Origin of the sequence: Pseudomonas sp. B21-023, from assembly GCF_024749165.1 — a bacterium.
Taxonomy (GTDB): domain Bacteria; phylum Pseudomonadota; class Gammaproteobacteria; order Pseudomonadales; family Pseudomonadaceae; genus Aquipseudomonas.
On sequence record NZ_CP087190.1, the window covers coordinates 2,636,788 to 2,692,081 of the forward strand.

At 64.9% G+C, this 55,294-nt stretch carries 54 protein-coding genes (2 of these 54 running past the window's edge); 32 read left to right on the plus strand and 22 right to left on the minus strand.

Features of this window, described 5'->3' with window-relative positions; all coding sequences use genetic code 11:
• A protein-coding gene (locus tag LOY42_RS11785) for a MacB family efflux pump subunit (RefSeq protein WP_139671345.1) crosses the window boundary here: on the plus strand, nt 1-502 show its final stretch. Its footprint begins 1,502 nt before the window's first position; only the last 502 of its 2,004 coding nucleotides appear in the window; its start codon lies off the left edge, out of view; the stop codon is at nt 500-502.
• A gap of 232 nt (nt 503-734) precedes the next feature.
• On the opposite strand, the gene LOY42_RS11790 is transcribed toward LOY42_RS11785, so the two are convergent.
• Nucleotides 735-1,382 (minus strand): helix-turn-helix transcriptional regulator, encoded by a 648-nt coding sequence (locus tag LOY42_RS11790; protein ID WP_258600749.1) that lies wholly within the window; start codon nt 1,380-1,382, stop codon nt 735-737.
• Between the two features lie 223 nt (nt 1,383-1,605).
• On the opposite strand from LOY42_RS11790, the gene hisN reads away from it, so the two are divergent.
• Nucleotides 1,606-2,397 carry a histidinol-phosphatase gene (gene hisN, locus LOY42_RS11795; protein WP_139671339.1) on the plus strand — a complete coding sequence of 264 codons (792 nt, stop codon included), beginning with the start codon at nt 1,606-1,608 and terminating at the stop codon, nt 2,395-2,397.
• A gap of 24 nt (nt 2,398-2,421) precedes the next feature.
• The gene (locus LOY42_RS11800) at nt 2,422-3,468 is read left to right on the plus strand and encodes a metal-dependent hydrolase (RefSeq protein ID WP_139671337.1); all 1,047 of its coding nucleotides are present in this window, start codon (nt 2,422-2,424) and stop codon (nt 3,466-3,468) included.
• Between the two features lie 84 nt (nt 3,469-3,552).
• On the opposite strand, the gene LOY42_RS11805 is transcribed toward LOY42_RS11800, so the two are convergent.
• Together LOY42_RS11805 and LOY42_RS11810 are read right to left on the minus strand one after the other, a co-directional pair.
• Complete coding sequence (locus LOY42_RS11805) at nt 3,553-3,735, minus strand: hypothetical protein (protein WP_023632068.1); 183 nt, start codon at nt 3,733-3,735, stop codon at nt 3,553-3,555.
• A gap of 101 nt (nt 3,736-3,836) precedes the next feature.
• Nucleotides 3,837-4,178 (minus strand): hypothetical protein, encoded by a 342-nt coding sequence (locus LOY42_RS11810; RefSeq protein WP_258600753.1) that lies wholly within the window; start codon nt 4,176-4,178, stop codon nt 3,837-3,839.
• 161 nt (nt 4,179-4,339) lie between these two features.
• On the opposite strand from LOY42_RS11810, the gene LOY42_RS11815 reads away from it, so the two are divergent.
• Entirely contained in the window at nt 4,340-5,161 is an 822-nt protein-coding gene (locus LOY42_RS11815) for a shikimate 5-dehydrogenase (protein WP_111532764.1), read from the plus strand.
• Nucleotides 5,162-5,243: 82 nt separating this feature from the next.
• Here the strand turns inward: LOY42_RS11815 and LOY42_RS11820 are convergent, their stop codons facing one another.
• The 3 genes from LOY42_RS11820 to LOY42_RS11830 all read right to left on the minus strand — a co-directional run bounded on the left by LOY42_RS11820 (nt 5,244) and on the right by LOY42_RS11830 (nt 6,676).
• The gene (locus tag LOY42_RS11820; RefSeq protein ID WP_023630255.1) at nt 5,244-5,489 is read right to left on the minus strand and encodes a hypothetical protein; all 246 of its coding nucleotides are present in this window, start codon (nt 5,487-5,489) and stop codon (nt 5,244-5,246) included.
• 96 nt (nt 5,490-5,585) lie between these two features.
• A complete protein-coding gene (gene gloA / locus LOY42_RS11825) occupies nt 5,586-6,113 on the minus strand; it encodes a lactoylglutathione lyase (protein WP_102683890.1) in 528 nt (175 codons plus the stop codon).
• A 206-nt stretch (nt 6,114-6,319) separates the two neighbouring features.
• A complete protein-coding gene (locus LOY42_RS11830) occupies nt 6,320-6,676 on the minus strand; it encodes a histone-like nucleoid-structuring protein, MvaT/MvaU family (protein WP_046855429.1) in 357 nt (118 codons plus the stop codon).
• A gap of 346 nt (nt 6,677-7,022) precedes the next feature.
• Here LOY42_RS11830 and LOY42_RS11835 point away from each other — a divergent pair, with 346 nt between their 5' ends.
• Nucleotides 7,023-8,312 (plus strand): OprD family porin, encoded by a 1,290-nt coding sequence (locus LOY42_RS11835; protein ID WP_139671330.1) that lies wholly within the window; start codon nt 7,023-7,025, stop codon nt 8,310-8,312.
• A 64-nt stretch (nt 8,313-8,376) separates the two neighbouring features.
• Nucleotides 8,377-9,126, plus strand: coding sequence for a precorrin-6A synthase (deacetylating) (gene cobF, locus LOY42_RS11840; RefSeq protein ID WP_139671328.1), 750 nt, complete (start codon nt 8,377-8,379; stop codon nt 9,124-9,126).
• A 69-nt stretch (nt 9,127-9,195) separates the two neighbouring features.
• On the opposite strand, the gene LOY42_RS11845 is transcribed toward cobF, so the two are convergent.
• Nucleotides 9,196-9,501 (minus strand): hypothetical protein, encoded by a 306-nt coding sequence (locus LOY42_RS11845; RefSeq protein ID WP_258600764.1) that lies wholly within the window; start codon nt 9,499-9,501, stop codon nt 9,196-9,198.
• 161 nt (nt 9,502-9,662) lie between these two features.
• Here LOY42_RS11845 and LOY42_RS11850 point away from each other — a divergent pair, with 161 nt between their 5' ends.
• From LOY42_RS11850 to LOY42_RS11860, 3 genes are read left to right on the plus strand one after another with little or no spacing between them, the layout of a single operon-like run.
• Nucleotides 9,663-10,307 carry a secretin and TonB N-terminal domain-containing protein gene (locus LOY42_RS11850; protein ID WP_258600766.1) on the plus strand — a complete coding sequence of 215 codons (645 nt, stop codon included), beginning with the start codon at nt 9,663-9,665 and terminating at the stop codon, nt 10,305-10,307.
• Nucleotides 10,304-10,846 (plus strand): RNA polymerase sigma factor, encoded by a 543-nt coding sequence (locus LOY42_RS11855; RefSeq protein WP_102683893.1) that lies wholly within the window; start codon nt 10,304-10,306, stop codon nt 10,844-10,846. Before LOY42_RS11850 ends, LOY42_RS11855 begins: the two co-directional genes overlap by 4 nt.
• A 29-nt stretch (nt 10,847-10,875) precedes the next feature.
• Nucleotides 10,876-11,784 (plus strand): DUF4880 domain-containing protein, encoded by a 909-nt coding sequence (locus tag LOY42_RS11860; protein WP_198754337.1) that lies wholly within the window; start codon nt 10,876-10,878, stop codon nt 11,782-11,784.
• On the opposite strand, the gene LOY42_RS11865 is transcribed toward LOY42_RS11860, so the two are convergent.
• Both LOY42_RS11865 and LOY42_RS11870 read right to left on the minus strand, forming a co-directional pair.
• Nucleotides 11,777-12,370: a type II secretion system protein GspJ gene (locus LOY42_RS11865; RefSeq protein WP_139671316.1), complete on the minus strand. Its 594-nt coding sequence runs from the start codon at nt 12,368-12,370 to the stop codon at nt 11,777-11,779. The genes LOY42_RS11860 and LOY42_RS11865 overlap by 8 nt on opposite strands.
• Nucleotides 12,367-12,765: a GspH/FimT family pseudopilin gene (locus LOY42_RS11870; RefSeq protein ID WP_408981079.1), complete on the minus strand. Its 399-nt coding sequence runs from the start codon at nt 12,763-12,765 to the stop codon at nt 12,367-12,369. Before LOY42_RS11870 ends, LOY42_RS11865 begins: the two co-directional genes overlap by 4 nt.
• A gap of 152 nt (nt 12,766-12,917) precedes the next feature.
• On the opposite strand from LOY42_RS11870, the gene LOY42_RS11875 reads away from it, so the two are divergent.
• On the plus strand, nt 12,918-13,358 hold the full coding sequence (locus LOY42_RS11875) for a general secretion pathway protein GspC (RefSeq protein WP_139671310.1): 441 nt from the start codon (nt 12,918-12,920) through the stop codon (nt 13,356-13,358).
• Here the strand turns inward: LOY42_RS11875 and LOY42_RS11880 are convergent.
• Nucleotides 13,340-13,819, minus strand: coding sequence for a GNAT family N-acetyltransferase (locus LOY42_RS11880; protein ID WP_139671307.1), 480 nt, complete (start codon nt 13,817-13,819; stop codon nt 13,340-13,342). The two genes, LOY42_RS11875 and LOY42_RS11880, sit on opposite strands and share 19 nt — an antisense overlap.
• A gap of 187 nt (nt 13,820-14,006) precedes the next feature.
• Here LOY42_RS11880 and LOY42_RS11885 point away from each other — a divergent pair, with 187 nt between their 5' ends.
• From LOY42_RS11885 to LOY42_RS11905, 5 genes are all read left to right on the plus strand, one after another.
• Nucleotides 14,007-14,477, plus strand: a complete 471-nt coding sequence (locus LOY42_RS11885) for an REP-associated tyrosine transposase (protein ID WP_139671304.1) — start codon at nt 14,007-14,009, stop codon at nt 14,475-14,477.
• Nucleotides 14,478-14,885: 408 nt separating this feature from the next.
• Nucleotides 14,886-15,506: a LysE family translocator gene (locus tag LOY42_RS11890; protein ID WP_111532768.1), complete on the plus strand. Its 621-nt coding sequence runs from the start codon at nt 14,886-14,888 to the stop codon at nt 15,504-15,506.
• 18 nt (nt 15,507-15,524) lie between these two features.
• Nucleotides 15,525-16,397, plus strand: coding sequence for an alpha/beta fold hydrolase (locus LOY42_RS11895; RefSeq protein ID WP_258600772.1), 873 nt, complete (start codon nt 15,525-15,527; stop codon nt 16,395-16,397).
• Nucleotides 16,398-16,518: 121 nt separating this feature from the next.
• Complete coding sequence (locus tag LOY42_RS11900; RefSeq protein ID WP_258600774.1) at nt 16,519-17,655, plus strand: HlyD family secretion protein; 1,137 nt, start codon at nt 16,519-16,521, stop codon at nt 17,653-17,655.
• On the plus strand, nt 17,645-19,153 hold the full coding sequence (locus tag LOY42_RS11905) for an MDR family MFS transporter (protein ID WP_139671295.1): 1,509 nt from the start codon (nt 17,645-17,647) through the stop codon (nt 19,151-19,153). The genes LOY42_RS11900 and LOY42_RS11905 overlap by 11 nt, the downstream gene beginning before the upstream one ends.
• A gap of 3 nt (nt 19,154-19,156) precedes the next feature.
• On the opposite strand, the gene LOY42_RS11910 is transcribed toward LOY42_RS11905, so the two are convergent.
• Nucleotides 19,157-19,762: an START domain-containing protein gene (locus LOY42_RS11910; RefSeq protein ID WP_102683900.1), complete on the minus strand. Its 606-nt coding sequence runs from the start codon at nt 19,760-19,762 to the stop codon at nt 19,157-19,159.
• 80 nt (nt 19,763-19,842) lie between these two features.
• Complete coding sequence (locus tag LOY42_RS11915; RefSeq protein WP_046855442.1) at nt 19,843-20,679, minus strand: bifunctional allantoicase/(S)-ureidoglycine aminohydrolase; 837 nt, start codon at nt 20,677-20,679, stop codon at nt 19,843-19,845.
• Between the two features lie 235 nt (nt 20,680-20,914).
• Between LOY42_RS11915 and LOY42_RS11920 the strand changes: the two genes are divergently transcribed.
• Together LOY42_RS11920 and LOY42_RS11925 are read left to right on the plus strand one after the other, a co-directional pair.
• A complete protein-coding gene (locus LOY42_RS11920; protein ID WP_258600777.1) occupies nt 20,915-21,823 on the plus strand; it encodes a hypothetical protein in 909 nt (302 codons plus the stop codon).
• 184 nt (nt 21,824-22,007) lie between these two features.
• Nucleotides 22,008-23,579: a TerC family protein gene (locus tag LOY42_RS11925; protein ID WP_139671285.1), complete on the plus strand. Its 1,572-nt coding sequence runs from the start codon at nt 22,008-22,010 to the stop codon at nt 23,577-23,579.
• On the opposite strand, the gene rarD is transcribed toward LOY42_RS11925, so the two are convergent.
• Together rarD and LOY42_RS11935 are read right to left on the minus strand one after the other, a co-directional pair.
• Complete coding sequence (gene rarD / locus LOY42_RS11930) at nt 23,542-24,429, minus strand: EamA family transporter RarD (protein WP_110699269.1); 888 nt, start codon at nt 24,427-24,429, stop codon at nt 23,542-23,544. The genes LOY42_RS11925 and rarD overlap by 38 nt on opposite strands.
• A 34-nt stretch (nt 24,430-24,463) precedes the next feature.
• On the minus strand, nt 24,464-26,050 hold the full coding sequence (locus LOY42_RS11935; RefSeq protein ID WP_258600780.1) for an EAL domain-containing protein: 1,587 nt from the start codon (nt 26,048-26,050) through the stop codon (nt 24,464-24,466).
• Between the two features lie 312 nt (nt 26,051-26,362).
• Between LOY42_RS11935 and hppD the strand changes: the two genes are divergently transcribed.
• On the plus strand, nt 26,363-27,439 hold the full coding sequence (hppD, locus tag LOY42_RS11940; protein ID WP_023629687.1) for a 4-hydroxyphenylpyruvate dioxygenase: 1,077 nt from the start codon (nt 26,363-26,365) through the stop codon (nt 27,437-27,439).
• 90 nt (nt 27,440-27,529) lie between these two features.
• Here hppD and LOY42_RS11945 read toward each other — a convergent pair whose 3' ends face one another.
• Nucleotides 27,530-28,219, minus strand: coding sequence for a type 1 glutamine amidotransferase domain-containing protein (locus LOY42_RS11945; protein ID WP_139671276.1), 690 nt, complete (start codon nt 28,217-28,219; stop codon nt 27,530-27,532).
• Nucleotides 28,220-28,388: 169 nt separating this feature from the next.
• On the opposite strand from LOY42_RS11945, the gene LOY42_RS11950 reads away from it, so the two are divergent.
• The gene (locus LOY42_RS11950) at nt 28,389-28,814 is read left to right on the plus strand and encodes a nucleoside deaminase (RefSeq protein ID WP_177486031.1); all 426 of its coding nucleotides are present in this window, start codon (nt 28,389-28,391) and stop codon (nt 28,812-28,814) included.
• Between the two features lie 73 nt (nt 28,815-28,887).
• On the plus strand, nt 28,888-30,867 hold the full coding sequence (locus LOY42_RS11955) for a PAS domain-containing sensor histidine kinase (RefSeq protein ID WP_139671395.1): 1,980 nt from the start codon (nt 28,888-28,890) through the stop codon (nt 30,865-30,867).
• 9 nt (nt 30,868-30,876) lie between these two features.
• Here the strand turns inward: LOY42_RS11955 and LOY42_RS11960 are convergent, their stop codons facing one another.
• Nucleotides 30,877-31,932 (minus strand): HEAT repeat domain-containing protein, encoded by a 1,056-nt coding sequence (locus tag LOY42_RS11960; protein ID WP_139671271.1) that lies wholly within the window; start codon nt 31,930-31,932, stop codon nt 30,877-30,879.
• A gap of 231 nt (nt 31,933-32,163) precedes the next feature.
• Here LOY42_RS11960 and LOY42_RS11965 point away from each other — a divergent pair, with 231 nt between their 5' ends.
• The 9 genes from LOY42_RS11965 to LOY42_RS12005 all read left to right on the plus strand — a co-directional run bounded on the left by LOY42_RS11965 (nt 32,164) and on the right by LOY42_RS12005 (nt 46,521).
• Nucleotides 32,164-33,360, plus strand: a complete 1,197-nt coding sequence (locus LOY42_RS11965; protein WP_139671268.1) for an amino acid aminotransferase — start codon at nt 32,164-32,166, stop codon at nt 33,358-33,360.
• 304 nt (nt 33,361-33,664) lie between these two features.
• Nucleotides 33,665-34,945: a serine/threonine transporter gene (locus tag LOY42_RS11970; RefSeq protein WP_023631759.1), complete on the plus strand. Its 1,281-nt coding sequence runs from the start codon at nt 33,665-33,667 to the stop codon at nt 34,943-34,945.
• Between the two features lie 166 nt (nt 34,946-35,111).
• Entirely contained in the window at nt 35,112-35,612 is a 501-nt protein-coding gene (tpx, locus tag LOY42_RS11975) for a thiol peroxidase (protein ID WP_023631758.1), read from the plus strand.
• A 202-nt stretch (nt 35,613-35,814) separates the two neighbouring features.
• Nucleotides 35,815-37,095 (plus strand): MdtA/MuxA family multidrug efflux RND transporter periplasmic adaptor subunit, encoded by a 1,281-nt coding sequence (locus LOY42_RS11980; RefSeq protein WP_258600783.1) that lies wholly within the window; start codon nt 35,815-35,817, stop codon nt 37,093-37,095.
• A complete protein-coding gene (locus tag LOY42_RS11985; RefSeq protein WP_139671267.1) occupies nt 37,092-40,190 on the plus strand; it encodes an MdtB/MuxB family multidrug efflux RND transporter permease subunit in 3,099 nt (1,032 codons plus the stop codon). The genes LOY42_RS11980 and LOY42_RS11985 overlap by 4 nt, the downstream gene beginning before the upstream one ends.
• Nucleotides 40,187-43,297 carry a multidrug efflux RND transporter permease subunit gene (locus LOY42_RS11990; RefSeq protein ID WP_258600784.1) on the plus strand — a complete coding sequence of 1,037 codons (3,111 nt, stop codon included), beginning with the start codon at nt 40,187-40,189 and terminating at the stop codon, nt 43,295-43,297. The genes LOY42_RS11985 and LOY42_RS11990 overlap by 4 nt, the downstream gene beginning before the upstream one ends.
• Nucleotides 43,294-44,778 carry an efflux transporter outer membrane subunit gene (locus LOY42_RS11995; RefSeq protein WP_258600785.1) on the plus strand — a complete coding sequence of 495 codons (1,485 nt, stop codon included), beginning with the start codon at nt 43,294-43,296 and terminating at the stop codon, nt 44,776-44,778. The genes LOY42_RS11990 and LOY42_RS11995 overlap by 4 nt, the downstream gene beginning before the upstream one ends.
• A gap of 136 nt (nt 44,779-44,914) precedes the next feature.
• The gene (locus LOY42_RS12000; RefSeq protein ID WP_110699243.1) at nt 44,915-45,724 is read left to right on the plus strand and encodes an ABC transporter substrate-binding protein; all 810 of its coding nucleotides are present in this window, start codon (nt 44,915-44,917) and stop codon (nt 45,722-45,724) included.
• Nucleotides 45,725-45,840: 116 nt separating this feature from the next.
• Nucleotides 45,841-46,521: an alpha/beta hydrolase gene (locus LOY42_RS12005; protein ID WP_139671258.1), complete on the plus strand. Its 681-nt coding sequence runs from the start codon at nt 45,841-45,843 to the stop codon at nt 46,519-46,521.
• A gap of 1 nt (nt 46,522) precedes the next feature.
• Here the strand turns inward: LOY42_RS12005 and LOY42_RS12010 are convergent, their stop codons facing one another.
• On the minus strand, nt 46,523-46,804 hold the full coding sequence (locus tag LOY42_RS12010; RefSeq protein WP_046855739.1) for a hypothetical protein: 282 nt from the start codon (nt 46,802-46,804) through the stop codon (nt 46,523-46,525).
• A gap of 319 nt (nt 46,805-47,123) precedes the next feature.
• Here LOY42_RS12010 and LOY42_RS12015 point away from each other — a divergent pair, with 319 nt between their 5' ends.
• A complete protein-coding gene (locus LOY42_RS12015) occupies nt 47,124-49,211 on the plus strand; it encodes a bifunctional diguanylate cyclase/phosphodiesterase (RefSeq protein WP_139671256.1) in 2,088 nt (695 codons plus the stop codon).
• Here LOY42_RS12015 and LOY42_RS12020 read toward each other — a convergent pair.
• Nucleotides 49,208-49,471 carry a DUF1652 domain-containing protein gene (locus LOY42_RS12020; RefSeq protein ID WP_110699237.1) on the minus strand — a complete coding sequence of 88 codons (264 nt, stop codon included), beginning with the start codon at nt 49,469-49,471 and terminating at the stop codon, nt 49,208-49,210. The genes LOY42_RS12015 and LOY42_RS12020 overlap by 4 nt on opposite strands.
• A 291-nt stretch (nt 49,472-49,762) precedes the next feature.
• On the opposite strand from LOY42_RS12020, the gene LOY42_RS12025 reads away from it, so the two are divergent.
• Nucleotides 49,763-50,992 carry a pyridoxal phosphate-dependent aminotransferase gene (locus LOY42_RS12025; RefSeq protein WP_139671253.1) on the plus strand — a complete coding sequence of 410 codons (1,230 nt, stop codon included), beginning with the start codon at nt 49,763-49,765 and terminating at the stop codon, nt 50,990-50,992.
• On the opposite strand, the gene LOY42_RS12030 is transcribed toward LOY42_RS12025, so the two are convergent.
• Together LOY42_RS12030 and LOY42_RS12035 are read right to left on the minus strand one after the other, a co-directional pair.
• The gene (locus tag LOY42_RS12030) at nt 50,909-51,565 is read right to left on the minus strand and encodes a DUF1345 domain-containing protein (RefSeq protein ID WP_102683921.1); all 657 of its coding nucleotides are present in this window, start codon (nt 51,563-51,565) and stop codon (nt 50,909-50,911) included. The genes LOY42_RS12025 and LOY42_RS12030 overlap by 84 nt on opposite strands.
• 69 nt (nt 51,566-51,634) lie before the next feature.
• On the minus strand, nt 51,635-52,816 hold the full coding sequence (locus LOY42_RS12035) for an NnrS family protein (RefSeq protein ID WP_139671392.1): 1,182 nt from the start codon (nt 52,814-52,816) through the stop codon (nt 51,635-51,637).
• 213 nt (nt 52,817-53,029) lie between these two features.
• On the opposite strand from LOY42_RS12035, the gene xerC reads away from it, so the two are divergent.
• Nucleotides 53,030-53,944, plus strand: coding sequence for a tyrosine recombinase XerC (gene xerC, locus LOY42_RS12040; RefSeq protein ID WP_139671247.1), 915 nt, complete (start codon nt 53,030-53,032; stop codon nt 53,942-53,944).
• A gap of 43 nt (nt 53,945-53,987) precedes the next feature.
• Here xerC and LOY42_RS12045 read toward each other — a convergent pair whose 3' ends face one another.
• Nucleotides 53,988-55,166, minus strand: a complete 1,179-nt coding sequence (locus LOY42_RS12045; protein ID WP_139671244.1) for a type II secretion system F family protein — start codon at nt 55,164-55,166, stop codon at nt 53,988-53,990.
• A gap of 11 nt (nt 55,167-55,177) precedes the next feature.
• Nucleotides 55,178-55,294: the final stretch of a type II secretion system major pseudopilin GspG gene (gene gspG, locus LOY42_RS12050; protein WP_102683924.1), read on the minus strand. Its footprint extends 309 nt past the window's final position; only the last 117 of its 426 coding nucleotides appear in the window; its start codon lies off the right edge, out of view; it ends in the stop codon at nt 55,178-55,180.

The window sequence follows — 55,294 nt, forward strand, 5'->3', positions numbered from 1 at the left end:
CAAGCGGGTGGAGGAGGAGGTCAACAAACTGATGCTGCAGCGCCACGGCACCAAGGATTTCTTCACCAACAACCTCGACAGCATCATGCAGACCGTGCAGAAGACCAGCCGCTCGCTGACCCTGCTGCTGTCGCTGATTGCAGTGATTTCGTTGGTGGTGGGGGGGATCGGGGTGATGAACATCATGCTGGTGTCGGTTACCGAGCGCACCCGCGAGATCGGCATCCGCATGGCAGTGGGGGCGCGGCAGTCGGATATCCGCCAGCAGTTCCTGGTGGAGGCGGTGATGGTCTGCCTGATCGGCGGGGTGATCGGGATCGGGTTGTCCTATGGGATCGGGTATCTGTTCGCGCTTTTCGTCAAGCAGTGGGAGATGGTGTTTTCACTGGGGTCGGTGGTCACGGCGTTCGTCTGCTCGACCTTGATCGGCATCGTGTTCGGCTTCGTGCCGGCGCGCAATGCGGCGCGTCTGGACCCTATCGAGGCGTTGGCACGGGACTAGGCCTGAGCGCTCGGGATCGAGCGCCGCTTCCGCGGTGCTCGATCTTGCGTGCCTGTGGGCATTCGGTCTGGCTAGTGTGGTGTTTTGCAAATACGACCAATAAATCGCGAGCGATTTTTGTGCTCAAGCAAGGCGTCGCGACGAGTCGTAGCCCAGCTACGGCGAGGAGCGACAACGCCGCATGAGCGCAAAAAGCGCCGCGAGTTATGGTCGTTATTTGTGAAACACCACACTAGATCTCTGCATACATCCAGCGCATCAGCGAGTGGCGGCCGCTGATGCCCAGCTTGATCGCCGCCCGGCGCAGGTAACTTTCCACCGTATTGACCTTGAGCCGCAGATGCTCGGCTTGCTGCGGCGCCGTGCGCCCGGCCAGCAAGCCCTCGCACACTTGCATCTCACGTTCCGACAGGCGGATGCTGGTCTGACGCAGGCGTTCGAGAAAACGCTGTTCGAGGCTGTCAGGGTCTGCGGGTACCGGCGCGGCAGGCTGCAGGGCATTGATGTGTTTTTCCAGCATGGGCAGCAACAAGGGCGAAATGTCCTCCAGCCGGCTGCGATCGGTAGCTGAGAAACCAACGCGGGTGTCGGCCCGCAAGACCGTGATTTCGTAGCGGAAACCATCCTTGCGCCGGGCCAGGTGCAGGCGCGCCGGGTCGTCGAAGCCGTCACCCGTATCGCCGGCGCTGAACACCGTCTCGCTGATCAGGGGCGCGTCTGGCTGGCTGGCGCAGGCCGGATTGATGCGCAGTTGGCGGATATGCGTGGCGTCGATGGTCAGGTGGGTCTGGATCAGGTCGTGCAGGTGCCGGGGGAAATGGCGGCTGCCGGTACTGGCTATGACTTTACCGATCTGCGGAAAAAGCAGGTGCGAATTCATCGTGTCATCCATGATAGGCGGTGGAACGGAGGCCCTTGCGCCAGCAACCAGCATCCTTGACTGTCGGCCGGGCCATCGGGCTGCTAGCTATCCTAGTACAACGAATCAGTGACGGTTAAATGAAGCGGCGATAATGGCATAACAATATCATGGGTGACGCCGCAGGTGTGTCCGCGCACGACTCGGGTATGATGCGCATCCCATCCCACAACGAGACCGCCCCATGTCCCTGAGCGCTGAACAGATCGGCGAATTCCGCTCTTTCTCCGAGCAACTGGCCGATGCCGCCGCGGCGGCGATCCAGCCTTACTTTCGTGCCAGCCTGGATGTCGAGGACAAGGGGGGGCGCCTGTACGACCCTGTGACCATCGCCGACAAGGCCGCCGAAGAGGCCATGCGCGCGCTGATCCAGGCTCACTATCCCACCCACGGCATACTGGGTGAAGAGCAGGGCGCGGCACTGGGCAGCAGCCCGCTGACCTGGGTACTCGACCCGATCGATGGCACCCGCGCCTTCATCACCGGCCTGCCGCTGTGGGGCACGCTGATCGCTCTCAACGACGGTACCCGCCCGGTGCTCGGGGTGATGAACCAGCCGTTCACCGGCGAACGCTTCATCGGCACCCCGCACGGCGCCTGGCGCAATGGCAAGGCGCTTAAGACCCGCGCCTGCGCCGACCTGGCGTCGGCCACGCTGATGTGCACCACCCCCGACATGTTCGACACCCCGGCGCGCAAGGCGGCGTTCGAGGCGGTCGCCGGCAAGGCCCGGCTGATGCGTTATGGCGGTGATTGCTATGCCTACTGCATGCTGGCGTCCGGATTCGTCGATGTGATCGTCGAGGCCAGCCTGCAGCCGTACGACGTGCAGGCGTTGATGCCGATCATCGAAGGCGCGGGTGGGGTCATCACCTCCTGGGATGGCGGCTCGGCCCAGGACGGGGGCTGCGTGGTGGCGTGTGGCGATCCGGCGTTGCATGCGCAGGTACTGGCGATGTTGCGTCACGCCATCTGATAGACCCTGCACGAGACGTTTGCCGTGGACTCAATCACCCAAGCCGTGCTCGGCGCGGCCCTGCAAGGCGCCGTACTGGGCCGTATCCAGGGCCGCCGCTCGCTGATCTACGGCGCCGCCCTGGGGACATTGCCCGACCTGGATGTGGTGATCCGCTACGCCGACCCGGTGTCGCAGATGACCTTCCACCGTGGCTTTTCCCATTCGATCTTCGTCCTGACCGGCCTGGCCCTGTTGCTTGCCTGGCTGGTCGCCTGGCGCTGGCCAGGCCGAGGCTATACCCCAGGCAGGCTGTTCCTGGCCTTCTGGCTGGCGCTGGTCACCCACCCGGTGCTCGACGCCTTCACCGTTTATGGCACCCAGCTGTTCTGGCCCCTGCACCTGACGCCGGAAAGCTGGGCGGCGGTATTCATCATCGACCCGGTGTATACCGTGCCGTTGCTGCTGGCGGTGGGCTATGCGGCGATCAGGGGCCTGAAGGGCAGGGCGACCGCGATGCTGTGCCTGGCACTGGGACTCAGCACGCTCTACCTGGGCTTCGGCCTGGCCGGGCGCATGGCCGCCGAGCAACGTTTCCACCTGGCCTTGCAGGCGCAGGGGGTCGAGGCCAGTGAGGTCCGCGCGGTGCCCATCGCCTTCAACAGCCTGATCTGGCGGGTGCTGGCGAAAACCCCGGATGGCGATTACTACGAGGGCGTGAGCAGCGGGTTCGATCGCGAACCTCCGGAGATGCTGCACCAGTCGCGCAATCTGGAGGCTGCCAAGGTACTGGCGGGCTCGCCACTGTACGAGCGCCTGCGCTGGTTCACCGATGACTGGCTGCGCTACGACATCATGGGTGACTCGCTGGTGGTCACCGACCTGCGCATGGGCATGCCAGGCAACTACAGTTTCCGCTTCGAAATGGCCCGGCGTGATGCCGCAGGGCAATGGACGGTGATCCAGCCCAGGGGCTGGATTGGTGGCGGTGCCGCCTCCCTGTTCGATGGCGAGCGGTTGAGCTTGATCTGGCGCCGTATCCTCGACCAGCAACCGCCACTGCCACTTGCCGTGTGGGCGGGGCATTTGTAGGTGGCTGGCTGGCTGGCGAGCAAAAAAAGCCCGCCGGGTGGCGGGCTACAAGGGCTTAGGGAGCAACACACAACAAATTCGGGGTCAGGCGACCAAGGTCTGGTCGAGCAAGCGGCCGGCCAGGGTCTCGGCGCAGCGGCGGCTGGTCAACGGGCCGCTGATGGCTTCACCGTCGCGCAGCAGGTACCAGCAGGCCAAAAGGCCCTGTTGGCGCAGGCTGCTGGGGACTGCGCTGCCGACAACGGACATGATCTGGATCGGGGCCATGGCGGATCTCCTCTCGAACATGGCCCTACCTTACCCAGGCGTCTTCAGGGTTTGAAATCAATGTCCTCGATAGTGGTCATTGCTTTTATCAACTATGCCGCTTACCAGCGCGGCGGGCCGTAGTACACCGGTGGCGGGCCATAATAGCGGCGGTAGACCGGCGGCGGGGCGGGCACATAGCGCTCGACCACATAGGGCTGGTAATACACCGGCGGTGGCGGCGCCTGCACATAGACCGGTGGCGGTGGATAGTAGGCCGGCTGGCGTTCGACGTAGACAGTGCGGTCGTGGCCGCCCGATACGGCCGCCCCGACCACCGCGCCCACCACGGCCGCGCCGATCACCGGCCCCGGGCCGTACCAGCCGCCACCATGGGCCGAGGCTTGCCCGCTGATTGCCAGCGCGCCGACCAGCAGGGCGATTCCGGGGATGTAACGCTTCATGGCGACACCTCGCAAGACAACCCCACGTTCGGGGTCTGTCTACTATGACCGCACTCTCGGTCAACCGCGCCATGGCAAAGGGTAAAGGTTGTGTAAGGGGCGACCGGCGGCGGGGTCTGGTACGCTGGCGCAATCGATTCAGCCATGACAGAGGAACCGCGATGAGCCATTCACCGAGCAGGGACACCGTGTTGTGCATTTCCCTGGCCGGGCGCCCCGGTACGTTCGGCGTACGCTTTCACAACCATCTGTATCAGCAGTTGGGCCTGGACTATTACTACAAGGCCATGACCACCCAGGACCTGCCGGCCGCCGTGGCCGGCATCCGCGCCCTGGGTATTCGCGGTTGCGGCGTATCGATGCCCTACAAGGAAGCCTGCCTGGCCTTGGTGGACGAGGTCGACCCCTCGGCTGCGGCCATCGACTCGGTGAACACCCTGGTCAATACCGCAGGCCATCTGAAGGCCTACAACACTGACTACCTGGCGGTACGGCAGCTACTGGCCGAGCGGCGGGTCGACCCGGCGACCGGCTTCGCCCTGCGCGGCAGCGGTGGCATGGCCAAGGCGGTGGCCAGCGCGCTGCGCGACGCTGGTTTTCGCGACGGCATCATCGTCGCCCGCAACGAGCAGGCCGGGCGGCAACTGGCGGATGTTTGCGGCTACCGTTGGCTGCCTGAACTGCAGGACCGTTGCCCGCCGATGCTGATCAACGTCACGCCGATCGGCATGGCCGGGGGCCCGGAGGCCGACCAGCTGGCCTTCAGCGAAACCGCAATCGCGGCGGCCGAGCGGGTATTCGATGTGGTTGCACTGCCGGCACGCACACCGCTGATCCGCGCCGCCGAGGCGCTGGGCAAACCGGTGATCACCGGCCTCGACGTCATCGCGCTTCAGGCGCTGGAGCAGTTCGTGTTGTACACCGGGGTCCGGCCGACAGCCGAACAGGTGGCGGCTGCCGTGGCGTATGCCCGTGAAGGCTGATTAGGTGTAGAAGGGCGCCGCTGCGCGCCGCATCGCCGGCAAGCCGGCTCCCACACTGTGGGTGCTGGCTGCTGGCGGGTTATCAGAACACCCGCTGATCCTTGTCATCCAGCTGCTGGTCAACCAGCGCCCGGCCATGGGCCAGGGAGACGTGCTGGGCATTCTCCAGGTCGGCGAAGAACTTCATCGGCATCGATAGTCGCCTGCTGCTGTGGCCGGCAGGGTCGGTGATCACGCAGCCTGCAGCATAGGGCAGGGGAGAGTCGGGGTGGGGCATCACGCTGGCGGTGATGGTGTGGTCGCGGTATTCACAGTGAAGGGTTTGCATCGTCCTTACCTCGCTGTGGCTTGGAACAGGCGTTACTTCCATATACCACAGCGAGGGGCCGAGGGTTCCCGGCCCGACGAGCGCGACCGGTGGGTATCAGCCCTTGAGTTCGGTCGGCTGGATGACCTCGACCCAGTAGCCGTCCGGGTCCTTGACGAAGGCCAGGTGGTTCATGCGGCCATCCTGCAGGCGCTTCTGGAACGGGACGTCCAGCGCCTCGAAGCGGGCGCAGGCAACACGTACGTCCGGTACCGAAATGCAGATGTGGCCGAAACCGCGTGGGTCGGTATTGCCATTGTGGTAGGCGAAGTCGGGGTCGTTCTCGGTGCCGTGGTTGTGGGTCAGCTCGAGTACGCCGGGGATCGATTTCATCCACTGATGGCGCTCGGCGTCATCGGCAGGAATCTGCGCCGGGTCGACCAGGGCCAGGAAATACAGGCTGAAAGCCGCCTCCGGGAAGTCGCGCTTGTCCACCAGGCGAAAGCCCAGCACGCGGGTGTAGAAGTCCAGGGACTTCTCGATGTCCTTGACCCGCAGCATGGTGTGGTTGAACACGAATTGGGCGGTGGCGGTGTCTGGTTGGGCGGTCACGCCGGGGAGGGTTTGCAGATCGTGCAGGCTCATGGGTACTCCGGAATCAGGGCCTTGAATAGGTTTGCCATGATACGGAAGTCAACCAGCAGCGCAAATGAAAGCGCCCCGCACGAGTGCGGGGCGCCGGAATTAGAGGCCCGCATGTGCGGGCGCGTGATGGGGTCGCTAGTCCTTTAGCTGGTTCGATACTGAGCCTGCGGGTGTGAAAAAAGTGTGAAGCAGGTGTCGAGGTTTCATCAGCGCACCCAACTTTCCACCGTCTGCGCCCCGTACTGTTCCTTCCAGGCTTTCAGCCCGCGGTGGTTGCCGCCTTTGGTCTCGATCCGCTCGCCGGTATGGGGGTTCGCGTAGACCTTTACCACCCGCGGGCGGCGTTGCTGCTTGACCGCGGCCGGGGCGCGGGTCACGGCTTTCGGGTCGAGAATGGCGATGATATCGCGCAGGCTCTTGTCATAGCTTTTCATCAGGCCGACTAGTTTCTGCTCGAATTCGATTTCGCGTTTAAGGCCGGCATCCTTTTTCAGCGCTTCCAGTTGTGCCATCTGTTCCTTGAGCGCTTTTTCGGCAGCACGAAACTCTGCAAGTCTGGACACTGTCTTCACTCCTGTAAGTCTGCCGTGGCGGGACGTGACGAACATGAAACCAGACTGAACGCCGGCCACGTGGATGGGTAAAGCTGTTCGCTAAGCGAGAGTGTAGTAGTCGCTTGCGAGTGGGTAAACAGCAAACTTTCTATCAATTACTCGGGAACTTTGCCGATTTTTTACGCGTTATTCGAAAAGACCCGGCCAACCACCTTAGACCATGGTCCCATGGCTTAGGCTAGAGCCCTTGGCGGAAAATTATGGATGATGGTCGAAGTGTATTCGTTCATCGCGTAGTGCCGGTGCAGATGACTGCCCGGATGGTTTTTCGTCTTTCTTCTGGATGTTCCTTCGCATGTTTGCCCCTTTCCCCCTCGCCCCCGGGCGCCGAGTTGCCGGCTTGTTCTTCCTGTGTGCCGGTGTCAACGCCCAGGCCGCCGGTTTTCTTGAAGACAGCAGTGCCAAGGTCGAAGCACGCAATGTCTATTTCAACCGGGACTTCCGTGACGGCCACACCAGTTCCAAGCAAGGCGCGTCGAAGCGCGAAGAGTGGGCGCAGGGCTTTATTCTCAATGTTCAGTCCGGTTATACCCAGGGACCGGTCGGATTCGGCGTGGATGCGCTGGGGATGATTGGTTTCAAGCTCGACTCCAGTCCCGCCGACAGCAATAGCGGCCTGTTGCCGTCGTCCGGGCACGACCCGCGCCATTCCGCCGACCAGTACGCCAAGATGGGCATCGCCGGCAAGGTGAAGGTGTCCAACACGGTATTCAAGTACGGTTCGATGATGCCGGACGTGCCGCTGCTCAAGTACAACGACGGGCGCCTGCTGCCGACCATGTTCCATGGCGCCTGGTTGACCTCCGAGGAAGTGCGCGACCTCAAGTTCACCCTGGCACGCCTGAACCAGTACACCGCGCGGGATTCCACCGACCGCCAGGACATCCGCGTGCACTGCAAGAACAAGCGCTATGCCTGCGATATCGAGGCCGATCATTTCGACCTGGCCGGCGTCGACTACCGCTTCAACGACCGCGTCAGCGCGCAGTACCAGGTGTCCAAGCTGGAAAACATCTACCGCCAGCACTTCCTCGGGCTGGTCGCCAGCCAGCCGCTGGAAGTCGGCACGCTGTCGGCGGACCTGCGGGTGATCAAGAGCGACGACATCGGCAATGCCCGTGCCGGGCGCATCGACCACCGCGCCTTCAGCGGCATGCTTGGCTACAGCCTGGGTGGGCACAAGCTCAGCGCCGGCTGGCAGCGCATGTACGGCGACAGCGCCATGCCGTACCTCGACGGCACCAACCCCTATCTGGTCAACTATGCCCAGGTCAACGACTTCGCCGCCGCCCAGGAGCGTTCCTGGCAGGTGCGCTACGACTACGATTTCAAGGCCCTGGGCGTGCCCGGCCTGACCTTCTTCACCCGCTACATCAATGGCGACAATGTGAAGGTCCCTGGCAGCAACGCCGAAGGCAAGGAATGGGAACGCGACAGCGAGCTGAAGTACCAGGTGCAGAGCGGCACCTTCAAGGACGTCAGCGTGCGCCTGCGCAACTCCACCTACCGCAGCAACTACGAGAAGTGGGCGCGTGACATGGACGAAACCCGGGTCATTGTCAGCTACAACTTCTCGATCCTCTGACCCGTTTTGCCAAACGACCGGTGGTCGGTCGACAATGACCACCGGCAACCAGGCAGGGCAGGCGATGAAACAGCTTCTACTGATCGGTATCGGACCGGGCGATCCTCGCCAGGTCACCTACGAGGCGGTGGAGGCGCTGCGGCGCGCCACGGTATTCTTCGTGCTCGACAAGGGCAGCGACAAGGACGACCTGGTGCGCCTGCGCCGGGCCATCCTCGAGCGCTACCTGCCCGAGGGTGGTTACCGCCTGGTGCAGGTCGAGGACCCGCGCCGGGACGGCCAGGCGCCGGATTATGTCGGCGCCGTGCAGGACTGGCATGCCCAGCGCGCCGCATTGTACGCCCGGCTGATCGAGGATGAGCTGGGCAGCGATGATGTCGGCGCGTTCCTGCTTTGGGGCGAGCCGGCGTTGTACGACAGCACCCTGCGTATTCTCGACCTGGTCCGCGAACGCGGCCTGACGCTGGCCTTGCAGGTGATTCCAGGCATCAGCAGCATCCAGGCGCTGGCCGCCCGTCACCAGATCCCGCTCAACCGTATCGGCGAGCCGCTGACCGTGCTGCCGGGGCGACGCCTGGGCGAACAGACGCGGATCGACAATGTGCTGGTGATGCTCGATGGCCAGTGCGCGTTCGCCGCCCTGGATGATCCGCAACTGGTGATCTACTGGGGCGCCTACCTGGGCACGCCGGACGAGCTGCTGGTGAGCGGGCCGTTGCAGGCGGTGAAGGGGCGCATCCTTCAGTTGCGCGATGAGGCGCGGCGGCGCAAGGGGTGGATCATGGATACCTATCTGTTGCGCAGGGAGGGGTAGTGGTTGGTGGCTGGCGGGAGAGTTGCAGCGCCTGTGAGATCAAGCGCTGTAGATCCATCGTCAGACCCATCAAGGCCGCTGTGGCAACACCGAACTGCCAAAGCTGTTGCCCATGCGCGTCGAGGTCGCTGCCGGTGTCGCCAAGCCCATCTGGTTTGGTGCCCTGCGCTGCATCTGCCTGACCGGGTCGAGCTGATCGCGCAGGCCCTTGGCGGCGCGCGGATCGGCCCCTTGCAGCTGTCGGCTCAGACAGTCGTAGGCCAGTGCCCGCGATTGCCCGACCTGCACGTCGATGCAGCCCTTGGACGGTTCGGCCAGCGCCGGCAGGGCGCAGGCCAGCAGCAGCGGCAAAGTGATCAGCGACAGTCGAATCATGGTGCTTCTCCGTGCAGTCATTCCTTGCGCCAGTCTATTCGCTGCCAGCATGGGACGGGGTGAAGCTTTGATTGCCGAGGCCTGTCACCACAGCGTCATACACAGGCCCCAGGATGACGTTTCCCCCGGCGACGGCGGCCAGCAAGGAGGCCAGATCTCCCGTGCGTGCATTGCTTGTGGCCGGCGCGCTGATACTGGCCTGGCTGGTGGCGGCGCCAGGGGCGCGTGGCCAGCCGATACTGACCTTCGACCTACCGGCGCAGGCGCTGGACCGGGCGCTGGACAGCTTCGGCCGGCAGAGTGGCCTGGCGGTGCTGGTCGACCAGGCGTTGCTCGCCGGCCAGCGCTCCAGCCCGCTGCGCGGCCGCTACACGCCGCGCGAGGGTTTGCAGCGCTTGTTGCAAGGTACCGGTCTGCAGGCGCGCCACGGCAGCGGTGGATTCACCCTGCAACCGTTGCGCCTGCGAACAACGCCCGGGCGTGGCCGGAGTGAAGGCCCGGCGTCGGGCAGTTATGCGGTGGCATTGCAACACGCGGTCGAGCGCGCTCTGTGCGCTTGGCCGTCGACCCGCCCGGGCAGCTACCGGGCGGCCGTGCAGGTCTGGATCGATGCCAGCGGGCAACTGGTGCAGAGCCGGCTGCTGGCCTCCACGGGCGACTTTGCCCGCGATGCCGCGCTGGTCGAGCGGCTGCGGGCGGTGCGCCTGGAGCAGGCGCCGCCGACTTCACTGGCACAGCCGCTGACCCTGTTGCTGCGCCCGGAACCTATGGATTGCCCTCTTTCGCAAGGAGCTGCGGCGGCATGAACAAACCTCGGGACAGTGCGCTGGTCAAGCTGTTTCTGACCTCCTACGACACCTTCAGGGTCCGTCTGAGGCGGCGGCTCGGCTCGGACGACCTGGCCAACGACGTGCTGCAGGAAACCTACTTGCGCGTGGATCGCATGGACGCCGCGCACGACCTGCACAAGCCTGGTGCCTACCTGTACCGCATGGCCTTGAACGTTGCCGCCGACCGCCGCGAGGCCGATGCCCGGCTGCTCACCGGCGCGGAGATCGAGACGCTGCTGCAGGTGGCCGAGGACCAGGACCCGGCACGCATCGTCGGCGGTCAGCGCGAGATCCAGAGCCTGCTGGGCGCGCTCTACGAGCTGCCGGCCCGACGTCGGCGGATCTTCATCGCCGCGCGGCTGGAGGAGGCCTCGCACCAGGAAATCTCCCAGCGCTTCGGCATTTCCACACGCACCGTGGAGAAGGAACTCAAGGCGGCACTGGGGCATTGCGCGATGCGTCTGGACAGAAAAGTGTTTCAACGCTTCGGTCCCGGCGCGGGAAAACCGTCTTGAACGATAGTCGACCTCTTCATGTGAGCACCATGCCCCAGATTCCGCCCGATCCCGACTTGCAGCGCCAGGCCCAGGGCTGGCTGTTGCGGCTGACCTCCGGCCAGGCTACCCAGGCCGATGCCCAGGCCCTGCGCCAGTGGTGTGCACGCAGCCCGGCGCACGCCGAGGCGTTCGCCCAGGCGCGTCAGCTCTGGTGTTTGCTCGGGCCAGCGGCGCAGCAAGCCAGCCAGGCGCCATCGGCGCCGCTGCTCGGGCGCCGGGCGTTGTTGGGCGGGGCGCTGGCCGCGTCACTGGCGGTGGTTGCCTGGCGTGGCGGCTGGCTGGACGAGGCCATGGCGCCGCCTGCGGCGTTCGCCACCCAGGTGGATGAGCAGCAGCGGGTCGAACTGGCGCCTGGCGTCGAACTGGAACTGAACGTGCGCACACGCGTCAGCCGCGAGGCACAGGGTATCGCCCTGCTGGCAGGCGAAATCGAAGTACAGGCCCGCCAGCCCATGCAGGTGCGGGCGCAGGAAGGGGTGATCAGTACCGAGCAGGCCCGATTCAATGTGCGTGAGGACGACGACGGCGTGTGCGTCACCTGCCTGAGTGGCGAACTGCGCATCTTTGCCCAGGGCCGGCTCGAGGCGCTGCCGGCCGGCCGCCAGTTGCGTTATGGCGCGCAAGGCGTCGGCGTGCCCGAGGCCTTCGACATTGGCCAGGTGACGGCATGGCGCGAGCGCATGCTGGTGTTCCGTGATGCACCATTGACCCAGGTAATCGACGAGATCAACCGCTACCGCCCCGGGCGCCTGGTACTGCTCAACCCGTCACTGGGGCGCCGCCGGGTGCAGGCGCGGTTCAGTTTCGATCAGTTGCGCCAGGCCGCTGAACTGATCCGCGTCGCCTATGGCGCGCGCTGCCTGGAACTGCCCGGCGGGGTGGTGCTGGTCAGTTGAATGGCCCCAGCACCTGGCGGTAGTGTTCCTCGCCCTGGGGACCGCGCCGGTTCAGGCGCACCTCGAGCCCGATGGGATTGTCGTCGGCCTCGCTGGCCGGGGAGCGCCAGCCGCCCTTGGCCTGCCAGGTGCGCAGGCTGAATGCGCTGACGTTGTCCAGCACCGCCACCGCGGCTTTCGGCGCGGGCAATGGGAAGCCTTCGCGCAGTGGCGCGGCGGCGCGGTACAAGGTGCTCCCGCGTACATACCAGCGCACTCGCTGCAGGCCGCTGCCAGACACGGCACCGGCGCGCACCAGCTCCAGGCGCTCGGCGCGGACACGCATGGCGGGCAGCAAGGGCTTGCCCGGCGGCTCGTGGCCGGGCAACACCGGCTCGACCAGTTCCACCGTGGCACGCATGGCCAGGTCGCGCTCCAGCTGCTGCAGCACACGCATCACCGCCTGATGGTCATCGCTGGCCTGGCGCAGGTGTTGGTCGGCGCGGCTGACGCTGTCCAGGCCACGCCAGGCGATCAGGCTGACCACCGCCATCAGCAGGATGGCGATCATCACTTCGATCAGGGTAAAACCGCGTTGGCGGGTCATGGCTGGCTCACCCGCACCTGCCCGGCGGCGTTGCGCGCCAGTTCCAGCCGCAGCGTGCCGCTGTGCAGGCGCAGGGTCAGGGGAGCGCCGATCCACTCGCCATCGAGCCATACCGCGCCACGGGGCTCGGCCTGCACCTTCACCGTCTCGGCCTGCCAGCGGCGCGGCTTGAGCGGTCCCTCGACCAGCACCTGACCATCGGCGCGCACGAAGCGATAGCCGTCGCGATCTCTCTGCCAGCGCAGCGGCTGACCGTCGGCCTGGGCTTCGCTTTGCGCCAGCTCCAGCAAGCGCGCCAGGCGCTCGCCGTCTGCGCGCAACTGCTTGCCCGGATCGGGGCGTATGTTCAGGCTGATGGCGGCGCTGGCGATGCCGACGATCACCAGCACCACCATCAGTTCTATCAGGGTGAAACCACGTTGTCCGTTCACGGGGCGCTCCTTGTCCTGGCAAGGCAGCTTGCCCGAGCAAGATGATCGGCGTGTGAAACAAAACCGTGAGAATCACCCGGTATGCTTGGGCGCAGGCACACAAGGAGCGCGTGACCATGCGTATCGTTCGTCCCAACTTGTCACTCGGGCTGTTGTTGCAGGCGCTGGGGCTGCTGGTCGCGATGGCCGGGCTGGCGACCTGGGGGCAACTGTTGTGGCCGCCAGCGGCGAGTCAGGCCACGGCCCGGGCTGCCGACACCCCGGTAGTAGCCGAGACAGCGGCCGGGCGATGGTTTGCCGATATTCCCCTGCAGGTGCAGATCCAGGTCAGCGGGGTGATGGCCGGCAGCCAAGGCGCCGTGGCCATCGTCAGCCTCGACGGCGGCCCGGCACGCGCCGTGCGCAGTGGCGAGGAGCTGGCTCGCGGGGTGCGCCTGATGGCTATCGAGGGTCGCGGCCTGGTGATCGAGCGCGGCGGCCAGCGCAGCCGCGTCGAGGTGCCGGCATTGGCCCAGACGGCGTTTCCGGGCGAGGCGCCTCAGCCCTCGGCGAACTGACGCAGGCGCTCGCCGTCGAGACGATAGCGGATCCACTCGTCCTGTGGCTCGGCGCCCAGAGACTGGTAGAAACCGATGGCCGGCTCGTTCCAGTCCAGCACGCTCCACTCCAGGCGCCCACAGCCGTTTTCCACCGCCTCCCGGGCGATATGCCGCAGCAGCTTGCGCCCCGCGCCGTCACCGCGTTGCTGCGGGGTGACGTAGAGATCCTCGAGGTAGATACCGTTGCGCCCCAGCCAGGTGGAGTAGCTGTAGAAATACACGGCGAACCCGATGGCCTGGCCGTCGCGCTCGCAAATCAGGCTACGCACCGTGCTGCCTGCGTCGAACAGGCTGTGCTCGATGTCGGCGAGGGACGCCACCACTTCGTGGCGGGCGCGCTCGTAGTCGGCCAGCTCGGTGATGAAGGCCAGGATCTGGGCGGCGTCGGCCAGCACTGCGGGGCGGATGGTCACGGACATGATGGGGCTTCCTTGTACGGGAGAGGGTGCGAAGGCGGTCAGTATTGTCAGGGACGGCCGCCAGTTGCCTGGTAGATGATTTGCTGTGCCTCAAGTCGCCTTCGAAAAGTATTGAAAAGACTCCTCTGTCCAGTCCGTGATCGCTAGCACTATGCTGGTTCGGTGTACGCCATTCAGGACGACCCACATGCCAACCCCAAAAGGTAGCCACCTCCGTCGCGGCAGATACTCAGAGTTCGGTAGGTTCTATCTGCTGACCACAGTAACTCATCGTCGCCGACCCTTGTTCGTCGATCTCCGCCACGCGCGTACGGTAGTCAAGTATCTGCGCCTGGCTGACCAGGAAGGTAGTTGCCAGTCACTGGCCTGGGTAGTGATGCCTGACCATCTTCATTGGTTGGTTGATTTGAAAAATGTGACGCTGGGCACGTTGATGCGTTACTTCAAGGCACGATCCAGTCATGAACTGCATAAAGTTGGGCTCAGATCAACACCCGTCTGGCAAGCCGGTTATCACGATCGTGCCTTACGAAAGGAGGAAGATGTAGTCATGGTTGCAAGGTACATCATTGCTAATCCGTTGCGAGCCGGGTTAGTGGACAGGGTGGGTAGCTACCCGCACTGGGATGCGATCTGGGTAAAGGGGTGTTCGACTTGAGATTTCAGCGCCTGTGAGATCGAGCGCCGCCCGCGCGGCGCATCGCGGATGAATCCGCTCCTACATTCGTTGCAACGTGCCGAACCTGTCAGGCCATGGTTGCCAGCTTTGGCGCATGTCATGAGATGAGTGGGGCGGCGGCAATGCCCAGCGAAACATCGCGGCGAGCGCACAAGGCTAAAAACCATGGCCTATCAGGCATGGTCACGTTGCAACAAATGTAGGAGCGGATTCATCCGCGATGCGCCGCGCGGGCGGCGCTCGATCTCAAGACAAACAGAGGCTTCAAGCCATACAACCAGCTCAGAAATGTGTATCCACTGAATTTCATGCAACTGTACCGGTCATTCCCCCCAGCCCTCCGCTACCGTGGCATTTCGATAATCAGAAAAGCCGGAAACTGCCGCCATGCTTGCCTCGCTCGATCTGCTCAGCGCGTTCGTCCTGTTCGCCTTCGTCTCTTCCATTACCCCCGGTCCGAACAACACCATGCTGCTGGCCTCGGGGGTCAATTTTGGCGTGCGCCGCACGATTCCCCACGCGCTGGGCATCAGCGTCGGCTTCATGGTGATGGTGCTGGCGGTTGGTCTTGGGCTTGGCGAGGTGTTCAAGGCCTGGCCACCGTTGTACAGCATCCTGCGCTACGCGGGCGCGGCCTACCTGTTGTACCTGGCCTGGAAGATCGCCACCTCCGGGCCGATGTCCGGCGACACCAATGGCAGCCGCAAACCGCTCGGGTTCTGGGGGGCCGCGGCGTTCCAGTGGGTCAACCCGAAGGCCTGGGTGATGGCGATCGGGGCGATCACCACCTACACCCCGGCCCAGGGCTACGTGTTCAACGTGATCGTCATCGCCACGGTGTTCGCCCTGGTGAACCTGCCCAGCGTCGGCATCTGGGTGATGTTCGGCAGTGCCTTGCGCAACCTGCTGCGCAATCCGCGCGCGGTGGTGCTGTTCAATGTCCTGATGGCCGTGCTGCTGGTGATTTCACTGTATCCGTTGCTGTTTGTAGAATCGGCGTTTTCCTAGAGCCGATGAGTGCAGTCGATGGAGTTGATTCCCTGGTCCCATGAATGCGCCGAAGGTTTCACCCTGCGCGGATGGCGCACCCCCGCCAGTGGCAGGCCGCTGCTGCATTTCCTGCATGGCAATGGCTTCTGCAGCCTGGCCTACCAGCCCATGCTGATGCGTCTGGGCGAACATTTCGACCTGTGGCTGAGCGATGTCCAGGGCCATGGCGACAGCGACCATGGTGGCGTGTTCCTTGGCTGGAACCGCACCGCAGCGCTGGCGGTGGAGGCCTTCGAGGCCGGCCGCGGCGACTATGGCGACGTGCCGCGCTTTGCCTTGGGCCACAGTTTCGGTGGCGTGCTCACTGGCTTGATCCTGGCTGCCGAGCCGCAGTTGTTCCAGCGTGCGGTGCTGCTGGATCCGGTCCTGTTCAGCCGGCGCATGATCGGGGTGATGGGCGCCGCCGCCATGGTTGGCCTGCATCGGCGTCATGTCCTGGCGCGCAAGGCGGCCACCCGCCGCAGCCATTGGCCCGACCGTGAGGCGGCCCAGGCCTCGCTGCAGGGGCGCGGTATCTTCAAGGGCTGGACCGATGCGGCCTTGCAGGCCTATGTGGAGCACGCCATAGGCGATTGCGGGGAGGGGGTGGTGCTCAAGTGCCGGCCCAGTCGCGAGGTGGAGATCTTCAGCTCGTTCCCCGAGCGCATGTGGCAGCATTTGGGCCGTATCCAGACGCCGACGCGGATCCTCTACGGCGAGCAGACCTATCCGTTCGTGCCGCACTCGGTGCAGCGCCTGGTGACGCTCAATGGCCAGGTGAGCGCGCAGCAGGTAGCGGGTGGGCACTGCTTCATGCAGGAAGATCCGATAACGGCCACAGAGCAGGTGGTGGCATTCTTGCAACATTGAAAGTGGTCCGCTCGGAGGGTTGATCTGCTGTCCATTTTGCGACGATCAAAAGCCTGTTCGCGAGCGAACGACAATCTCAGATTCCGTACTCTGGCGCTCCCCCCATCGGATGGAGCCCAGCATGAACCAGGCGGTCAGCCCAGATCCCCAGCACACCCTCGAGCAAATCCGCGCCAGGCGCCGCCAGCGCCTGCTGCGCTTCGGCCTGGCCGGGGGCCTGGGGTTGCTGGTGGCGGCTTATGGCGCCTACTGGTGGCTCGACGGGCGTTTCCTGGAACAGACCGACGACGCCTACGTGCGCGCCGACTGGGCGCCAATCAGTGCCCGGGTCAGTGGCTACGTGGCCGAGGTGGCGGTGGCGGACAACGCCACGGTCAAGGCCGGCGACCTGTTGGTACGCCTGGACGAGCGCGATTTTCGCGACCGCCTGCGCAAGGCTGAGGCGCATCTGGCGGTCAGCGAGGCGGCGTTGCAGGTGCAGCGCATGCGTCTGCGCGCATTTGCCGCCGAGCAGGATGAACAGGTCCACGCCATCGCCCGTGCCGACGCCGAACGCGGTGGTAGCCGTGGTGAGGCGCAGCGGGCCGAGGCCGACTGGCAGCGTTACCAGCACCTGGCCCAGTGGCAGGCGGCAAGCGTGCAACGCATGGAGCAGGCCCGCGCCACCCGTATCCAGGCCCAGGCCATGCAGCGCGCCGCCGATGCCGAGCTGGCGCGCCAGCACGCGCGCAAGGCCATGCTCGAGCAACAGGGCAGGCAACTGGAGGCGCAACTGCTGCAGCGTCAGGCCGACCTCGATCAGGCCCGTGCCGAGGCCGACCTGGCACGCAGCGCCTTGGCCGATACCGAGATCCGCGCGCCCTTCGATGGCGTGGTCGGCCAGCGCAAGGTGCGCCAGCAGCAATACGTTACCCCCGGCCTGCCGCTGCTGGCGGTGGTGCCGGTGGCGCAGGCGTACGTGGTGGCCAACTTCAAGGAAACCCAGCTGGCGCAGATGCGCCCCGGCCAGCCGGTGACGCTTGAGGTTGACACCTTCGGCCAGCACTGGCGCGGCACGGTGGACAGCGTATCTCCAGGCTCCGGCGCGGTGTTCGCGCTGCTGCCACCGGACAACGCCACCGGCAATTTCACCAAGATCGTCCAGCGCTTTCCGGTGCGCATCCACCTCGATCCGCAGGGCGAGGACAGCCCACGGCTGCTGCCCGGCATGTCGGTGATCGCCACCGTCGACACCCGGCAGGCCCGCCATGAGCGCTGAGGACAAGGTCTCCCTGCGCGCCTGGGTGGCGGTGATCGGCGGCCTGTTCGGCTGTTTCATGGCTGGCATGAACGTCCATGTCACCAGCGCCGCTCTGCCTGAGATCGAGGGGGCGCTGGGGGCGAGCTTCGAGGAAGGGTCGTGGATCTCGACCGCGTACCTGGTCGCCGAGATCAGCATGATTCCGCTGACTGCCTGGCTGGTGCAGGTGTTCTCCTTGCGCCGGGTAATGCTGGTGGGCTCAGCGGTGTTCCTGGTCAGCTCGGTGAGCTGCGCCCTGGCCGGCAGCCTGGAGGCGATGATCAGCCTGAGGGTGATCCAGGGCGCCTCGGGCGCGGTGCTGATCCCGCTGTCGATGCAACTGATCATCACCGAGCTGCCGGCCAGCCGCCTGGCGCTGGGCATGGCGCTGTTCAGCCTGTCCAACAGCGTGGCCCAGGCCGCCGGGCCGTCGATCGGCGGCTGGCTCACCGACATGTACTCCTGGCGCTGGATCTTCCTGCTGCAGTTGCCGCCGGGGGTGGCGCTGCTGGCGGCGGTGGCCTGGTCGATCAAGGGCCAGGCCGGAGACCGCGGCGCTTTGCGCCAGGCCGACTGGCTGGGCATCGTGGCCATGGCGCTGGGGTTGGGGGCATTGCAGGTGGTGCTGGAGGAGGGGGGGCGCAAGGACTGGTTCGAGTCCCGCTTCATCGTCGGCTTCAGCCTCGTCGCAGTGATCGCCCTGGCGCTGTTCATCCAGCGTCAGTTGTGGGGCGCGCGGCCGTTCATCAACCTGCGGCTGCTGGGCAGCTACAACTTCGGCGTGTCGAGCCTGGCCATGGCGGTGTTCGGCGCGGCCACCTTCGGCCTGGTGTTCCTGGTGCCCAACTACCTGTCGCTGGTACAGGGCTACAGTGCCAGCGAGATCGGCAAGAGCCTGATCGCCTACGGCATGGTCCAGCTACTGCTGGCGCCGCTGCTGCCCCGGCTGATGCGCTGGCTCAACGCCAAGCTGCTGGTGGCCAGCGGCTTCGCCATCATGGCCCTGGGCTGTTGGCTGGGGTCGACGCTGACAGTGGACTCGGGCAGTAATGTGATCATCCCATCGACCGTGGTGCGCGGCATCGGCCAGCCGCTGATCATGGTGGCGCTGTCGGTCCTGGCGGTGAAAGGCCTGGACAAGGCCCAGGCCGGCTCGGCCTCGGCGCTGATCTCGATGCTGCGCAACCTCGGCGGCGCGCTGGGCACGGCGTTGCTGACGCAACTGGTGTCGCAGCGCGAGCGCTTTCATTCGGTGCGGGTCGGCGAAGGGCTGACGCTGTTCGACGGCGCGCTGCAACAGCGCCTGCCGGGCGGAATGGTCGACCCGCAGTCGCCACAGGTCATGCAGACGCTGGCGTTGATCGACCAGAGCGTGCGCGAGCAGGCGTACCTGATGGCCTATTCGGATGCGTTCTACCTGTCGTGCGTGGCGCTGCTGGCCTGCGCCGCGGCGTCGCTGCTACTGCGCAGCCGCTGAGCTTTACGGCTGGCGTTCGGCCACGGCGCGCAGGGTGCGCAGGGTGACCATCGGCGCATCCACCACGAAACGGTTGGCCAGCCAACCCGGCACATCACCGGCCGGGTCGGCACGCAGCTGGTAGGTGACTTCGGTCTCGCGCTCGCCCAAGGGACGCATGGTCCATTCGCCGCTGAGGCGGCGCACGCGGATCAGCCCGGGCTCGGTCGGTACCCGCCCAGGCTCGGCGCTCAGATGGCGGATCAAGGTGTCGTCGTCCAGGCGCTCGGTGCGCACCTTGAGCACCATGTCTCTGGGCTTGGCTGGCCAGGGCAGGGCGGTGGTCAGGTAGACCCAGGTGGTATCGCCGTCCACTTCCAGCAGGCGCATGTCGGCGCAGGCGTACAGCCATTTGCAGGCCACGCGCAGGTTTTCCTGCAGGTCGCTCAGGGTACGGACACTGGCCTTGATCCGGGTGACGCCGCGAAACTGCTGGTAGGCCGAACCGCTGACGCTGGCCAGGTAGACGTCGATGCCATCTTCCTGGTGCGCGAGTTGCCAATCGTCTGCCCACGGCAACGCGCCCGGCAGCAGGAGCAGCAGGACAAGAAGAAGGCGATGGAAGGTCATGGCGGGAAGCCGGGAGAGGATTGTCCGCTCAGTATGGCTCAAGACTGCAGGAGCGGCGGGCTGCCGCTCCTGCAAGGTCATCAACGCTGCGGGTTGAGCGTCAGGTGCACGTGACGGTTGACGTCCTTGTACAGCAGGTAGCTGAACGGGCCAGGGCCGCCGGAGTAGCAAGCTTGCGGGCAGAAGGCGCGCAGCCACATGAAGTCACCGGCCTCGACCTCGACCCAGTCCTGGTTCAGGCGGTACACCGCCTTGCCTTCCAGGACGTACAGGCCGTGTTCCATGACGTGGGTCTCGGCGAACGGGATCACGCCGCCGGGCTGGAAGGTCACGATGTTCACGTGCATGTCGTGGCGCATGTCGGCCATGTCGACGAAACGGGTGGTCTTCCAGGCGCCATCGGTGCCCGGCATCTCGATGACGGTGGCGTTGTCGCGGTGGGTGACGAACGACTCGGGAACCGGCAGACCCTCGACCTTCTGGTAGTGCTTGCGCAGCCAGTGGAAGGTGACGTTGGCCTTGCTGTTGTTGCGCAGGCTCCAGTCGGCGCCGGGGGCGAGGAAGGCATAGCCGCCCGGCACGAGGGTATGGTGCTTGCCTTCGACGGTGACGTCGATCTCGCCTTCGACCACGAACAGCACCGCTTCGGCGTTCGGGTCCAGTTCAGGGCGCTCGCTGCCGCCTTCGGGAGCGACTTCGACGATGTACTGCGAGAAGGTCTCGGCGAAACCGGTCAGCGGGCGGGCGATGACCCACATGCGCATCTTGTCCCAGAACGGCAGGTGGCTGGTGACGATGTCACGCATCACGCCCTTGGGGATTACGGCATAGGCTTCGGTGAACATGGCACGGTCAGTCAGCAGCTCGGTCTGAGCCGGGTGCCCACCGTGGGGGGCGAAGTAGGAGGATTTCGACATGAACGGTCTCGACTTTGTTGTTCTCTCCCCATGCCTTGGACCACACCGGCCGGTGCGTGCAGGGGATGCCGGGACAGCATAGGGGGCGGGCGCTGTCATCCACAAATTAAATGTTGAAATACTCGGTATCCATTTGCTGAATGATGTGTGTAGGAAAATGCCTGGAAATCGTGGCATCGACATTTTTTTCACATCACCTTGCTAGCATCGCCCGCACTTTCCAGGAGCCGATTTGATGATGCATGTGCAACGCAAACGCGGTGTCCGCCTCGCCCTGGCGGTCACCACGGGCCTGGTGGCCTGTAGCGTGGGCTTTTTCGCCTGGCAGAGCTTCTACCCGGTGCAGGCCGCCGAGGGCTGGAACGTGCAGGTGCTGCACAACTCGGTGACCCGGGCCGCTTCGCTGCTGCCTCAGGACGACGGCAGCCTGCTGGTCAGTCGCGAGCTGAACGGCGGCAAGGGCAGCATCCTGCGCATTACTGCCGAGGGGGACCGGATGGTAGTGCTCGAAGGCCTGTCCAAGCCGGACGGCATGGTCGCTGTCGACGGTGGCTGGGCGTTCAGCCAGGAGATCGGCGGGGCACCGGTCAGCGTGTCGCGCGATGGCCAGGTCAGTCAGCTGTTTGACGGCAACAACGTGCAGGGGCTGTATAACGATGCCCTGCATCTTTACGCCATCGAGGACCGCAAGGGGGATGGGCGGTTGATGCGATATGACTGGCAGAGCGGCGAGCTCGACGTGTTGCGCTCGGGACTCACCGAAACCGAGGGCCTGACCCGTTGCGCCGACGGGCGTCTGCTGTATACCGAAAAGGCCACCGGCAAGATTCGTGCGTTGAGCGAAGGCGGGAATGACCCGGTGGTGATCGAAGGTCTGCGCAACCCGACCTTCCTGCTCTGCGACCAGCGCGGGCTGTGGATCAGCGAGGATTCGACCCATCGTGCGCGGCTGTTGCGTATCGATGGTGATGGTACGCGCCACACGGTTCTCAGCTACCTGAAGGCGCCGCAGGCCATCGTCCCGGATGGCAAGGGTGGATACCTGCTCGCCGAGGGCGGCCGCGACCGGGTGCTGCGCCTGACGCCACCGGCCAAGGCCAAGACTGCGCAGGCCGAAGCCTTGCCACGTGGGCCTGAAGCCTGAGTCATACCCTTTACAGCTTTTGTAATAGTTTTGCGCTATCAGAGAATTCTGCTTCGATTGTAGGATCGTTGTCCCTAATTGTTATCAAGGTCCCTATGAGCACCTTCGCGGAGCCCCCCAGTCCCTGGCCATCCCGGCCTTCCTTCCCCCGTCCTCGTGACGCATCCCCTGTGAGTACCCGCTAATGGAATGGCTAGCCGACCCTACGGCCTGGCTAGGCCTGTTGACGCTTATCGTCCTCGAACTGGTGCTGGGTATCGACAACCTGGTGTTCATCGCCATCCTTGCCGACAAGCTGCCGCCGCACCAGCGCGACCGCGCCCGGGTGATCGGCTTGTCGCTGGCGCTGATCATGCGCCTTGGCCTGCTGGCCAGCATCTCGTGGATGGTGACCCTTACCGCGCCGCTGATCGAGGTGTTCGGCAAGACCTTCTCCGGCCGTGACCTGATCATGCTGTTCGGTGGTGTGTTCCTGTTGTTCAAGGCCACCATGGAACTGCACGAACGCCTCGAGGGCCATGTTGCCCAAAGCGGCGGCGTGACCCGCCATGCCGCGTTCTGGCCGATCGTGGCGCAGATCGTCGTGCTGGATGCGGTGTTCTCGCTGGATGCGGTGATCACCGCCGTGGGCATGGTCGAGCACTTGTCGGTGATGATGATCGCGGTGATCTTCTCCATCGGCATCATGATCGTCGCCAGCAAGCCGTTGACCCGTTTCGTCAACGCCCATCCGACAGTGATCATGCTGTGCCTGGGCTTCCTGATGATGATCGGCTTCAGCCTCACCGCCGAAGGCCTGGGCTTCCATATCCCCAAAGGCTACCTGTATGCGGCCATCGGCTTCTCGTTGCTGATCGAGCTGTTCAACCAGCTGGCCCGTGCCCGCCGCAAACGCAGTGTGCAGCAGCACCGGCCGCTGCGTGAACGCACCGCCCATGCCGTGCTGCGCCTGATGGGCGGGCGCCGGGTGGAGGCTGACGAGGTGGGCGAGGAAATCGCCGACCTGGTCGAGGGTGGCGAAGAACAGGTGGTGTTCGACCGCCGTGAGCGGGTGATGATCAGCGGTGTGCTGAATCTGGCCGAGCGGCCGATCCGCACGGTGATGACGGCCCGCGCCAAGGTCGATGCCATCGACCTGTCGCAGCCGGGCGAAGCCATCACCCAGGCGCTGGTCAACTCGCCGTACTCGCGCCTGCCGCTGATCCGTGACGGCCACATCGAGGAACCGCTGGGCTTCGTGCACAAAAAGGAGCTGCTCAAGGAGCTGCTGTCCGGCAGCCAGCCCGACCTGGAAGCCCTGGCCCGTGCGCCGCTGAACCTGCTGGAGAGCTTCAGCATCCTTAACGCCCTGGAGCAGATGCGCGGGCAGTCGACGCACATCGCCTTCGTGGTCAACGAGTTCGGTGATTTCATCGGTGTGTTGACCATGACCGATATTCTCGAGTCGATTGCCGGCGAACTGCCGGACGCAAGCGAGGTGGAGGGGCCAGGTGTGATCGAGGAGGCGGACGGTTTTGTGGTCAGCGGTGCCTTGAACCTGGCCCAGGTCCAGGCGCGCACCGGCTTTGCCGCCCGTGCCACCGAGGACTACCAGACCCTGGCGGGCCTGGTGATGAGCTTGCTGGACCGCTTGCCGGTGGTGGGTGATCACCTGGCCTGGAATGGCTGGAGCATGACCGTGGTGGCGGTGGAGGAGCGCCGGGTCCGCCAGGTACGCCTTACACCGAACGCCGACGCTGGCGCAGCAGGTGCTTGAAGCCCTCAAGCACCAGTACCAGCACGGCGGCCCAGATTGGCAGGTAGGTGAGCCACTGGTCGGGGCCGATGGTCTCGCCCAGTAGCAGGGCCACGCCTACCAGCAACACCGGCTCGACGTAGCTGAGCAGGCCGAACAGGCTGAACGGTAGCAGGCGGCTGGCCAGCACGTAGGCGATCAGGGCGCAGGCGCTGATCGCCCCGAGCAGCGGGATCAGGCCGTACAAGCCTGGATGCTCGGCCAGATCGGTTGCCGACAGCGGGCCCTGGATGACGAAGTACAGGGCCCAGGGCAGTAACAGGCACATGTCGCACCACAGGCCGCCCAGGTGGTCGGTGCGGCAACGCCGCCGCAGGACGAAGTAGATCGGGTAGCCGATCATCACCAGCAGGGTTTCCCAGGCAAAACTGCCGTGCTGGTACAGCTCGTGGCCAACCCCCAGCGCGGCAAAGCTCACCGCGACCTTCTGCAGGCGCGACAGGCGCTCGCCATAGACCACGCGCCCGGTCAGCACCATGGCCAACGGCAACAGGAAGTAGCCCATCGATACCTCCAGGCTGCGTCCGTGCAGCGGCGCCCAGAGGAACAGCCACAACTGCACGCCCATCAACCACGAGGTGCCGACCATGCCGAGCAACAGCAACGGCGTGCGGCGCACCCGGCCGAGCAGCTCGCCGACCCGCTTCCAGTCCCTGGATGCCAGCATGAACAGCGTCAGGCAGGGCAGGGTCAGCAGGGTCCGCCAGCCGAAGATCTCCTCGCCGTCCAGGGGCTTGAGGAAGGAGGTATAGAAATACATCACGGCGAACAGACAGGACGCCATGACCGACGAAATAATGCCTTTTGACACGAATGCCTCGGAAAACGGGAAGTGAGCGGGTGGATCAGCCGCGCATGATCTCAGGGGCACTGTCTTGCGGCAACTGCGGGCTGCCCGGGCGGGCGGCCAGGGCCAGCAGCAGCTCGCTGGCGGGCATGGGGCGGGCGAACAGGTAACCCTGCTGGAAGTCCACGCCATGGCGAGCCAGGTAGTCGCGCTGCACTTCGGTTTCCACGCCTTCGGCGACGATGCCCAGGGCCAGCTTGGCCGACAGTTCGATGATGGTGTCGAGAATGTGCTGCGACAGGGCGTCACCGCCGATCATCGCGACGAAACTCTGGTCGATCTTCAGGTAGTCGACGTTGAACTGGCGCAGGTAATTGAGGCTGGATTGGCCTGTGCCGAAGTCGTCCAGGGCGATCATAACGCCCATGGCGTGCAATTTCTCGAACAGGTCAAGGGTTACCGGAGTGGGTTCGATCAGCTTGCGCTCGGTCAGTTCCAGGGTCAGTACCACCCGCCCGGGCGGGAAGTGCTGGAGGAAGGTCTGGCAGTCGTCGAGCAGGCCCAGGTCGCGGCAGTGGTCGGCGGTGATGTTGATGCCGATGTGAAAACCGTCCTCGAGCAACGCCGCATGCGGTGCCAGGGCCTGGGCCGAGTGCAGCATCAAGCCGCGGGTCATGGCGACGATCTGGCCGCTGTGCTCGGCGTAGGGGATGAACAGGTCGGGGCGCACCAGTCCTTCGCGGGGGTGCTGCCAGCGCATCAGCACTTCGACCCCGGCCCAGCGGTAGTCGCCCTTGCGCACCACTGGCTGGAAGTAGGGCAGGAACTCGCCGGCCTCCAATGCCCTGGCCAGTTCGGCGCGGGGCGAGCTGGCGCGGCGGATCTGCCAGCGACAGGCGCCTCCGGCCACCGCCCCAAGCACCAGCAGCAGGCTCAACAGCGCAGGATAGCGTGAACGCATCAGCTCGCCGGGCTTGTCGGGGCCAAAGCCGCCGTGCACGCTGAACGGGTAGTGTGTGGAAGAGAACGTCACCGGCGCGCTGGCTGCAACCGGCGGCGTGCCGGCCCGCACCCGGCCGTCGGCGCCCATCCAGTGGTTGCCGACCTGTACTTGCAACTGGCCGTCCTTACCTATCAGGCGCAGGGCCGTGAGCAGGTGGCGGCCATCGACCGTGGCGATCGCCCCCTTGTCACCCTGGCTGGCGCGGTAGGCCAGCAGCGGTTGGCCTGGTGTGACGGAGTTGCCGTCCATCAGCCACAACTGACCGTCGGTATAGTTGCTGGCGTCGACCGGCTCGTCGAAATCACCAAACAACGAGGTGCAGTACAGGGTGTCACGATCGAACAGATTGGTGGAACGCACGAAAGCATTGCGCGTGACTTCTATGCGCAACGCCAATTGCGCCTGTTCGCAGGGCTGGCCGGCCTTGGGCAGCAGGTGGTGTGCCGTGCTGGACAAGCTGTCGAGTACCGCCTCTATATGGACCACCACTTCGCGAGCCGTGACGCGACTGTCGGCGTCCAGCTCCTGTTCGATCTGCCAGCGCGTCAACGCCAGCCCGCACAGTAGCGGCAAGACACCGATCAGCCAGGGCAGCAGCGCGCGCCAGCTCCAGCGGGCAGGGCGTTTGGTGTTCAAGGGCATGCGCGGGTGGACCTTCTGCAAGGCGGTAGGTGATGCAGAGAATAGCCGTTTGTCGGAACAACCTGCGAACTAAAGCGCGACAAACAAATTTACGCACTGTAGAATCGGGTTACGAATACAACAATAAGGTTCTCCGCCTCCCGGGGAATCAAGCCCGCCGAGAATGGGTCCATATGACATACCATGGGTTCAAGCTGATCATTGGTGACTTCCTGGCCCGCAGCGTGCGCGGGATCCCGTGCTCACCACCACGCCATCTCCACATCGAAAGCCTGTAATCAACCGTTTTTCGCTGCAGATGAGGAAAAGAACATGGCAGATATCTTCGAAAACCCGATGGGCCTGGAAGGCTTCGAATTCATCGAGCTCGCCTCGCCGACCCCCGGCGTGCTGGAGCCGGTATTCCAGATTCTCGGTTTCACCAAGGTGGCTACCCACCGCTCCAAGAATGTGCACCTGTATCGCCAGGGCGGCATCAACCTGATCCTCAACAACGAACCCAAGAGCGCCGCCTCGTACTTCGCGGCCGAGCATGGTCCTTCGGTGTGCGGCATGGCATTCCGCGTGCGCAACGCCCATGAAGCCTATGCCCGCGCCCTGGAACTGGGTGCCCAGCCGGTAGAGATCGAGACCGGCCCGATGGAGCTGCGCCTGCCGGCGATCAAGGGTATCGGCGGCGCGCCACTGTACCTGATCGACCGTTACGAAGAAGGCAGCTCGATCTACGACATCGACTTCAAGTTCATCGAAGGCGTGGACCGCAACCCGGTCGGCGCGGGCCTGAAGATCATCGACCACCTCACCCACAACGTCTATCGTGGGCGCATGGCCTACTGGGCCGGCTTCTACGAGAAGCTGTTCAACTTCCGCGAGATCCGTTACTTCGACATCAAGGGCGAGTACACCGGCCTGACCTCCAAGGCCATGACCGCGCCAGACGGCATGATCCGCATCCCGCTCAACGAGGAGTCGTCCAAAGGGGCGGGGCAGATCGAAGAGTTCCTGATGCAGTTCAACGGCGAGGGCATCCAGCACGTGGCCTTCCTCACCGACGACCTGCTCAAGACCTGGGACGCGCTCAAGGGCTTCGGCATGCGTTTCATGACCGCGCCGCCGCAGACCTACTACGAGATGCTCGAGGAGCGCCTGCCAGGGCATGGCGAGCCGGTCGATCAGTTGCAGGCCCGCGGCATCCTGCTGGACGGCGCCTCCGAGGCTGGCGACAAGCGCCTGCTGCTGCAGATTTTCTCGGAGACCCTGCTGGGCCCGGTGTTCTTCGAGTTCATCCAGCGCAAGGGTGACGACGGCTTCGGTGAAGGCAACTTCAAGGCGCTGTTCGAGTCGATCGAGCGTGACCAGGTGCGTCGTGGCGTGCTGAGCACCGAGTAATCGGTCGAGCACACACTCGCGGGGCAAGCCCGCTCCCGCGCCGGAAGGTGGCGGGAGCGGACTTGCCCCGCGTTGCGTTGTGGCGAACGTCTATTGCTGCCTGTTCAGGTAACCGATCACCGCTTGGGCTACCTCGGCGCTGGAGGCCGGATTCTGTCCGGTGATCAAGCTGCCGTCCTCCACCACATAAGCTGCCCACGGGTCGTCTGCCTTGCTGTACTCGCCACCGCGAGCGCCCAGTTCGTTCTCGGTGAGGAAGGGCACTACCTTGTCCAGCTCAACCAGTTTTTCCTCGGTATTGGAAAAGCCGGTAACCCTGCGCCCCTTGAGCAGCAAGCTGTTGTCGCTGAGCTTGATATTGAGCAGGCCCACCACCCCATGGCACACCGCGGCGACCGCGCCGCCGCGCTCATGGATGCGCCGTGCCAGTTCCTGCAAAGGCTGGTTTTCGGGAAAGTCCCACATCACGCCGTGGCCACCGGTGTAGTAGATCGCGCTGTACTGGTCGGCCTTGACCTGGCCGGGGCTCAAGGTGGCGCCAAGGCGGTTCATGAACGCTTTGTCGTTGTACCATTGCCAGTCCAGGTCAGGCGCCATCTGCAGGCTGTGTGGGTCGATCGGTACATAGCCGCCCGCCGGGCTGACATAGTCGACGGTAAAACCCGCTTTTTGCACTGCGTCGACAAAGTGCACGGCCTCGCCCAGCCACAATCCTGTGGCGCGGTTGATATCGGGGTACTTGGCGGTATTGGTCAGCACGACCAGGAGCTTCTTGTTCATTTGCGCATGCCCGTCGAATCCATGGGAAAACGTTTGGCCAGCAAGATCAAAAGCCATTTGAGCATAGCCCCCGCCACGCAATGCGCCATGGGCACGGGCGCTGTGCTAGGCTGCTGCAAAAGTGGACGCACTACCGGGAGACGCCATGGAACAGGACACTTCCAGATTTATGCAAGCCGCCATCGACGAGGCCCGCAAGGGGCTCGAGGAAGGCGGCATTCCGATCGGCTCGGTACTGGTGCACGAGGGCAGGATCATCGGCCGTGGCCACAATCGCCGCGTACAGCAGGGCAGCGCCATCCTGCATGGTGAAATGGATGCACTGGAGAATGCCGGCCGACAGCCGGCCCGGGTTTACCAGCAGGCCACCCTCTATACCACCTTGTCGCCCTGTGCCATGTGCAGTGGCGCAATCCTGCTGTATGGCATCAAGCATGTGATTATCGGCGAGAACTTCACCTTCATGGGCGAAGAGCAGTTGCTCGGCGACCGGGGCGTGCGTCTGGAGGTGCATGACGATGAAACCTGCAAGGCGCTGATGCGCCAGTTCATCGAAGACAACCCAGAACTGTGGAACGAAGATATTGGCCACTGACCTGACCACCCGGGGCGCGGAGGTCCAGGTCATTCATCTGGCACCGCCATCATCCTCTCTGGTCGAGGAGGGCATGCCCATCGCCGGCTTTGACTGGAGCGCGACGCCTTTGGGGGCGTTGACCTCCTGGCCGCCCACCCTGCGGATCGCCGTCGACATGGTACTGATGTCACCGTTTCCCTGTGCGTTGGTCTGGGGGGCGGCCCTGACAGTCATACACAACGATGCCTACCAGGCCCTGCTGGGCGGTGCTGTCGACCACCAGGGGCGTGCCTTCGACGCGCTCTGGGAGCAATCCTGGGAGAGCATGGGGGCAACCGTCTTCAAGGTGTTGCAGGGGCAGGGTAGCCTGATCGAGGATGCCCCATTGCTGGTGAATCGAGAGGGTATCGCGGCGACCGCGTGGGTCACTGGCTGCTTCTCGCCCATCCGCGACGATCAGGGCGTGGTTGCCGGATTCCTCCACGCGCTGATAGAGACCACTGCCAGTGTCGGGGCCAGCCACGAATGGCGCGAGCTGGCGCAGTCCTTCGAAGCGCGCCTGGTGCAGTACCTGGCCGATCCAGAACATACCTGGCAGTTGTCGCCCGATGTGATGCTGATGCTCGAGGCCGATCTGCGCGTGCGCACAGCCAACCCTGCCTGGGATCGGCTTCTGGGCTGGGGTGAGGCAGCGCAGTTGCAAGTCACCCTGCCCGAGTTGTTCCATCCCGCGGACCGTACCGAAGCGCAGCTGGCGCTGATGGCGCTTGTCCAGGGGCGCGGCGCGCCGCCCTTCGAGGGGCGGGTTCGCCATAGCGACGGCCATTACTGCTGGTTCCGTTGGGTCGGCAACGCTAATCAGGCATTGCCGACGCTGGTGGGGAGGGACATCACCGAGGACCGCAATGCGGTCCAGCGCCTGGCCGAGGCGGCAGTGCGCGACAGCCAGCGCATGGAGGGTGTTGTAAAGGTGGCGGGCGGGTTGGCGCACGAAATGAACAACGTACTGTCCGGCGTCGGTAGCAGCCTGGAATTGCTCGAGCGACGCCTCGCCCAAGGGCGGATGGACCGCGTGGAAGAGTATGTGCGGATGGCCCGGGAATGCGCCCAGCGAGCCATCGGCCTGACCCAGAACCTGCTGGCCTTTGCGCGTAGCCAACCCTTGGCGCCCAATCCACTGAACATCAACCACCTGCTGCAGGACGCGGAGCCGATACTGCGTCAGACCCTGGGCTATGAGATAGACCTGAACATGCAGCTGGATGTGGCGCCCTGGCCTTTACAGGTCGACCCGGATACGTTGCGCAACGCCCTCCTGCATCTGTGCAGCAACGCACGCGATGCCTGCCTGGGCAAGGGCAGGCTGACGATCCGCACCGCCAACGAACGGATGGCACTGCCCTGCGAGGGGGCGGCAGCCTTGCTGCCGGGGGACTATGTCATGCTGCAGGTCGAGGACGATGGCCATGGCATGAGTCGCGAGGACCTGGCAAGGGTATTTGAACCGTTCTTCACCACCAAGCCCCTGGGGCAGGGGGCAGGCCTGGGGCTGCCAATGGTGCATGGCTTCGTGCAGCAGTCGGGCGGCCAGATGTGGATCGAGTCGACGATCGACCAAGGTACCCGGGTCGTGATGATGTTCCCACGCTACCAGGGGATATTGCCGGAGAGTCCCGCTCGGGATGCATTGCCGCGACAGGTCCAGGGTGAACGATTGTTGCTGGTCGATGATGAAGAAAACCTGCGCGGCCTGATAGAGGAGGCGCTGGTCGATTGTGGCTTCGAGGTGTGTGCTGTGCCCGATGCCAACAGCGCGCTGGGGCAGTTCAGGCATGCAGGGCCGTTTGATCTGGTGATCACCGATATCGGTCTGCCGGGGGGCTTCAGCGGCCGCCAGGTGGCCAAGGCGCTGCGCATGATCGAGCCCGAACAGAAGATCCTGTTCATCACTGGCTTCACCGCCGATCCGGTGGAGCAGGCCCTGCTCGACCAGCCGGGCACGGCATTGATGTTCAAGCCGTTCTCGCTGCAGAAGCTGGTGGTGCAGATTCAGCACATGCTGCGGGCCTGAGGCCGGCGATCACAGCCCCTGCTGCAGGAAAGGGTCGTCCGGGTTCTGCCGCTCCAGCTCGGCCAGCAGGACCTGGACATTCTGCAATTGGCCGGTTTCCTTCCAGTACTCGATCAGCAGTACCCGCACCCGGCGATTGGCCGGTTGACGGTTGAGCACGGTTTCCAGCTGCTTTTGCGCGGCATCGAGCTGTTCCAGCTGGTGCAGGGTGATGGCCAGGGTGTAGCGATAATCGTTGTTTTCCGGTTCCAGCTCGACAGCCCGCGAGAGGGCGAGCAGGGCGTATTCCTGCTGCTCATGGCGGGTCAGCCACAGGCCCAGTTCGTATTGCAGGAACGCCGAGTCCGGGCGCAGTGCCAGGGCCTTGGCGAGCACCTCGCGGGAGGCGTCGTGCTGGCCCTGTTGCTCCAGCAGGCGGACCTGGGTGGCCAGGGTGTCCAGGCCTTCAGGGGCCAAGGCCAGGCTGCGCTGCAGGGCCCGGGAGGCTGCTTCGTAGGCTTGTTCATGCATGTATAGCCGGGCCAGGTGCAGCTGGGCGGCGGCGTCGTCGGGCTGTTGTTCCAGGGTCTGCTCGTACTGCTCCAGGGTATCCTGCAAGGGGCCGAAGTACAGGCCGATGGCGTCGGGGTCGAGACCTAGCAGGGCGTCCACCGTGGCGAAGCGCACGCTTTGCTCGTCATCTTCCAGCAATGGACCCAGCACCAGGCTGCGCTGGGCCGCCGGCAACAGCCGGCGGATACTGGTGATAGCGGCGCGGCGTACCAGCGGGTCGGCGTGCTCAAGGTCCTGGCTGGCCAGTTTCAACGCCTGTGGCGAGGGGTAGTTGGGCAGTTCGGCATGCAGCGCGGCGCGACGGATGGGGGGCAGGTCGTCGCGTTGCAACTGCTGGTACAACACCCGCGCAGCGCCCGGCAGGCCATCGTGTGCCTGGCGCAGGGCCTTGGCGTAGCTGTGGGGCGGCAGGCTGGGCGGTGCGGGCTGGCGGTCACGCCACAGGTAACCGATCGCCGCGGGCAGCACGAGTAACAGCAACAGGGCGATCAGGAGAGGGCGACGTCTGGGCATCTCGCGGTCCGGGGTGGCATTACGGCAGAGCTTGGGGCAGGCAGGTGGCAAATGCAACGACCAGGGTGCGATCCTGGGGCCGCGCCGCGGGGCAAAATCCGTGTGCTGCGGGTTCGGCCTTGCAAACCTGCAGGGTCTCCTTGCACATCGGTGATGTTCCTCGTGGCGCTCTGCGGTTATCCTCGCCTGAGCCTTTCCTGAACTGTCCTGATCTCCAAGGAGCTGCACGCTGTGTTCAAACATGTCGATGCCTATGCCGGCGACCCGATCCTCTCGCTGATGGAAACCTTCAAGGCCGACCCGCGCGCCGCCAAGGTCAACCTGAGTATCGGTCTGTACTACGACGAAGCCGGCGTGGTGCCGCAGCTGGCGGCGGTGGCTGAGGTGGAGAAACGCCTGGCCGGCCAGCCCCATGAAGCCTCGCTGTACCTGCCGATGGAAGGCCTGGCCGCTTACCGCCAGGCGATCCAGGCGTTGCTGTTCGGCGCCGAGCACCCGGCCGTCGCCGCTGGTCGCGTGGCCACCGTGCAGACCGTCGGCGGCTCGGGCGCGCTGAAAGTCGGTGCCGACTTCCTCAAGCGTTACTTCCCAGGCTCCGAGGTCTGGGTGAGCAACCCGACCTGGGACAACCACCGGGCAATCTTCGAAGGTGCGGGCTTCAAGGTGCACACCTACCCGTACTTCGACCCGGACACCCGTGGCGTCGACTTCGCCGGCATGCTGGCCAGCCTGCAGGCCTTGCCGCAGAACAGCGTGGTCCTGCTGCATCCGTGCTGCCACAACCCCACCGGCGTTGACCTGGACCAGCAGCAGTGGCAACAGGTGGTCGAAGTGGTCAAGGCGCGCCAGTTGATCCCCTTCCTCGATATCGCCTACCAGGGCTTCGGCGAAGGCCTGGTCGAAGACGCTTATGCGATCCGCGAAATGGCCCGTGCCGGCGTGCCTTGCCTGGTCAGCAACTCGTTCTCGAAGATCTTCTCGCTGTACGGCGAGCGGGTAGGGGGCTTGTCGGTGGTCTGCGACGATGCCGCCACCGCTTCCAGCGTGCTTGGCCAGCTCAAGGCCACCGTGCGCCGCAACTACTCCAGCCCACCCGCTTTCGGCGCCCAGCTGGTGGCCGGCGTGCTGGGTGACGCCGCGCTCAACGCCCAATGGGCCGCGGAAGTTGAAGCAATGCGCAAGCGCATCCTCGACATGCGCCAGGGGCTGGTCGACCTGCTCGGCGAGTTGCTGCCAGGCCAGGACTTCCAGTTCTTCCTGCGCCAGCGCGGCATGTTCAGCTATACCGGCTTCAGCGTGGAACAGGTGCGTCGCCTGCGTGACGAGTTCGGCGTGTACCTGATCGACAGTGGTCGGGTGTGCATGTCCGGCCTGCGCCCGGCCAACCTGCGCCAGGTGGCCGAGGCGTTTGCCGCCGTTCAGCGGTAACCTGCCTGGGGCCGCTTTGCGGCCCTTTCGCTGGCGCCGGCTCCCACCCCTATCGCCTGCATTGCCTCTTTGAGTCCCTGTGAGGTCCGGCTTGCGGTGGCGACAAACCGCGGCGAAAGGGCTGCGTAGCCCCATCCAGCACAACCTGCTTGTAAAGACAAGTGCAACCGTCCCTCGGGCGGGGCTTCCCCAAGTGCAACCTTTGCATGCACAATCGCGCCCCTCTTCCCCGGTTGAGTTGGGCGAATCGTCTATTTCGCCATTCTCAGCCTGTTGCAGTCTTGCGAGTGGAGCTTCACCCGGAATGAATGAGCAGGCCCCAAGCGTTGAACAACGCTTTGTAGAATCGACCCCCGCCACCCTCGGTAGCTGGTCGCGTCAAGACACCACCTGGATGCTGGGCCTGTTCGGCACGGCCATCGGCGCCGGAACCCTGTTCCTGCCCATCAACGCCGGCCTTGGCGGTTTCTGGCCGCTGCTGGTCCTGGCCTTGCTGGCCTTCCCCATGACCTACTTCGCCCACCGCGGGCTGACCCGTTTCGTGCTCTCGGGCAGCAAGGGCGGCGATATCACCGACGTGGTCGAGGAGCATTTCGGCATCACCGCCGGTGCGCTGATCACTGTCCTGTACTTCTTCGCCATCTTCCCGATCCTGCTGATCTACAGCGTGGCGCTGACCAACACCGTCAGCAGCTTCATGGAGCACCAACTGCATATCGCGCCGCCGCCGCGGGCGATCCTGTCGTTCGTGCTGATCCTCGGCCTGCTGGCGATCGTGCGCTGCGGCGAACAGGCCACGGTCAAGGTCATGAGCCTGCTGGTGTACCCGTTCATCGTCGCCCTGGCGCTGCTGGCCCTGTACCTGGTGCCGCACTGGACCGGTGGTATCCTCGACACCGCCACCCAGGTGCCGTCCGGCTCGGCTTTCCTGCACACCGTGTGGCTGGCCATTCCGGTGATGGTGTTCTCGTTCAACCATTCGCCGATCATCTCGGCCTTTGCCGTTGATCAGAAGCGTCGCTACGCCGAGCACGCCGACGAGCGCAGTGGTCAGATCCTGCGCCGCGCCCATCTGCTGATGGTACTGATGGTGCTGTTCTTCGTGTTCAGCTGCGTGCTGACCTTGAGCAGCGCCCAGTTGGCTGAAGCCAAGGCGCAGAACCTGTCGATCCTGTCCTACCTGGCCAACCACTTCGAGCAGCCGGCCATCGCTTTCGCCGCGCCGCTGATCGCCTTCATCGCCATCGCCAAGTCGTTCCTGGGCCACTACATCGGTGCCAGCGAAGGCCTCAAGGGCATGATCGTCAAGACCGGCATGCGTCCGGGCGCCAAGGCCCTGGACCGCATCGTTGCCGCGCTGATGCTGGTGGTGTGCTGGATCGTCGCCACCCTCAACCCGAGCATCCTCGGCATGATCGAATCCCTCGGCGGCCCGATCATCGCGGTACTGCTGTTCCTGATGCCGATGTACGCCATCCGCCGGGTGCCATCGATGCGCAAGTACAGTGGTGCGCTGTCCAACGTGTTTGTGGTGGTGGTCGGCCTGGTGGCCTTGACTTCGGTGGTGTACGGCCTGCTGGCCTGATACGTCGTTCAAAGCAGTGTGCCCGGATGGTTTGTCGCGATCCGGGCATTTTTTTGTCCACAGGAATTGTCAGGCAATACAACAATTTCATGTTTGCTTATAGGCACTTGCGCGGCTTCATGCTTAACTCGAGGTCTTTTTCCAAACCCGCATAAGGATTTCCGCCATGGCTCAAGTGACTCTCAAAGGCAACCCGGTTCAAGTCAAAGGCGAACTGCCGAAAGCTGGCGCCCAGGCACCTGCCTTCTCCCTGGTGGCTGGCAACCTGGCCGATACGTCGTTGAAGGACTTCGCCGGCAAGCGCAAGGTGCTGAACATTTTCCCAAGCGTCGACACCCCGACCTGCGCCACCTCCGTGCGCAAGTTCAACGCCCAGGCCAATGACGTGGCCAACACCGTGGTGCTGTGCATCTCCGCCGACCTGCCGTTCGCCCAGGCGCGCTTCTGCGGTGCTGAAGGCCTGGAGAACGTGAAGAACCTGTCGACCCTGCGTGGCCGCGAGTTCCTGGAAAACTACGGCGTGGCCATCGCCGATGGTCCGCTGGCCGGCCTGGCCGCCCGCGCCGTGGTGGTGCTTGACGAAAACGACAAGGTGCTGCACAGCGAGCTGGTGGGCGAAATCGCCGACGAGCCGAACTACGAGGCGGCGCTGGCTGTCTTGAAGTAAGTGTTCGCCGGCTTGCCGGCGAACCAGGTAACACCCGGTAACGGCCTGGACCCTGTTCCAGGCCGTTTTCATTTAAAGTTCACGCCTTTGCCAACGTCAGCCGAAGGTAAAGCACTGGTAAAGCCCCTTTGCTAAAACGATGCCAGTGCTTATCGTTCACGCTCTCCACGCCGTCATTCTCTGAACAAGGTTCGTTCGACCCATGCAAGCCTCCAATTCCCGTTCCCCTCGTCGCTGGCTGTTCGGCCTGCTGATCCTGCTGCTGGTGGCCCTGCTGGCCTGGTGGCTGTGGCCCGCAACGACCGCCCATAAAGAGGGTGAAGGGCATCGCCCGGGCAAAGGCATGGGTGGGCGGCCGGGTTTCGGCGCCTCCACCGAAGCGGTGCCGGTGCGCGTCGAGCCTGCGCGGGTGGGTGACTTCCCGCTGTACTACAAGGCCCTTGGCACCGTGACCGCGACCAACACGGTCAATGTGCGCAGCCGGGTGGCTGGCGAGCTGGTGAAGATTCATTTCAAGGAGGGCCAGCAGGTCAAGGCCGGCGACCTGCTCGCCGAGATCGACCCGCGCAGCTACCGTATCGCCCTGCAGCAGGCCGAAGGCACCTTGGCGCAGAACCAGGCTCAACTGAAGAACGCCCAGGTCGACCTGGCTCGTTATAAAGGCCTGTATGCCGAAGACAGCATCGCCAAGCAGACCCTGGACACCGCCGAGGCACAGGTCGGGCAATTCCAAGGGCTGGTCAAGACCAACCAGGCGCAGGTCAACGACGCGCGCCTGAACCTGGAGTTCACCCAGATCCGTGCGCCGATCAGCGGTCGCCTGGGCCTGCGCCAGCTGGACGTGGGCAACCTGGTCGCCGCCAACGACACCACGGCGCTGGTGGTCATCACCCAGACCGAGCCGATCAGTGTCGCCTTCACGTTGCCGGAAACCCAGCTCGACACCGTGCTCGCCCGCTACCGCAGTGGCGCCAGCCTGCGGGTGGAAGCCTGGGATCGTGGCGATCAGAAGCTGCAGTCCACCGGCGTGCTGGGCAGCCTCGACAACCAGATCGACACCGCCACCGGCACCCTGAAGTTCAAGGGCACCTTCCAGAACGCCGACCATGCCCTGTTCCCCAACCAGTTCGTCAATGTGCGCCTGCTGGCCGACACCCTGAAGCAGGTGGTACTGGCCCCGGCCGCGGCCATCCAGTTCGGCAATGACGGCACCTTCGCCTATGTGGTCAACGCCGAGAGCACGATCAACATCCGCCCGCTCAAGGTCGGTGCCAGCGATGGTGAGAACAGTGTGATCGTCGAGGGCCTGGCCGCCGGTGACCGCCTGGTGCTGGAAGGCACCGACCGCCTGCGCGAAGGCTCCAAGGTCGAGGTGGTCGAAGACAGCTCGCAAGTGCCGACCACCCCCGGCCAGCATCTGCAGGGGCAGGGCGCCAAGGGCTCGGCGCAGGCCGGTGAACCAGGCTCCAAGGCGGGCGCATGAACCTCTCGCGCCTGTTCATCCTGCGGCCGGTCGCCACCACGCTGAGCATGCTGGCCATCGTCCTGGCCGGCCTGATCGCCTACAAACTGCTGCCGGTGGCGGCCTTGCCCCAGGTCGATTACCCGACCATCCGCGTCATGACCCTGTACCCCGGCGCCAGCCCCCAGGTCATGACCAGCGCCGTCACCGCACCTCTGGAGCGTCAGTTCGGGCAGATGCCGGGCCTCGAGCAGATGGCCTCGACCAGCTCCGGCGGCGCCTCGGTGCTGACCCTGCGCTTCAACCTCGACATGAACATGGATGTCGCCGAACAGCAGGTACAGGCCGCGATCAACGCCGCCAGCAACCTGCTGCCCAGCGACCTGCCGGCGCCGCCGGTGTACAACAAGGTCAACCCGGCCGACACACCGGTACTGACCCTGGCCATTTCCTCCAAGACCATGCCACTGCCCAAGCTCAACGACCTGGTCGATACCCGCGTGGCGCAGAAGATCGCGCAGATCAGCGGCGTCGGCATGGTCAGTATCGCCGGTGGCCAGCGCCAGGCCGTGCGGATCAAGGTCAACGTCGACGCGCTGGCCGCCAACGGCCTCAACCTGGACGACGTGCGCACCCTGATCGGCGCCTCCAACGTCAACCAGCCCAAGGGCAACTTCGACGGCCCGACCCGGGTGTCGATGCTCGACGCCAACGACCAGCTGCGCTCGCCGGCCGAATACGCCAATCTCATCCTCAAGTACAACAATGGCGCGCCGCTGCGCCTGAAGGACGTCGCCGAGATCGTCGACGGCGCCGAGAACGAGCGCCTGGCCGCCTGGGCCAACCAGAACGAGGCGGTGCTGCTGAACATCCAGCGCCAGCCCGGCGCCAACGTCATCGAGGTGGTCGACCGGATCAAGGAGCTGCTGCCGTCGATCACCGACAACCTGCCGGCGGGCCTCGACGTCAGCGTCCTCACCGACCGTACCCAGACCATCCGCGCCGCCGTGCGCGACGTGCAGCACGAGTTGCTGTTCGCCATTGCCCTGGTGGTGATGGTGACCTTCCTGTTCCTGCGCCGGGTCTCGGCCACGATCATCCCGTCGATCGCCGTGCCGCTGTCGCTGATCGGCACCTTCGGGGTGATGTACCTGGCCGGTTTCTCGGTCAACAACCTCACGCTGATGGCCCTGACCATCGCCACCGGTTTCGTGGTGGACGATGCCATCGTCATGCTGGAGAACATCTCCCGGCATATAGAAGAGGGCGAGACACCGCTGCAGGCCGCGCTCAAGGGCGCGAAACAGATCGGTTTCACCCTGATCTCGCTGACCTTCTCGCTGATCGCGGTATTGATCCCGCTGCTGTTCATGGCCGACGTGGTCGGGCGGCTGTTCCGCGAGTTCGCCATCACCCTGGCGGTGGCCATCCTGATTTCCCTGGTGGTGTCGCTGACCTTGACGCCGATGATGTGCGCCCGGCTGCTCAAGCGCGAGCCCGAGGAGGAGCAGCAGGGCCGCTTCTACCGTGCCAGCGGCGCCTGGATCGACTGGCTGATCAAGCACTACGCCAGTGCCCTCACCTGGGTGCTCAAGCGCCAGCCGTTGACGCTGCTGGTGGCTGTGGCAACCCTGGCGCTGACCGTTGTGCTCTACCTGATGGTGCCCAAGGGCTTCTTCCCGGCCCAGGACACCGGGGTCATCCAGGGGATTTCCGAGGCGCCGCAGTCGACCTCGTTCGCCGCCATGAGTCAACGCCAGCAGGCCCTGACCGAGGTGATCCTGCAGGACCCGGCGGTGCAGAGCCTGTCTTCGTACATCGGTGTGGATGGTGACAACGCCACCCTCAACAGCGGCCGTTTGCTGATCAACCTCAAGCCCCATGGCGAGCGCGACGTGACGGCAGCCGAGGTGATCAGCAGGTTGCAGCCGCAGCTCGACAAACTGGTCGGCATCCGCCTGTTCATGCAGCCGGTGCAGGACCTGAGCATCGAAGATCGGGTCAGCCGCACCCAGTACCAGTTCAGCCTCAGCTCCCCGGATGCCGACATGCTTGCCGAGTGGAGCGGCAAGCTGGTGCAGGCACTGAAGGACCGCCCGGAGCTGCAGGACGTGGCCAGCGATCTGCAGGACAAGGGCCTGCAGGTGTACCTGGTGATCGACCGCGACATGGCCAGCCGCCTCGGCATCACCGTGGCGCAGATCACCAACGCCCTGTACGACGCCTTCGGCCAGCGGCAGATCTCGACCATCTACACCCAGGCCAGCCAGTACCGCGTGGTGCTGCAGTCGCAGACCGCGGCCAGCCTCGGCCCGCAGGCCCTGGAAGCGGTCCACGTCAAGGCCGCCGACGGCGGCCAGGTGCGCCTGTCGGCCCTGGCGCGCATCGAGCAGCGCCAGGCCCAGCTGGCCATCTCGCACATCGGCCAGTTCCCGGCGGTGATGATGTCGTTCAACCTGGCCCATGGCGCGTCCCTGGGCGAGGCGGTCAAGGTGATCGAGCAGGTGCAGCAGGACATCGGCATGCCGATCGGCGTGCAGACCCGTTTCCAGGGCGCCGCCGAGGCGTTCCAGGCTTCGCTGTCGAGTACCCTGCTGCTGATCCTTGCCGCCGTGGTGACCATGTACATCGTGCTCGGCGTGCTCTACGAGAGCTACATCCACCCGGTGACCATCCTCTCGACGTTGCCTTCGGCGGCGGTAGGTGCGTTGCTTGCGCTGCTGCTGAGCGGCAACGACCTGGGCATGATCGCCATTATCGGCATCATCCTGCTGATCGGCATCGTCAAGAAGAACGCAATCATGATGATCGACTTCGCCCTCGAGGCCGAGCGTCATCAGGGCATGAGCCCGAGTGATGCGATCTACCAGGCTGCGCTGCTGCGTTTCCGGCCGATCCTGATGACCACCCTGGCTGCGCTGTTCGGCGCGGTGCCGCTGATGCTCGCCACCGGTTCCGGCGCCGAGCTGCGCCAGCCGCTGGGCCTGGTGATGGTCGGCGGCCTGTTGGTGAGTCAGGTGCTGACCCTGTTCACCACGCCGGTCATCTACCTGTACTTTGACCGCCTGGCACGTCGCTGGCGCCCGGTTGACGATGCGCGGCAGGCCGAAGCATGAACCTGTCCGGACCGTTCATTCGCCGGCCAGTGGCCACCATGCTGCTGAGCCTGGCGATCATGTTGCTGGGCGGGGTGAGTTTTGGCCTGCTGCCGGTGTCGCCGCTGCCGCAGATGGATTTCCCGGTGATCGTGGTGCAGGCCAGCCTGCCTGGGGCCAGTCCCGAGGTCATGGCGTCCACCGTGGCCACGCCGCTGGAGCGCAAGCTCGGCGCCATTGCCGGCGTCACTACCCTGACCAGCAGTTCCAACCAGGGCTCGACCCGGGTGATCATCGGCTTCGAGCTGGGCCGCGACATCGATGGCGCGGCACGCGAGGTGCAGGCAGCGATCAACGCCACTCGCAACCTGCTGCCCAGCGGCATGCGCAGCATGCCCACCTACAAGAAGATCAACCCGTCCCAGGCGCCGATCATGGTGCTGTCACTGACCTCGCAGGTGCTGTCCAAGGGCAAGCTGTACGACCTGGCCGACACCATCCTGTCCCAGAGCCTGTCGCAGGTCAGCGGGGTAGGGGAAGTGCAGATCGGCGGCAGTTCGCTGCCGGCGGTGCGCATCGAGCTCGAGCCGCAGTTGCTCAACCAGTACGGCCTGTCCCTGGACGATGTGCGCACCGCCGTGGCCAATGCCAACCAGCGCCGGCCCATGGGCTTCGTCGAGGACAGCGAACGTAACTGGCAGGTACGCGCCAACGACCAGCTGGAGCAGGCCGAGGACTACAAACCCATCGTCATCCGCCAGCAGAATGGCTCGATCCTGCGCCTGTCGGACGTGGCCAAGGTCAGCGATGGCGTGGAGAACCGCTACAACAGCGGCTTCTTCAACGACGAGAGCGCGGTGCTGCTGGTGGTCAACCGCCAGACCAACGCCAACATCATCCAGACCGTCGAGCAGATCAAGGCCGAGCTGCCGGCGTTGCAGTCGCTGCTGCCGGCCAGTGTCAAGCTCAACGTGGCCATGGACCGTTCGCCGGTGATCAAGGCCACCCTGAAGGAGGCCGAGCACACCTTGCTGATCGCCGTGGTGCTGGTGATCCTGGTGGTCTACCTGTTCCTCGGCAACTTCCGCGCCTCGCTGATTCCGAGCCTGGCGGTGCCAGTGTCGCTGGTGGGCACCTTCGCGGTCATGTACCTGTGCGGATTCTCGCTGAACAACCTGTCGCTGATGGCGCTGATCCTTGCCACCGGCCTGGTGGTGGACGATGCCATCGTGGTGCTGGAGAACATCTCCCGGCATATCGAGAAGGGCGAGAGCCCGATGCGGGCCGCCTACAAGGGCGCGCAGGAGGTCGGTTTCACCCTGCTGTCGATGAACGTCTCGCTGGTGGCGGTGTTCGTCTCCATCCTGTTCATGGGCGGGATCGTGCGCGGGTTGTTCAAGGAGTTCTCGATCACCCTGGCGGCGGCGATCATCGTCTCGCTGGTGGTGTCGCTGACGCTGACGCCGATGCTCTGCTCGCGCTGGCTCAAGGTCCATGGCCCGCAGCAGCAGACCCGCCTGCAACGCTGGAGCGACCGTATCCACCAGCGCATGGTCGCCGGCTACGACCGGAGCCTGGGCTGGGCGCTGCGCCACAGGCGCCTGACCCTGCTCAGCCTGCTGGCCACCATTGTGCTCAACATCGCCCTGTACGTGGTGGTGCCCAAAACCCTGATGCCGCAGCAGGACACCGGCCAGCTGCAAGGCTTCATCCGCGGCGACGACGGCCTGTCGTTCACCGTGATGCAGCCGAAGATGGAAATCTACCGCCGCGCCCTGCTCGCGGACCCGGCCGTGGAGAGCGTCGCCGGCTTCATCGGCGGCAACAGCGGCACCAACAATGCCTTCGTGCTGGTGCGCCTGAAGCCGATCGGCGAGCGCAAGGAAAATGCGCAGAAGGTGATCGATCGCCTGCGCAAGGATTTGCCGAAGATCCCTGGCGGGCGTCTGTACCTGATGGCTGACCAGGACCTGCAACTCGGCGGCGGCGGTCGCGACCAGACCACCTCGCAGTACCTCTATACCCTGCAGAGCGGTGACCTGGCCGCTCTGCGCGAGTGGTTCCCAAAGGTTGCCGCCGAGCTGCGCAAACTGCCCGAGCTGACCGCCATCGATGCCAACGACGGCGCCGGCACCCAGCAGGTGACCCTCGTGGTCGACCGTGACCAGGCCAAGCGCCTGGGCATCGACATGGACATGGTCACCGCAGTGCTCAACAATGCCTACAGCCAGCGGCAGATCTCGACCATCTACGACAGCCTCAACCAGTACCAGGTGGTGCTGGAGATCAACCCGAAATACGCCTGGGACCCAAGTACCCTGGAGCAAGTGCAGGTGATCACTGCCGATGGCGCCCGGGTGCCACTGTCCACCTTCGCCCGCTACGAGAACAGCCTGGCCAACGACCGCGTCAGCCACGAAGGGCAGTTCGCCTCCGAGGACATCTCGTTCGATGTCGCCGAAGGCTACAGCCCTGACCAGGCCCTGGCCGCGCTGGAGCGGGCGGTGGCCAAGCTCGGCCTGCCCGAGTCGGTGATCGCCAGGCTCGGTGGCGATGCCGACGCGTTCACCAAGACCGCCGAAGGCCAGCCGTTCATGATTCTTGGCGCCCTGGTGCTGGTATACCTGGTGCTGGGCATTCTCTATGAGAGCTACATCCACCCACTGACGATCCTCTCCACTCTGCCTTCGGCCGGGGTCGGCGCCTTGTTGGCGCTGTACCTGACCGGTGGCGAATTCAGCCTGATCTCGCTGCTGGGGCTGTTTCTGCTGATCGGCGTGGTGAAGAAGAACGCCATCCTGATGATCGACCTGGCCCTGCAGCTGGAGCGCCATGAAGGCCTGTCACCGGAGGAGTCGATCCGCCGTGCCTGCCTGCTGCGCCTGCGGCCGATCCTGATGACCACCCTGGCCGCGATCCTCGGCGCGCTGCCGCTGCTGCTCAGCCGCGCCGAGGGCGCCGAGATGCGCCAGCCGCTGGGCCTGACCATCATCGGCGGCCTGGTCTTCAGCCAGATCCTCACCCTCTACACCACGCCTGTGGTCTACCTGTACCTCGATCGCCTGCGCCACCGGTTCAACCGCTGGCGCGGCGTGCGCACCGACGCTGCCCTGGATACCCCGCTATGAACTTTGCCCACACCCGAATCCATCGTGCCCTCAGGCTGCTGACCCAAGGGCGCGGCTCGCGCCTGGTCAGCGCCGGGTTGTGCGTGGCCATGCTCAGCGCCTGTACCTTGAGTCCGGACTATCACCGCCCGGAGATCAGCACCCCGGCGCAGTTCAAGCAGGCCCAGGGCTGGACCCAGGCCAACCCGTCCGATGCCATCGCCCGCGGGGCTTGGTGGGAGCTGTATGGCGACAAACAGCTCGATGCCCTGGTGGAAGAGCTCAACCGCAGCAACCAGACGGTGGCGCAGTACGAGGCGCAGTACCGCCAGGCCCAGGCACTGGTGCGCAGCAGCCGCGCCGCGCTGTTCCCCTCGTTGAACCTCACCGCTGGCAAGAACCGTTCGGCCCAGGGCACCGGGAGCTCCAGCTCGAGCCTATCGAACAACAGTAGCGGCATCCGCAACACCTACAACGCGCAACTCGGCGTGAGCTGGGAAATCGACCTGTGGGGCAAGCTGCGTGAAGCCATGAACGCCAACGAAGCCAGTGCCGACGCCAGCTTGGCCGATATGGCGGCCATTCGCCTGAGCCAGCAGTCGGAACTGGTGCAGAATTACCTGCAACTGCGGGTGATCGACGCGCAGAAACGCTTGCTCGATGCCACGGTAGCGGCCTATGAGCGGTCATTGAAGATGAACGAGAACCAGTACCGCGCCGGGGTTGCCGGGCCAGATGCCGTAGCCCAGGCGCGTACCCAGCTCAAGAGCACCCAGGCCGACCTGATCGACCTGGCCTGGCAGCGCGCGCAGTATGAGAACGCCATTGCCGTGTTGATGGGCAAGGCACCGGCCGACTTCGCCCTGGCGGCGACCCGCGACATTCCGGCGTTGCCGCAGGTGCCGGTGTCGCTACCGTCGCAGTTGCTCGAGCGCAGGCCCGACATCGCCTCGGCCGAGCGCAAGGTCATGGCGGCCAACTCCAATATCGGCGTCTCCCGGGCAGCGTACTTCCCCGACCTGTCCCTGAGCATGAATGGCGGGTACTCCAGTAGCAGTTTCAACAACTGGATCGAGCTGCCCAACCGCTACTGGTCCGTCGGCCCGCAGTTGGCGTTGACGCTGTTCGATGCCGGCAAGCGCAGCGCCGAGGTGGACCGCACCGTGGCGGTGTACGACCAGACCGTGGCGCAGTACCGGCAGACGGTGCTGGATGGCTTCAAGGAGGTGGAGAACTACCTGGTGCAGCTCAAGGTGTACGGCGACGAAGCCGTTGTCCGGCAGGAAGCGCTCGAGGCGGCGCGGGAGTCGTTGCGCTTGACCGAGAACCAGTACAAGGCCGGGTTGATCGGTTACCTGGACGTGGTGAACGTGCAGACCACGGCGCTGAGCAGTGAACGCAGCGTGTTGACGCTGTTGCAGGGGCGGCTGGTGGCGAGCGTGCAGTTGATCGCGGCGCTGGGCGGTGGCTGGGATGCCCGGACGGAGTTGGCCGAGCAGTGACCTGCTGTTGGCGACTTTGCCCGTGACGCTGTACCGCATCACAGTTCGCCACATGGCACGTGGCGTTCGGCCATTTCTCGTGCAAACTGTGTAAGGCCACGTCGTCGGTGGCGTAATCCATTGCACGAGGAGCGCCATGAGCGGACGTTGTCTGGGCCTGTCTGTGTGGTTGTCGTGCCTGCTGGCCGTGGTTCCACTGCGCGGCTTTGCCGCGGACAACTGCCAGCACCTCACCGCCACCGGCAACCCGGAGTACCCACCTTATCTCTGGCGCGACCCGCATAACCCCGCGCAACTGATCGGCGCCAATGCCGACTTGCTGAAGCAGGTGGCCAAGGACCTCGGCCTGGTGGTGGATGTGATGTATGTCGGGCCGTGGTCCAGGGCGCAGGAGGAAGTGAGCAGCGGGCGCATCGACATGCTGGCCGGCTACTTTCGCACCCAGGCGCGCGAACTGCTGACCGACTTCATCAGCCCGCCATTCCTGTTCAATTCCAGCGTGGTCTGGGTGCGCAAGGGCGAAGGCTTCGCCTACAGCGACTGGTCCGACCTGAAAGGGCGACGAGGCGGGACGCTGGTCAACAACAGCCATGGCCAGGCGTTCGACGACTACGCCCGGGCGCAGCTCGACCTCGAAGCGGTGCCCAGCGTTACCCAGGCTTTCCAGAAGCTGCTGCTCAAGCGCAGCGACTACGTGATCTTCGAGCAGTACCCCGGCATGGCCCTGGCGCGCGCGCTGGGCAAGGAAAAGGAACTGGAGGTACTTGAGCCGCCGGTGTCCAGCGAAGGGCTGTACCTGGCGCTATCGCACAAGTCGGGTTGCAACCAGCCGGCGCTGCGCGAAGCGCTGGCGCGCAAGATGCGGGAGCTGGTGGCGGGGCCCTTGCCCGAGCAGCTGGTGGCCGAGAACCTGGAGCGCTGGCAGCGTCAGCAGGCCGGCAAGTGAAGCGATTGCGTCATTAGTCGGCACCCTGTCCGATGCCTTTGATCTAAGGCCACGTTCTCTTGGGCCTATGCTGTTGTGGCGAAACCCCATCCTTGTTTTCTCGCGAAGGTATTCTCATGAGCCAGCCTACTGTCGTGCTTGTACACGGTTTTTGGGGCGGGGCCGCCCACTGGGGAAAGGTGATTGTCGAGCTGGCGCGCAAGGGCATCAAAGACGTGCGCGCCGTGGAGCTGCCTCTGACGTCCTTGGCCGACGATGCCGAGCGTACCCGCAAGATGGTGGCGCAGGCGCCAGGCGAGGTGCTGCTGGTAGGGCACTCTTATGGTGGGGCGGTAATCACCGAGGCCGGCAACGCCGCGAACGTGAAGGGACTGGTCTTTATCGCGGCCTTTGCCCCAGACGCGGGTGAAAGCCCTGGTGGGCTGACACAGCAGCATCCACCCATCGCGGTAGCGAACCTTGCGCCGGACAGCGATGGCTATCTGTGGATCAAGGCCGACAAGTTCCACGAAAGCTTTTGCCAGGATCTGTCGGTTGATGAGGCATGGGTCATGGCGGTGACGCAGAAGGCGCCGCTGGCGAGTACCTTCGCTGACACCATCAGCGACCCGGCCTGGAAGCACAGGCCCTCGTGGTATCAGATTTCCAGCCAGGACCACATGATCGCCCCGGTCAATCAGCAAATGATGGCCGCGCGCCTGCAGGCGCGCAAAGTCATCACCTTGGATGCCAGCCACGCGTCACTGGCTTCGCGGGCAGGTGAGGTGGCCGCGCTGATCGAAGAAGCGTTAGGGTAGTTCAGCTCTTGCACTTGGCCACGACGACCTGGCAGGTCCGCGGCGTGCCCCCGGACCTGCCGGCATAGCGCATGCAACTGTCCAGCGACTTCCTGCTCGCCATGGCCAGTGTCGGACCGAATGCCAGGCCACCTTCGCCGCTGCTGGGCAGCGCCTTGGCATAGCAGTTGGAGCCTTGGGCGGCGTAGCGGGTGCTGGCGTGCTTGTTCGAACAACCGGTCGAAAAGGACAGGGTGATGGCGAGCAGGGCGAGCGGCACTGCATGCCTGGGCAGGGTGGCCATTGCAGGCTCCGGGAACGGCGTGGTGGTGTGTTGAGCTTAGCCGGAGTCGCTTCGCTTGGCTTGGTGTTTCTCATGGTCAGGGATCTGCAGGAGGTGCCTGATCAATGGGTTTGCCCGCGATCAACGGCATCAGCAGAAGCAAACGACAAGTGGCAATATGCCTTCAGCTACTCGCGCAAAGGCTCTAACCCCTTCACTGCGGGGCTTGCGAGCGGCTTTTGGATCCATCGAGAAGCGCGAAAACCCCGTGCGTTTCAGCAAAGCTTGAGTACAATCATCGGCTTTTCCCGGGCCCCCCGGTTCGTTCCTGGACGTGCGAATGCTGATCGGTAGCTACTCCTCCTCGCTGGTGTTGATCTCGCTGTGCGTGGCCATCCTTGCCTCTTACACGGCCCTGGACCTGACCGGGCGCATTGCCACGGCCAAGGGCCGGGCGGTGTACCTGTGGATGGGCGGCGGGGCATTGGCCATGGGTATTGGCATCTGGTCGATGCACTTCATCGGCATGCTGGCGTTCAGCCTGCCCATCGAGCTGGGTTACGACACTCTGCTGACTGGCCTGTCGTTGTTGATCGCGGTGGCTTCGTCGGGCTTCGCCCTGTGGCTGGTGAGCCAGCCGAAACTACCGTGGCTGCAACTGGCCTTCGGTGCCTTGATCATGGGCACCGGCATCGCCTGCATGCACTACATGGGCATGGCCGCACTGCGCATGCAGCCGGGCATCGACTACGACCCGACGCTGTTCAGCGCCTCCCTGGCCATTGCGGTGGGCGCTTCGGCGGCGGCGCTATGGATAGCCTTCCGCCTGCGCCAGCACACGCCCTATGTACGGCAGATCCGTGGCGTGGCGGCGGTGGTGATGGGGGTCGCCATCGTCGGCATGCACTACACCGGCATGGCGGCGGCCAACTTCCCGGCGGGCAGCTTCTGCGGCGCACTGGCCACGGGGCTCGCGGGCGACGGCCTGGATTACCTGGTGCTGATCACCACCCTGGCAGTGCTGGCGGTGGCCTTGCTGACTTCGGTGCTTGACGCTCGGCTGGAGGCGCGCACGGCGGAATTGGCGCGCTCGCTGACTCTGGCCAACCAGGAACTGACCCAGCTGGCCCTGCATGACACCCTGACCGGGCTGCCCAACCGCACGCTGCTGGCCGACCGTATCGACCAGGCCGTCGGCCGCGTGGCGGAGCAGGGCGGCTGCTTCGCGCTGATGTTTATCGACCTCGACGGCTTCAAGCCCGTCAACGATGCCTTCGGCCACCATGTTGGCGACCTGCTGCTCAAGGCGGTGGCGGCGCGTTTGCGCGGCCACCTGCACAGCCAGGACACCCTGGCGCGCATCGGCGGCGACGAATTCGTGCTGCTGGTGGAGCTGGACGAGCCGGACGACGCCATGAATGTCGCGGCCAAGCAGGTCAACCTGATGGCCAGGCCGTTCCGTGTGGCCGAACACGACCTGCAGCTGTCGGCGAGCTTGGGCATCGTGCTGTATCCCGGCAATGGCCTGGACCAGCACGAACTGCTGCGCAACGCCGACGCCGCCATGTACCACGCCAAGAGCGCCGGCAAGAACGGCTACAGCTTCTTCGATGCGTCCATGAACAGTAACGCGCGCCAGCAGCTGCAACTGCTGCAGGACCTGCGCACGGCCCTGGAGCACGGCCAGTTCCGCCTGCACTACCAGCCCAAGTTCGACGCCGTGCAGCGTCTGCCCATCGGTGCCGAGGCCTTGCTGCGCTGGGAGCACCCGCAACATGGGTTGATGCTGCCGGACCGTTTCATCGGCCTGGCGGAAAAGACCGGGCTGATCATCCCGATCGGCGAGTGGGTGCTGGGTGAAGCCTGCCGGCAGATGCGCCAGTGGCTGGATCAAGGTAATGAAGGGTGGCGGATCGCGGTCAACCTGTCGGCCATTCAGTTCTGCCACGCCGGGCTGGTCGACAGTGTGGCAAGGGCGCTGGATGTAAATGACCTGCCAGCCAATCGCCTGACCCTGGAAATCACCGAGACCACCGCCATGCGCGACGCCGACGCCAGCCTGCACGTACTGCAGCGCCTGTCGGACATGGGCGTGGACCTGTCCATTGATGATTTCGGCACCGGCTACTCAAGCCTGATGTACCTCAAGCGCCTGCCGGCCAACGAACTGAAGATCGACCGTGGCTTTGTGCGGGACCTGGAGCAGGACAGCGATGATGCGGCGATCGTCTCGGCCATCGTCGCCCTCGGCCAGGCACTGGGTCTGCGCATTGTCGCCGAAGGCGTGGAAACCGACCGCCAGCAGGACTTCCTCACCCGCCTGGGTTGCGATTCGCTGCAGGGTTATCTGCTCGGCCAGCCGGTGCCGCCGGAGCAGTTCATGGCAGGGCTCCAGTCGCTCAAGGCACGCCAGGCCCAGGTAGGCTAGACCACGCTGCGCAAAGGGCTGGCAAGCAGGTCGAAGGTTTCCATCTCGGCCTCCACGGCCTCGATGATGCGCTCGACATCGGCGGCGTGCATGATGGTTGCGCAGGGGATGCCGGCAATGGCCAGCAGGGTTTCGCCGGTGGCACGGTCGAACAGCCGGGCGACCATGCTGCGCGGGGCATCCATGCTGGCTTCGAAACCCAACGGATGAAAATGCCAACGCATCACCTGGCAGGCGTTGGGGAACGTCATCTTGTTCATGCCAGCCTCCTTGTTCGTGAACGTGGTGATTGCAAAGCGGTAACAGCCTAGGCCGTCCTGGCCGTCAGGACTCTAACCTTAGCACCTGCCATGGCAGTATTCGCTGGAAAATATGGCAGATGTACTAATGCATGACGGCGGTCACAGTCCTGTCACGATGAACGGTGGGCGCGTAGGGCCAGGCAAACGTTTTCCTCGTGGGCCTGCGCCTGGCAGCCAGCAGCGCTCTGCTATGTTTACCGTCAGCGCTTTTCGGACCAGCGGTGCCGGCCGGCAGACAGGGAGACAGTCATGCGGTATTCCACGCTCACCCAACGCATCGCCGGTCACGCAGCCGCGGCCTGGGATATTCACTACCAGGCCCTTGAGCAGCGCCGCCAGGGGCGCGAGATCTTCCTGCTGTCGGTGGGCGATCCAGACTTCGACACGCCAGCCCCGGTGGTCGAGGCCGCCATTGCCAGCCTGCATCGTGGCGAAACCCATTACAGCGATGTGCGCGGCAGCCTCGCCCTGCGCCAGGCGGTGGCGCGCCATAGCCAGCAGGCCATTGACGCCGAGCGGGTGGTGGTGACCGCCGGGGCTCAGTGCGGGCTGTTCGCGACCTTCCAGTGCCTGTTCGAGGCCGATGACGAGGTGATCGTCGCCGAGCCCATGTACGTCACCTATCACACGGTATTCGGTGCCTGCGCCGCGCGCGCCGTGCAGGTGCCGGTGCGGCCGGAGCAGGGGTTCCGCCTGGACCCAGCGGCCGTGGCCCGGGCGATCACGCCGCGTACTCGCGGGCTTCTGCTCAACAGCCCGCACAACCCCACGGGGGCGGCAATCGGCCTGGCCGATCTGAAGTGCCTGGCGCGGTTGTGCGAGGAACACGACCTGTGGCTGATCTGCGACGATGTCTACCAGTCACTGCTGTACGACGGCGAGGCACCGAATCCGCTGGGCCTGCCGGGCATGGCCGAGCGCTGCGTGTCGATCGGCAGCCTGTCCAAGTCCCACGCCATGAGTGGCTGGCGCGTCGGCTGGGTGATCGGGCCGCCGCAGTTCGCCCGGCACCTCGGCAACCTGGTGATGAGCATGCTGTTCGGCCTGCCGGAGTTCGTCATGCAGGCGGCCTGCGTGGCTCTGGATCAGGTTGGAGATGAGGTACGGCGGATGCGTGGGGTGTACCGGGCGCGGCGCGACCGGGTGTGTGCCTCGCTTGAGGACTGCCCCGGCATCCATGCGCATCAGCCAGCCGGGGGCATGTTCGTGATGCTCGATGTCCGTGGCACCGGGCTCAGCGCCCAGGCGTTCGCCCAGCGTCTGTTGAACGAAGAGGGCGTGGCGCTGTTGCCGGGTGATGGTTTCGGGCCCAGCGCAGCGGGGCATGTGCGGCTGGGACTGGTGCTCGAGGCGCAGGTGCTGTCACAGGTATGCCAGCGCATCCGCAACTGTGCCTCACGCGCCCTGGCCGAGCAACCCGGCCGCGATATTGATGGTGAAGCCCAGGATCGCCGTATTGAACACGAAGCCTACCAGTGAATGGGCCAGCACCACCCGACGCATGGCCCGTCCGCCGACGCCGATGTCGGAGGTCTGCACGGCGACATTGATGGTGAACGAGAAGTAGTGAAAGTCCCAGTAGTCCGGGTTGCGCTCGCCATCGGCAAAGCGCAGCGGGGGCTCATGGCGGTCACCGGTGTAGAACAGCCGGGCATAGTGCAGGCTGAAGATGCAGCCGATCAACAACCAGGAACCAGCCACCGTCAGCCCGGTGTACAGGTAGTGCAAGGCCAGGGCACTGCCTTCCAGGCCGCGGCTGGACACCAGTTGCAGGGTGACCGCCGCCAGGCTGGCGATGGCCGAGACGCACACGGTGATCAGCACCAGGCCGGCGTTTTCATCTTCGATGCGGGCGACCTTGCGTACCCGCTCGGCATTGGCCCGCAGGCTCAGCCACAGGACCATGGCCAGGTAAAGCCAGACGCCGATGTTCCAGCCGACGAGGATATGCTGCACGGTATCGCCGGCGGGGATAAGCCAGCCGCCGAGCAGGCCGGCCAGGGTGGCGATACTCAGGCGTGGGTGAGTGCGGGTGAGGTGGTGGAAGGCCATGCGGTCCCTTGGCGGTTGAACGTGGCTTCAACTGTAGACCAGATGCGGCCATGGCGCGGGGCAAGCCCGCTAGCCCGGCATGCCGTCCACCCGCGCACGCAAGAGGATCGGCAGGTAGTGCCAGAGGAACAGCAGCAGCGCCGCGCTGCCGAACAATACCGACAACCCCAGCCCCAGCGGCGTGAACGGCGCCACGATCACGCGGGCCAGTGCCGCCAGCTGGATCAGCGCGAATGCCCAACTCATGCTGTGGGGTACCTGAAGAGGGCGCCCGGTATGCCCCAGGCTGACCCGCGCCATCATCGCCACGATCAGCCCGGTCATGGCGCCGACCGTCAGCGCATGGGCGGCCAGGCTAGGGTTGATCGGCACCCCGGCATGCCACAGCGCCAACCCCAGGCAGGCGGGAATCAGCCAGGCATAGGCCAGGTGCAGCGACCACAGCAACGGCACATGCCACAGACCACGGTCGTGCCACAGCACCAGGCGTATACCATGCAGCACGGCCAGGGCGGCGAACAGCACGGCCATCAGGGGGTGTGATGCATCGTTGAGCCCGAACACATAGGTCAGCGGCAGCGCCACGCTGCCCAGCAGGCAGGCGCGGTCCAGCCAGGGCCGGGCCGGTGCCGGGCTCATGTTGCCCAGGCCGCGGCGGGTGAAGAACGGGATGACCCGGCCGCCGATCACGCTCATCATCGCCGCCACCAGCCACAGCCCGGCCAGCACGCCTCGCCGTTGCCACAGCGGGTCGTCGCGCAGCCAGCCTACAAGGGTCAGCCACTGGCAAGCCGCGAGGAGCAATACCAGGCCGATGATGGGGTAGTTGTTGCGCAGCCGACGCTGGATGATCGGCCGTGCCAGGGCCAGCGCCACCAAGGGCAGGAACGCGCCCTCCATCAGCACCAGGAGCCAGGCGGGCAAGGGCAGGAACCAACTTGCCCGGCCCAGCAGCCAGAGCAGGAACAGCCCCTGCAGCGGTCGGCCACTGAGACCCGGGATGCCACTCCAGTTCTGCACCGCCGTGAGCAGGAAGCCGGCAACGATGGCCACAGCGAAGCCAAACAGCATTTCGTGGCGGTGCCAGGCGAGCATTCCGCCGGCCGGCTCGAGCGCGTAAGCGCCGACCAGCACGCCGGCCCACAGCAGCAGGGCAACCAGGGCGAACAGGCTGCCGCCGAGGAAGAAGGGTCGAAAACCCAGGGCCCAGAGGGCCTGACGGGGGCGGGCGGTGATCGGCTGGACGAGCATGGCGAGGACCTTGGTTCGATCGAAACGGTTGAATGGGGTACCATCACGAACCATGCCAGCGTTCAAAAGCCTTGAATATCAAGGTGATGGCACTCTTGCAGTCATTATGACCCCATTTCTGTGTTGTCATTTTGACCTTTGTCATGGTTGAAATGACTCGCTTTGCGCCGCCTTGCCTCGATCGCCAGGGCGGCTTGCTACAGGATCCCCGTTGTGACCGACCTCCTGCGCAATCCGCTGCTGCAGTACCTCGCCCGGTTGGCCCCGTCCAGCCAGCTGACCATGCGCTACATCCTGCAGGACGCCGCCGACCGCCTGGGGTTTGCCGACTGCGATATCGCCGAGGTGCCCTGGCACCGCCTGGAACCCGGCCATGTGATCGCCCTGGTCGCGGCGCTGCGCGCCGATGGTTATGCGCCCAACACGTCGTCGTTGTACGTCAATGCCGTGCGTGGAGTGATGAACGAGGCCTGGCGCCAGGGTTTGATCGAGCACGAACAGTTGTTGATGATCCGCGAGGTCAAGCCAGCGGGCGGTAGCCGCCTGCCGCCGGGGCGCAATCTGCGGCGCAGCCTGATCCGCGAGCTGATGGACGTGTGCGCCGCCGACCCGCGTCCTCAGGGTGTGCGTGACGCGGCCATCCTGGCGTTGCTCTACGGCACCGGGATGCGCAAATCGGAATCGGTCGATGTGAACCTTGACCAGGTGGATTTCCAGGAGCGCAGCGTGCAAGTGCTGGCCAAGGGCAACCGTCAGCTGGTCAAGTACGCCCCGGCCTGGGCCTTCGACAAGCTGCAGGCCTGGCTCGACCTGCGCCGCCAGCACCTGCCGGCCGGCGAGCGCGACGACAGCTTCCTGTTCAATCGCATCCGCCGTGGCAGCCACATCACCCGCGCGCGCATCACCAAGCACGCGATCTACTACATCGCCCGCCAGCGCGGGGCACAGGTGGGGGCGAAGATCATGCCGCATGATTTTCGCCGGGCATTCATCACCCGGGTGATCGAGGAGCACGACCTGTCGATCGCGCAGAAGCTGGCGCACCACGCCAATATCCAGACCACGGCCGCTTATGACCGGCGCGATGACAACGAGCGGCGGCGGGCTGTGGAGCGGTTCGACTACTGATTCGCGGCAATCGTGGGAACCGCCCCCGCAGACCCTTGGCTGCTCAATGAATGCTCGATGCCAGCTCGAAGATCGGCATGTACATCAGGATCACGATCAGCCCGATCAGCAGGCCGATAAAGGTCATCAACAATGGCTCGAACAGCTTCACGAACCACTCCACCCAGCGCCCTATTTCCTGGTCGTGAAAATCCGCGCATCGCTCGAGCATCTCGCCCAGGTTGCCCGACTGTTCGCCGGCACGCAGCAGGCGCAGCGAGACGGGGGTCACCAGTTGGCCGGCCTGCAGCGCATCGGATAACGGCAGGCCCTCGGCGACCCGTTGACTGGCCTGCTCCAGGCCCTCGGCCGCGGTGCTGCCCAGCAGGCCGCGGGCCATGCCTAGCGCGGTGAGGATGGGGATGCCGCCTTGCAGCAGAATCCCCAGCGAACGGTAGAAGCGCGCCAGCTCGTACATCATCAGGCGTTGGTGCAGCGCGGGCAGTCGGCGCAACAAGCGGCCGGCGCCACGGCGCACGGCCGGGTGGCGGCGCAGGGCGACCAGGGCGCCGACGCCGGCAAGCATGCCCAGTCCCAGGGGCAGTTGCTGGGCATGCAGGAACAGGCCAATCTGCATCAGCACCCGCGACAGCCACGGCAGTTCGGTGCCCATCCCCTCGAACACCAGGCTGAAGCGTGGCACCACGTACCCCAGCAGGAACAGCACCACGCCACCGCCCACCAGCAATAACAGCAGCGGGTAGACCGAGGCACCGACCAGCTTCTGGCGGACCAGATCCAGCCGCTGGCGATAGCCGATGTAGCGGGTGAGGGCGTCGCCCAGGGCGCCGGTGCGTTCGCTGGACTGCACCAAGGCCACGTACAGGGTCGGGAATACCCGCGGCTGCAGGGCCAGGGCCTGGGACAGCGAGCGCCCCTCGTAGAGCTGGCGCACCAGTTGCTCCAAGGTCTTGCGCGTGGCGCCGCCCGGGGCTTTCTCGGCCAGGCTCTCGAGGGCATCGATCAACGGCAGGCCGGCACCGAGCAAGGTGGCCAGCTCCTGGCTGAACAGCATCAGGTCGAACGCCGTCGTGCGCCGTCGCAGGGCCAGGCCCTGGCTGCGCACGCTGAGCACGCGCAGCCCCTGGTCCTCGGCCTGGCGCCGGGCCTGGTCGCTGTCCTCGGCCTCCACCTGCAATTGCACCACGCCCTGGCTTCCCAGGGCCTTGAGCTGATAGCGCATGGCCGGGCTCCTCATTGCCAACTGGTGATCTCGGCGTTTTCACCGTCACCACCGGGTTGGCCGTCCTTGCCCATCGACAGCAGGTCGTACTCGCCGCCGTTCTCGCCGGGCTGTTTGTAGATGTAGGG

Bases quoted from the DNA above. Each gene is read 5' to 3' on its own strand.
- LOY42_RS11790 (WP_258600749.1), bottom strand. From the start codon at position 1,382: ATGAATTCGCACCTGCTTTTTCCGCAGATCGGTAAAGTCATAGCCAGT.
- hisN (WP_139671339.1), top strand. From the start codon at position 1,606: ATGTCCCTGAGCGCTGAACAGATCGGCGAATTCCGCTCTTTCTCCGAG.
- LOY42_RS11805 (WP_023632068.1), bottom strand. From the start codon at position 3,735: ATGGCCCCGATCCAGATCATGTCCGTTGTCGGCAGCGCAGTCCCCAGC.
- LOY42_RS11810 (WP_258600753.1), bottom strand. From the start codon at position 4,178: ATGAAGCGTTACATCCCCGGAATCGCCCTGCTGGTCGGCGCGCTGGCA.
- LOY42_RS11815 (WP_111532764.1), top strand. From the start codon at position 4,340: ATGAGCCATTCACCGAGCAGGGACACCGTGTTGTGCATTTCCCTGGCC.
- LOY42_RS11820 (WP_023630255.1), bottom strand. From the start codon at position 5,489: ATGCAAACCCTTCACTGTGAATACCGCGACCACACCATCACCGCCAGC.
- gloA (WP_102683890.1), bottom strand. From the start codon at position 6,113: ATGAGCCTGCACGATCTGCAAACCCTCCCCGGCGTGACCGCCCAACCA.
- LOY42_RS11835 (WP_139671330.1), top strand. From the start codon at position 7,023: ATGTTTGCCCCTTTCCCCCTCGCCCCCGGGCGCCGAGTTGCCGGCTTG.
- cobF (WP_139671328.1), top strand. From the start codon at position 8,377: ATGAAACAGCTTCTACTGATCGGTATCGGACCGGGCGATCCTCGCCAG.
- LOY42_RS11845 (WP_258600764.1), bottom strand. From the start codon at position 9,501: ATGATTCGACTGTCGCTGATCACTTTGCCGCTGCTGCTGGCCTGCGCC.
- LOY42_RS11855 (WP_102683893.1), top strand. From the start codon at position 10,304: ATGAACAAACCTCGGGACAGTGCGCTGGTCAAGCTGTTTCTGACCTCC.
- LOY42_RS11860 (WP_198754337.1), top strand. From the start codon at position 10,876: ATGCCCCAGATTCCGCCCGATCCCGACTTGCAGCGCCAGGCCCAGGGC.
- LOY42_RS11865 (WP_139671316.1), bottom strand. From the start codon at position 12,370: ATGACCCGCCAACGCGGTTTTACCCTGATCGAAGTGATGATCGCCATC.
- LOY42_RS11870 (WP_408981079.1), bottom strand. From the start codon at position 12,765: ATGGTGGTGCTGGTGATCGTCGGCATCGCCAGCGCCGCCATCAGCCTG.
- LOY42_RS11875 (WP_139671310.1), top strand. From the start codon at position 12,918: ATGCGTATCGTTCGTCCCAACTTGTCACTCGGGCTGTTGTTGCAGGCG.
- LOY42_RS11880 (WP_139671307.1), bottom strand. From the start codon at position 13,819: ATGTCCGTGACCATCCGCCCCGCAGTGCTGGCCGACGCCGCCCAGATC.
- LOY42_RS11885 (WP_139671304.1), top strand. From the start codon at position 14,007: ATGCCAACCCCAAAAGGTAGCCACCTCCGTCGCGGCAGATACTCAGAG.
- LOY42_RS11890 (WP_111532768.1), top strand. From the start codon at position 14,886: ATGCTTGCCTCGCTCGATCTGCTCAGCGCGTTCGTCCTGTTCGCCTTC.
- LOY42_RS11895 (WP_258600772.1), top strand. From the start codon at position 15,525: ATGGAGTTGATTCCCTGGTCCCATGAATGCGCCGAAGGTTTCACCCTG.
- LOY42_RS11900 (WP_258600774.1), top strand. From the start codon at position 16,519: ATGAACCAGGCGGTCAGCCCAGATCCCCAGCACACCCTCGAGCAAATC.
- LOY42_RS11905 (WP_139671295.1), top strand. From the start codon at position 17,645: ATGAGCGCTGAGGACAAGGTCTCCCTGCGCGCCTGGGTGGCGGTGATC.
- LOY42_RS11910 (WP_102683900.1), bottom strand. From the start codon at position 19,762: ATGACCTTCCATCGCCTTCTTCTTGTCCTGCTGCTCCTGCTGCCGGGC.
- LOY42_RS11915 (WP_046855442.1), bottom strand. From the start codon at position 20,679: ATGTCGAAATCCTCCTACTTCGCCCCCCACGGTGGGCACCCGGCTCAG.
- LOY42_RS11920 (WP_258600777.1), top strand. From the start codon at position 20,915: ATGATGCATGTGCAACGCAAACGCGGTGTCCGCCTCGCCCTGGCGGTC.
- LOY42_RS11925 (WP_139671285.1), top strand. From the start codon at position 22,008: ATGGAATGGCTAGCCGACCCTACGGCCTGGCTAGGCCTGTTGACGCTT.
- LOY42_RS11935 (WP_258600780.1), bottom strand. From the start codon at position 26,050: ATGCCCTTGAACACCAAACGCCCTGCCCGCTGGAGCTGGCGCGCGCTG.
- hppD (WP_023629687.1), top strand. From the start codon at position 26,363: ATGGCAGATATCTTCGAAAACCCGATGGGCCTGGAAGGCTTCGAATTC.
- LOY42_RS11945 (WP_139671276.1), bottom strand. From the start codon at position 28,219: ATGAACAAGAAGCTCCTGGTCGTGCTGACCAATACCGCCAAGTACCCC.
- LOY42_RS11950 (WP_177486031.1), top strand. From the start codon at position 28,389: ATGCAAGCCGCCATCGACGAGGCCCGCAAGGGGCTCGAGGAAGGCGGC.
- LOY42_RS11955 (WP_139671395.1), top strand. From the start codon at position 28,888: ATGCCCATCGCCGGCTTTGACTGGAGCGCGACGCCTTTGGGGGCGTTG.
- LOY42_RS11960 (WP_139671271.1), bottom strand. From the start codon at position 31,932: ATGCCCAGACGTCGCCCTCTCCTGATCGCCCTGTTGCTGTTACTCGTG.
- LOY42_RS11970 (WP_023631759.1), top strand. From the start codon at position 33,665: ATGAATGAGCAGGCCCCAAGCGTTGAACAACGCTTTGTAGAATCGACC.
- tpx (WP_023631758.1), top strand. From the start codon at position 35,112: ATGGCTCAAGTGACTCTCAAAGGCAACCCGGTTCAAGTCAAAGGCGAA.
- LOY42_RS11980 (WP_258600783.1), top strand. From the start codon at position 35,815: ATGCAAGCCTCCAATTCCCGTTCCCCTCGTCGCTGGCTGTTCGGCCTG.
- LOY42_RS11985 (WP_139671267.1), top strand. From the start codon at position 37,092: ATGAACCTCTCGCGCCTGTTCATCCTGCGGCCGGTCGCCACCACGCTG.
- LOY42_RS11990 (WP_258600784.1), top strand. From the start codon at position 40,187: ATGAACCTGTCCGGACCGTTCATTCGCCGGCCAGTGGCCACCATGCTG.
- LOY42_RS11995 (WP_258600785.1), top strand. From the start codon at position 43,294: ATGAACTTTGCCCACACCCGAATCCATCGTGCCCTCAGGCTGCTGACC.
- LOY42_RS12000 (WP_110699243.1), top strand. From the start codon at position 44,915: ATGAGCGGACGTTGTCTGGGCCTGTCTGTGTGGTTGTCGTGCCTGCTG.
- LOY42_RS12005 (WP_139671258.1), top strand. From the start codon at position 45,841: ATGAGCCAGCCTACTGTCGTGCTTGTACACGGTTTTTGGGGCGGGGCC.
- LOY42_RS12010 (WP_046855739.1), bottom strand. From the start codon at position 46,804: ATGGCCACCCTGCCCAGGCATGCAGTGCCGCTCGCCCTGCTCGCCATC.
- LOY42_RS12015 (WP_139671256.1), top strand. From the start codon at position 47,124: ATGCTGATCGGTAGCTACTCCTCCTCGCTGGTGTTGATCTCGCTGTGC.
- LOY42_RS12020 (WP_110699237.1), bottom strand. From the start codon at position 49,471: ATGAACAAGATGACGTTCCCCAACGCCTGCCAGGTGATGCGTTGGCAT.
- LOY42_RS12025 (WP_139671253.1), top strand. From the start codon at position 49,763: ATGCGGTATTCCACGCTCACCCAACGCATCGCCGGTCACGCAGCCGCG.
- LOY42_RS12030 (WP_102683921.1), bottom strand. From the start codon at position 51,565: ATGGCCTTCCACCACCTCACCCGCACTCACCCACGCCTGAGTATCGCC.
- LOY42_RS12035 (WP_139671392.1), bottom strand. From the start codon at position 52,816: ATGCTCGTCCAGCCGATCACCGCCCGCCCCCGTCAGGCCCTCTGGGCC.
- LOY42_RS12045 (WP_139671244.1), bottom strand. From the start codon at position 55,166: ATGCGCTATCAGCTCAAGGCCCTGGGAAGCCAGGGCGTGGTGCAATTG.